The organism is Klebsiella electrica (assembly GCF_006711645.1).
GTDB lineage: Bacteria > Pseudomonadota > Gammaproteobacteria > Enterobacterales > Enterobacteriaceae > Klebsiella > Klebsiella electrica.
The window spans coordinates 2,186,793-2,243,426 of record NZ_CP041247.1 but is presented as its reverse complement, the minus strand read 5'-3'; the positions used below and the strand labels follow the sequence as shown (position 1 = coordinate 2,243,426).

56 protein-coding genes, 1 other RNA gene, 1 pseudogene and 1 other annotated feature (2 of these 59 running past the window's edge) are annotated in these 56,634 nt (G+C 56.8%); of the genes and pseudogenes, 18 read left to right on the top strand and 40 right to left on the bottom strand.

What is annotated here, in order from left to right; all coding sequences use genetic code 11:
• Positions 1-75, bottom strand: partial view of a FecCD family ABC transporter permease gene (locus Electrica_RS10635; protein WP_141964442.1) — the start only. 945 nt of this gene lie to the left of the window's left edge; 75 of the gene's 1,020 nt are visible here — the first part of the coding sequence; the start codon lies at positions 73-75; its stop codon lies beyond the left edge, outside the window.
• Positions 72-893 (bottom strand): ABC transporter ATP-binding protein, encoded by an 822-nt coding sequence (locus Electrica_RS10630; RefSeq protein ID WP_131047932.1) that lies wholly within the window; start codon positions 891-893, stop codon positions 72-74. Before Electrica_RS10630 ends, Electrica_RS10635 begins: the two co-directional genes overlap by 4 nt.
• 567 nt (positions 894-1,460) lie before the next feature.
• Here Electrica_RS10630 and Electrica_RS10625 point away from each other — a divergent pair.
• Positions 1,461-3,482 carry a TonB-dependent siderophore receptor gene (locus Electrica_RS10625; RefSeq protein ID WP_167686270.1) on the top strand — a complete coding sequence of 674 codons (2,022 nt, stop codon included), beginning with the start codon at positions 1,461-1,463 and terminating at the stop codon, positions 3,480-3,482.
• A 45-nt stretch (positions 3,483-3,527) separates the two neighbouring features.
• Here Electrica_RS10625 and Electrica_RS10620 read toward each other — a convergent pair whose 3' ends face one another.
• The 7 genes from Electrica_RS10620 to Electrica_RS10590 form a co-directional block, all read right to left on the bottom strand.
• On the bottom strand, positions 3,528-4,253 hold the full coding sequence (locus Electrica_RS10620) for a polyphenol oxidase family protein (RefSeq protein WP_141964441.1): 726 nt from the start codon (positions 4,251-4,253) through the stop codon (positions 3,528-3,530).
• A 173-nt stretch (positions 4,254-4,426) separates the two neighbouring features.
• Positions 4,427-5,443: a 4-hydroxy-2-oxovalerate aldolase gene (gene mhpE / locus Electrica_RS10615; RefSeq protein ID WP_141964440.1), complete on the bottom strand. Its 1,017-nt coding sequence runs from the start codon at positions 5,441-5,443 to the stop codon at positions 4,427-4,429.
• A complete protein-coding gene (mhpF, locus tag Electrica_RS10610; protein ID WP_141964439.1) occupies positions 5,440-6,390 on the bottom strand; it encodes an acetaldehyde dehydrogenase in 951 nt (316 codons plus the stop codon). Before mhpF ends, mhpE begins: the two co-directional genes overlap by 4 nt.
• Entirely contained in the window at positions 6,383-7,189 is an 807-nt protein-coding gene (mhpD, locus tag Electrica_RS10605) for a 2-keto-4-pentenoate hydratase (RefSeq protein ID WP_141964438.1), read from the bottom strand. The genes mhpF and mhpD overlap by 8 nt, the downstream gene beginning before the upstream one ends.
• 9 nt (positions 7,190-7,198) lie before the next feature.
• The gene (mhpC, locus tag Electrica_RS10600; protein ID WP_131047927.1) at positions 7,199-8,065 is read right to left on the bottom strand and encodes a 2-hydroxy-6-oxonona-2,4-dienedioate hydrolase; all 867 of its coding nucleotides are present in this window, start codon (positions 8,063-8,065) and stop codon (positions 7,199-7,201) included.
• A 17-nt stretch (positions 8,066-8,082) separates the two neighbouring features.
• Positions 8,083-9,027 (bottom strand): 2,3-dihydroxyphenylpropionate/2,3-dihydroxicinnamic acid 1,2-dioxygenase, encoded by a 945-nt coding sequence (gene mhpB, locus Electrica_RS10595; RefSeq protein ID WP_141964437.1) that lies wholly within the window; start codon positions 9,025-9,027, stop codon positions 8,083-8,085.
• Between the two features lies 1 nt (position 9,028).
• Positions 9,029-10,690 (bottom strand): bifunctional 3-(3-hydroxy-phenyl)propionate/3-hydroxycinnamic acid hydroxylase, encoded by a 1,662-nt coding sequence (locus Electrica_RS10590; protein WP_141964436.1) that lies wholly within the window; start codon positions 10,688-10,690, stop codon positions 9,029-9,031.
• Between the two features lie 188 nt (positions 10,691-10,878).
• Here Electrica_RS10590 and Electrica_RS10585 point away from each other — a divergent pair, with 188 nt between their 5' ends.
• The 4 genes from Electrica_RS10585 (at position 10,879) to Electrica_RS10570 (ending at position 14,588) form a co-directional block, all read left to right on the top strand.
• Positions 10,879-11,685 carry a DNA-binding transcriptional regulator gene (locus Electrica_RS10585; RefSeq protein WP_141964435.1) on the top strand — a complete coding sequence of 269 codons (807 nt, stop codon included), beginning with the start codon at positions 10,879-10,881 and terminating at the stop codon, positions 11,683-11,685.
• 98 nt (positions 11,686-11,783) lie between these two features.
• Positions 11,784-12,845 carry an ABC transporter substrate-binding protein gene (locus Electrica_RS10580; protein ID WP_141964434.1) on the top strand — a complete coding sequence of 354 codons (1,062 nt, stop codon included), beginning with the start codon at positions 11,784-11,786 and terminating at the stop codon, positions 12,843-12,845.
• A complete protein-coding gene (locus tag Electrica_RS10575; RefSeq protein ID WP_141964433.1) occupies positions 12,835-13,839 on the top strand; it encodes a FecCD family ABC transporter permease in 1,005 nt (334 codons plus the stop codon). The genes Electrica_RS10580 and Electrica_RS10575 overlap by 11 nt, the downstream gene beginning before the upstream one ends.
• Entirely contained in the window at positions 13,839-14,588 is a 750-nt protein-coding gene (locus Electrica_RS10570; RefSeq protein ID WP_141964432.1) for an ABC transporter ATP-binding protein, read from the top strand. The genes Electrica_RS10575 and Electrica_RS10570 overlap by 1 nt, the downstream gene beginning before the upstream one ends.
• Here the strand turns inward: Electrica_RS10570 and Electrica_RS10565 are convergent.
• From Electrica_RS10565 to Electrica_RS10550, 4 genes are all read right to left on the bottom strand, one after another.
• Complete coding sequence (locus Electrica_RS10565) at positions 14,572-15,312, bottom strand: substrate-binding domain-containing protein (protein ID WP_141964431.1); 741 nt, start codon at positions 15,310-15,312, stop codon at positions 14,572-14,574. The two genes, Electrica_RS10570 and Electrica_RS10565, sit on opposite strands and share 17 nt — an antisense overlap.
• A 59-nt stretch (positions 15,313-15,371) precedes the next feature.
• The gene (locus Electrica_RS10560) at positions 15,372-16,208 is read right to left on the bottom strand and encodes a shikimate dehydrogenase family protein (protein WP_131047920.1); all 837 of its coding nucleotides are present in this window, start codon (positions 16,206-16,208) and stop codon (positions 15,372-15,374) included.
• An 11-nt stretch (positions 16,209-16,219) separates the two neighbouring features.
• On the bottom strand, positions 16,220-17,542 hold the full coding sequence (locus Electrica_RS10555) for an MFS transporter (protein ID WP_141964430.1): 1,323 nt from the start codon (positions 17,540-17,542) through the stop codon (positions 16,220-16,222).
• Between the two features lie 82 nt (positions 17,543-17,624).
• Positions 17,625-19,478 (bottom strand): bifunctional sugar phosphate isomerase/epimerase/4-hydroxyphenylpyruvate dioxygenase family protein, encoded by a 1,854-nt coding sequence (locus tag Electrica_RS10550; RefSeq protein ID WP_142255870.1) that lies wholly within the window; start codon positions 19,476-19,478, stop codon positions 17,625-17,627.
• Between the two features lie 124 nt (positions 19,479-19,602).
• Here Electrica_RS10550 and Electrica_RS10545 point away from each other — a divergent pair, with 124 nt between their 5' ends.
• Positions 19,603-20,241: a TetR/AcrR family transcriptional regulator gene (locus tag Electrica_RS10545; protein ID WP_100683584.1), complete on the top strand. Its 639-nt coding sequence runs from the start codon at positions 19,603-19,605 to the stop codon at positions 20,239-20,241.
• Between the two features lie 26 nt (positions 20,242-20,267).
• On the opposite strand, the gene fumD is transcribed toward Electrica_RS10545, so the two are convergent.
• Positions 20,268-20,483 (bottom strand): fumarate hydratase FumD, encoded by a 216-nt coding sequence (fumD, locus tag Electrica_RS10540; protein WP_100683583.1) that lies wholly within the window; start codon positions 20,481-20,483, stop codon positions 20,268-20,270.
• Between the two features lie 222 nt (positions 20,484-20,705).
• On the opposite strand from fumD, the gene ynhH reads away from it, so the two are divergent.
• The 3 genes from ynhH (at position 20,706) to lpp (ending at position 22,944) form a co-directional block, all read left to right on the top strand.
• Entirely contained in the window at positions 20,706-20,981 is a 276-nt protein-coding gene (gene ynhH / locus Electrica_RS29435; protein WP_455428487.1) for a protein YnhH, read from the top strand.
• A gap of 7 nt (positions 20,982-20,988) precedes the next feature.
• The gene (pykF, locus tag Electrica_RS10535) at positions 20,989-22,401 is read left to right on the top strand and encodes a pyruvate kinase PykF (protein WP_141964429.1); all 1,413 of its coding nucleotides are present in this window, start codon (positions 20,989-20,991) and stop codon (positions 22,399-22,401) included.
• Positions 22,402-22,707: 306 nt separating this feature from the next.
• Positions 22,708-22,944, top strand: coding sequence for a murein lipoprotein Lpp (gene lpp / locus Electrica_RS10530; RefSeq protein WP_001082307.1), 237 nt, complete (start codon positions 22,708-22,710; stop codon positions 22,942-22,944).
• 72 nt (positions 22,945-23,016) lie between these two features.
• Here lpp and ldtE read toward each other — a convergent pair whose 3' ends face one another.
• From ldtE to sufA, 7 genes are all read right to left on the bottom strand, one after another.
• Positions 23,017-24,015 carry a L,D-transpeptidase LdtE gene (gene ldtE / locus Electrica_RS10525; protein ID WP_141964428.1) on the bottom strand — a complete coding sequence of 333 codons (999 nt, stop codon included), beginning with the start codon at positions 24,013-24,015 and terminating at the stop codon, positions 23,017-23,019.
• 98 nt (positions 24,016-24,113) lie between these two features.
• Complete coding sequence (gene sufE / locus Electrica_RS10520; protein WP_100683580.1) at positions 24,114-24,530, bottom strand: cysteine desulfuration protein SufE; 417 nt, start codon at positions 24,528-24,530, stop codon at positions 24,114-24,116.
• A gap of 11 nt (positions 24,531-24,541) precedes the next feature.
• Positions 24,542-25,762, bottom strand: a complete 1,221-nt coding sequence (sufS, locus tag Electrica_RS10515) for a cysteine desulfurase SufS (RefSeq protein WP_141964427.1) — start codon at positions 25,760-25,762, stop codon at positions 24,542-24,544.
• Positions 25,759-27,033, bottom strand: a complete 1,275-nt coding sequence (sufD, locus tag Electrica_RS10510) for a Fe-S cluster assembly protein SufD (protein WP_141964426.1) — start codon at positions 27,031-27,033, stop codon at positions 25,759-25,761. Before sufD ends, sufS begins: the two co-directional genes overlap by 4 nt.
• A complete protein-coding gene (gene sufC, locus Electrica_RS10505) occupies positions 27,008-27,754 on the bottom strand; it encodes a Fe-S cluster assembly ATPase SufC (protein WP_141964425.1) in 747 nt (248 codons plus the stop codon). Before sufC ends, sufD begins: the two co-directional genes overlap by 26 nt.
• A 31-nt stretch (positions 27,755-27,785) precedes the next feature.
• The gene (sufB, locus tag Electrica_RS10500) at positions 27,786-29,273 is read right to left on the bottom strand and encodes a Fe-S cluster assembly protein SufB (RefSeq protein WP_015584111.1); all 1,488 of its coding nucleotides are present in this window, start codon (positions 29,271-29,273) and stop codon (positions 27,786-27,788) included.
• Between the two features lie 2 nt (positions 29,274-29,275).
• A complete protein-coding gene (sufA, locus tag Electrica_RS10495; protein ID WP_100683576.1) occupies positions 29,276-29,653 on the bottom strand; it encodes a Fe-S cluster assembly scaffold SufA in 378 nt (125 codons plus the stop codon).
• Positions 29,654-30,422: 769 nt separating this feature from the next.
• Between sufA and Electrica_RS10490 the strand changes: the two genes are divergently transcribed.
• Positions 30,423-30,740, top strand: a complete 318-nt coding sequence (locus Electrica_RS10490; protein ID WP_100683575.1) for a hypothetical protein — start codon at positions 30,423-30,425, stop codon at positions 30,738-30,740.
• Positions 30,741-30,900: 160 nt separating this feature from the next.
• On the opposite strand, the gene Electrica_RS10485 is transcribed toward Electrica_RS10490, so the two are convergent.
• Complete coding sequence (locus Electrica_RS10485; protein ID WP_100683574.1) at positions 30,901-31,149, bottom strand: GlsB/YeaQ/YmgE family stress response membrane protein; 249 nt, start codon at positions 31,147-31,149, stop codon at positions 30,901-30,903.
• 166 nt (positions 31,150-31,315) lie between these two features.
• Here Electrica_RS10485 and Electrica_RS10480 point away from each other — a divergent pair, with 166 nt between their 5' ends.
• Entirely contained in the window at positions 31,316-31,504 is a 189-nt protein-coding gene (locus tag Electrica_RS10480) for a YegP family protein (protein ID WP_141964424.1), read from the top strand.
• Between the two features lie 74 nt (positions 31,505-31,578).
• Here the strand turns inward: Electrica_RS10480 and menI are convergent, their stop codons facing one another.
• Together menI and ydiJ are read right to left on the bottom strand one after the other, a co-directional pair.
• A complete protein-coding gene (gene menI, locus Electrica_RS10475; protein ID WP_141964423.1) occupies positions 31,579-31,989 on the bottom strand; it encodes a 1,4-dihydroxy-2-naphthoyl-CoA hydrolase in 411 nt (136 codons plus the stop codon).
• Positions 31,986-35,042 carry a D-2-hydroxyglutarate dehydrogenase YdiJ gene (gene ydiJ / locus Electrica_RS10470; RefSeq protein WP_141964422.1) on the bottom strand — a complete coding sequence of 1,019 codons (3,057 nt, stop codon included), beginning with the start codon at positions 35,040-35,042 and terminating at the stop codon, positions 31,986-31,988. Before ydiJ ends, menI begins: the two co-directional genes overlap by 4 nt.
• 370 nt (positions 35,043-35,412) lie before the next feature.
• Between ydiJ and ydiK the strand changes: the two genes are divergently transcribed.
• Positions 35,413-36,537: an AI-2E family transporter YdiK gene (gene ydiK, locus Electrica_RS10465; protein ID WP_131047909.1), complete on the top strand. Its 1,125-nt coding sequence runs from the start codon at positions 35,413-35,415 to the stop codon at positions 36,535-36,537.
• A 174-nt stretch (positions 36,538-36,711) separates the two neighbouring features.
• An RNA gene (gene rprA, locus Electrica_RS10460) (antisense sRNA RprA) lies at positions 36,712-36,819 on the top strand.
• A gap of 130 nt (positions 36,820-36,949) precedes the next feature.
• On the opposite strand, the gene ppsA is transcribed toward rprA, so the two are convergent.
• On the bottom strand, positions 36,950-39,328 hold the full coding sequence (gene ppsA / locus Electrica_RS10455; RefSeq protein ID WP_141964421.1) for a phosphoenolpyruvate synthase: 2,379 nt from the start codon (positions 39,326-39,328) through the stop codon (positions 36,950-36,952).
• Positions 39,329-39,404: 76 nt separating this feature from the next.
• Between ppsA and Electrica_RS28410 the strand changes: the two are divergent.
• The 4 genes and pseudogenes from Electrica_RS28410 to hemP form a co-directional block, all read left to right on the top strand.
• Positions 39,405-39,521: pseudogene (locus Electrica_RS28410) on the top strand (hypothetical protein); the annotation flags it as partial.
• Between the two features lie 148 nt (positions 39,522-39,669).
• Positions 39,670-40,503: a posphoenolpyruvate synthetase regulatory kinase/phosphorylase PpsR gene (ppsR, locus tag Electrica_RS10445; RefSeq protein WP_100683568.1), complete on the top strand. Its 834-nt coding sequence runs from the start codon at positions 39,670-39,672 to the stop codon at positions 40,501-40,503.
• Positions 40,504-40,658: 155 nt separating this feature from the next.
• Complete coding sequence (gene aroH, locus Electrica_RS10440) at positions 40,659-41,705, top strand: 3-deoxy-7-phosphoheptulonate synthase AroH (protein ID WP_131047907.1); 1,047 nt, start codon at positions 40,659-40,661, stop codon at positions 41,703-41,705.
• A gap of 163 nt (positions 41,706-41,868) precedes the next feature.
• Complete coding sequence (hemP, locus tag Electrica_RS10435) at positions 41,869-42,048, top strand: hemin uptake protein HemP (protein ID WP_160704874.1); 180 nt, start codon at positions 41,869-41,871, stop codon at positions 42,046-42,048.
• A gap of 44 nt (positions 42,049-42,092) precedes the next feature.
• On the opposite strand, the gene selO is transcribed toward hemP, so the two are convergent.
• The 4 genes from selO to Electrica_RS10415 form a co-directional block, all read right to left on the bottom strand.
• Positions 42,093-43,535: a protein adenylyltransferase SelO gene (gene selO / locus Electrica_RS10430; protein ID WP_141964420.1), complete on the bottom strand. Its 1,443-nt coding sequence runs from the start codon at positions 43,533-43,535 to the stop codon at positions 42,093-42,095.
• 115 nt (positions 43,536-43,650) lie between these two features.
• Positions 43,651-44,115 carry an NlpC/P60 family protein gene (locus Electrica_RS10425; protein ID WP_100683564.1) on the bottom strand — a complete coding sequence of 155 codons (465 nt, stop codon included), beginning with the start codon at positions 44,113-44,115 and terminating at the stop codon, positions 43,651-43,653.
• Between the two features lie 81 nt (positions 44,116-44,196).
• A complete protein-coding gene (btuD, locus tag Electrica_RS10420) occupies positions 44,197-44,946 on the bottom strand; it encodes a vitamin B12 ABC transporter ATP-binding protein BtuD (protein ID WP_131047904.1) in 750 nt (249 codons plus the stop codon).
• Positions 44,946-45,497, bottom strand: a complete 552-nt coding sequence (locus tag Electrica_RS10415; protein WP_100683562.1) for a glutathione peroxidase — start codon at positions 45,495-45,497, stop codon at positions 44,946-44,948. Before Electrica_RS10415 ends, btuD begins: the two co-directional genes overlap by 1 nt.
• 224 nt (positions 45,498-45,721) lie before the next feature.
• On the opposite strand from Electrica_RS10415, the gene Electrica_RS10410 reads away from it, so the two are divergent.
• The gene (locus Electrica_RS10410; RefSeq protein WP_131047903.1) at positions 45,722-46,522 is read left to right on the top strand and encodes a MetQ/NlpA family ABC transporter substrate-binding protein; all 801 of its coding nucleotides are present in this window, start codon (positions 45,722-45,724) and stop codon (positions 46,520-46,522) included.
• Between the two features lie 48 nt (positions 46,523-46,570).
• On the opposite strand, the gene btuC is transcribed toward Electrica_RS10410, so the two are convergent.
• The 11 genes from btuC to Electrica_RS10350 form a co-directional block, all read right to left on the bottom strand.
• Positions 46,571-47,557: a vitamin B12 ABC transporter permease BtuC gene (gene btuC, locus Electrica_RS10405; protein ID WP_131047902.1), complete on the bottom strand. Its 987-nt coding sequence runs from the start codon at positions 47,555-47,557 to the stop codon at positions 46,571-46,573.
• A 239-nt stretch (positions 47,558-47,796) separates the two neighbouring features.
• Positions 47,797-48,096 (bottom strand): integration host factor subunit alpha, encoded by a 300-nt coding sequence (ihfA, locus tag Electrica_RS10400; protein WP_004102960.1) that lies wholly within the window; start codon positions 48,094-48,096, stop codon positions 47,797-47,799.
• A gap of 4 nt (positions 48,097-48,100) precedes the next feature.
• Complete coding sequence (gene pheT, locus Electrica_RS10395; protein ID WP_141964419.1) at positions 48,101-50,488, bottom strand: phenylalanine--tRNA ligase subunit beta; 2,388 nt, start codon at positions 50,486-50,488, stop codon at positions 48,101-48,103.
• A 15-nt stretch (positions 50,489-50,503) separates the two neighbouring features.
• On the bottom strand, positions 50,504-51,487 hold the full coding sequence (gene pheS / locus Electrica_RS10390) for a phenylalanine--tRNA ligase subunit alpha (protein WP_004863355.1): 984 nt from the start codon (positions 51,485-51,487) through the stop codon (positions 50,504-50,506).
• 174 nt (positions 51,488-51,661) lie between these two features.
• Positions 51,662-51,787 (bottom strand) — a sequence feature (Phe leader region).
• The gene (gene pheM, locus Electrica_RS28405; protein ID WP_001386830.1) at positions 51,738-51,782 is read right to left on the bottom strand and encodes a pheST operon leader peptide PheM; all 45 of its coding nucleotides are present in this window, start codon (positions 51,780-51,782) and stop codon (positions 51,738-51,740) included. It overlaps the preceding feature by 45 nt.
• Before the next feature lie 118 nt (positions 51,788-51,905).
• Positions 51,906-52,262, bottom strand: coding sequence for a 50S ribosomal protein L20 (gene rplT / locus Electrica_RS10375; protein ID WP_004102963.1), 357 nt, complete (start codon positions 52,260-52,262; stop codon positions 51,906-51,908).
• A gap of 51 nt (positions 52,263-52,313) precedes the next feature.
• Positions 52,314-52,511: a 50S ribosomal protein L35 gene (gene rpmI, locus Electrica_RS10370; protein WP_001124225.1), complete on the bottom strand. Its 198-nt coding sequence runs from the start codon at positions 52,509-52,511 to the stop codon at positions 52,314-52,316.
• Positions 52,512-52,607: 96 nt separating this feature from the next.
• A complete protein-coding gene (infC, locus tag Electrica_RS10365; protein WP_049267827.1) occupies positions 52,608-53,150 on the bottom strand; it encodes a translation initiation factor IF-3 in 543 nt (180 codons plus the stop codon).
• Positions 53,151-53,153: 3 nt separating this feature from the next.
• Positions 53,154-55,082, bottom strand: a complete 1,929-nt coding sequence (gene thrS / locus Electrica_RS10360) for a threonine--tRNA ligase (protein WP_100683558.1) — start codon at positions 55,080-55,082, stop codon at positions 53,154-53,156.
• A gap of 454 nt (positions 55,083-55,536) precedes the next feature.
• Positions 55,537-55,770, bottom strand: coding sequence for a YdgH/BhsA/McbA family protein (locus Electrica_RS10355; RefSeq protein ID WP_142255869.1), 234 nt, complete (start codon positions 55,768-55,770; stop codon positions 55,537-55,539).
• A 270-nt stretch (positions 55,771-56,040) separates the two neighbouring features.
• Positions 56,041-56,634, bottom strand: partial view of a DUF481 domain-containing protein gene (locus Electrica_RS10350; RefSeq protein WP_131047900.1) — the 3' portion only. 165 nt of this gene lie beyond the right edge of the window; only the last 594 of its 759 coding nucleotides appear in the window; its start codon lies beyond the right edge, outside the window; it ends in the stop codon at positions 56,041-56,043.

The window sequence follows — 56,634 nt, the reverse complement described above, 5'->3', positions numbered from 1 at the left end:
CAACAGCGCCAGCAGCGCGATCGCCCGTTTTGGTCGCGCCCGACGGCGGCGCAGCGGCAACGCGCAGGCGCTCATTGGGCTTCCCCCTGGCGCACGCGAAAGGGCATAAAGAAGGGTTTACCGGTCTGCGGGTTGAGCGACATCTGTACCTCAACATCAAACACGGTTTTGATAAGCTCCGGGGTACAGCTGGCGTTTTCGTCCACCACCCCGGCAATACGCCCTTTCTTGAGGAACACCAGGATGTCGGCATAGTTCACCGCAAAGTTCAGGTCGTGCAGCACGGTGACCACCGTGCGTCCATGTTCGCGGGTCAGGGTTTGCAGCAGTTCGAGGATATCGACCTGATAGCGCAAATCGAGCCAGGTGGTCGGTTCGTCCAGCAGGATCGTCGGCGTTTCCTGTGCCAGCGCCATCGCAATCCAGCAGCGCTGACGCTGGCCGCCGGAGAGGCTGTCTACCGGCAGATGGGCAAATTCGGCGGTGCCGGTTAACGCCATCGCCTCTTCCACCGCCCGTTCGTCGGCATCAGACCACTGGCGCATCAGCCCCTGCCAGGGATAGCGCCCGCGGGAAACCAGTTCAAAGACGGTTAATCCTTCGGGAGTGAGTGGAGACTGCGGCAGGATCCCCAGCTGACGCGAAACCGCCCGGGTCGGCATGGCGTGGATCATCTGCCCATCCAGACGCACGCTGCCGCCAAGCGGTTTCAGCATGCGGGCAATCGTCGACAGCAGCGTGGATTTACCGGAGCCGTTGGCCCCGGCCAGTACCGTCATTTTACCGTGAGGGATCGTCAGATGAATGTCATCGACAATCAGGGTCTGGCCGTATCCGGCCGACAGGGAATCCAGCACGATTCCCCGCTCTGCAGGTATCACCCGCTGTGGCATAACTCGCTCCTGCGCCGCAACGGCGTGGCATCAGCCAGCACGCTCTGCAGTCAAACAAAAATAAATCTCATTCTCTTTTGATCATGCTGCGGATACATGTAGTAGTCAATACCCTGTTTTAGCGGACATAAAATGTCTTTACTACCAGGGTAACTGCGTAGAGACAGATATATTTTTCATATATAAAACAAAATATTAGATAACACACACCGGCAATAAAAAGCGCCAAAAACGCCGATCTGGCAACGGCTGATTTTTTATCTTACAGAACATTTACTACTACATCCTCTCGTGATTGAATGATTCTCAATTACATGCCTGAACGCAAATCATCGCGCATAACAGGCAGATAATATTTTTAAGGGCAATGATTTAATTGGCTTTTTCTGTCTGCAAAGGACAGATTCGTTCACGAGAAACAGATAAATGACGCGATCAACGATCCCTTTCACCACGCTGAAAGGGCGAGCTCTTTTTTCACTGATATTTTTGGGTTCTTTTACCTCACCGGGATTAATTGCCGCAGAAAACAGCGTCAGCAGAGAGAAAAAGGCTGGCGACGAAACCATGACGGTGGTCGCCGGGCGCGATCGGCAAAATGACACCAACGGCTATCAGCCGGTGGCCAGCTCAACGGCGACCTTAACATCAATGCCGCTACTGGATATTCCGCAGGTGGTGAACACCGTCAGCGACAGAGTGCTGGAAGATCAGCATGCCACCTCCCTTGACGAGGCGCTGTATAACGTTGCCAACGTCGTCCAGACCAACACTCTCGGCGGCACCCAGGATGCCTTTACCCGCCGCGGTTTTGGCGCCAACCGCGACGGCTCGATCATGACCAACGGTCTGCGCACCGTCCTGCCGCGCAGCTTTAATGCCACCACCGACCGCGTGGAGGTGCTGAAAGGCCCGGCCTCCACGCTGTACGGCATTCTCGACCCCGGTGGATTGATTAACGTGGTCAGCAAACGCCCGGAGAGCGCCTTCGGCGGTTCGGTTTCCGCCACCTCCAGCAGTTTTGGCGGCGGCAGCGGCCAGTTTGACGTCACCGGCCCCATCGAAGGTACGCGGTTGTCCTACCGGCTCATCGGCGAGTACCAACACGAAGATGACTGGCGCAACTATGGTAAAGAGAAAAGCCGCTTTATCGCCCCTTCCCTGACCTGGTCTGGCGACAGAGCGACGGTGAACGTATCGTACGCCCATCGCAACTACAGCACCCCGTTCGATCGCGGCACGATCTTCGATCTCAATACCGGCCATGCGGTCAACGTCGATCGGAAAACGCGCTTTGACGAGCCGTTTAACGTGACCGACGGCTACTCCGATCTGGCGCAGCTCAATAGCGAATATCGTCTGAACGATGCCTGGACCGCCCGCTTTGACTACAGCTACAGCCAGGATCACTACAACGATAACCAGGCCCGCGTGATGGCCTACAATTCGGCCACCGGCGCTCTGACCCGCCGCGTTGACGCCACCCGCGGCTCGACGCAGAAGATGCACGCCACCCGCGCCGATTTGCAGGGCAAGGTGGTGGTCGGCGGGTTTTATAACGAAGTGCTCACCGGCATCGCCTATGAGAATTACGATCTGCTGCGCACCGATATGATCCGCTGTAAGAACGTGAAAGGGTTCAATATTTACAACCCGGTCTACGGCACTATCGGCCCCTGCAACGCCGTGTCGGCCTCCGATAGCGATCAGCGTATTCAGCAGGAGAGCTACGCCGCCTACGTTCAGGATGCGCTCTATCTGACCGACAAGTGGATTGCCGTCGCCGGGATGCGCTATCAGTACTACACCCAGTACGCTGGCAAAGGGCGGCCCTTCAACGTCAACACCGACAGCAGCGACCAGAAATGGACGCCGAAGCTGGGTCTGGTGTATAAGCTGACGCCGACCGTCTCGCTGTTCGGTAACGTCGCGCAGTCGTTTATGCCGCAGTCATCGATCGCCAGCTATATCGGCAATCTGCCGCCGGAAGAGTCCACCGCCTATGAAGTGGGCGCTAAGTTTGATCTGTTAAGCGGCATCACCGCCAACATCGCGCTGTTTGATATTGATAAACGCAACGTGCTGTACAACGAAATTATCGGCGATGAGACCGTCGCTAAAACCGCCGGCAAAGTGCGTTCACGCGGCGTCGAGGTGGATCTGGCCGGTTCGATTACCGATAACTTGAGCGTGATTGCCAGCTATGGCTACACCGACGCGAAAGTGCTCGACGATCCTGACTATGCCGGTAAGCCGCTGCCCAACGTCCCGAAACACACCGGTTCGCTGTTCCTGAGCTACGACATCCATAACGTCTACGACAGCAATACGCTGACCGTCGGCGGCGGCGGTCGCGCGGTGAGCAAACGCTCCGGCACCAACGGCGCGGACTATTATCTGCAGGGCTACGCGGTCGCCGATCTCTTCGCCGCCTATAAGATGAAGCTGCAATATCCGGTGACGCTGCAGGTTAACCTGAAGAACCTGTTTGATAAGACCTACTACACCTCATCCATCGCCACCAACAATCTGGGCAACCAGATTGGCGACCCGCGGGAAGTGCAGTTTACGCTGAAAATGGACTTCTGATTGTCTCGCCACGCCCGGACAGCCGTCGCGGCCTGTCCGGGTATATCAGGCCTCGCGCATAATCCACGAATACTGGAACGTCTTCTCTGCCGGGAAGTGGGTACGCCGCCGGTAAGAACCAAGCGATTGCGGCGTACAGTAGGTACAGCTGCCCAGCCATTCGATATTCTCCTGCATAACCCCCGCCTGGCGCAAAAGCAGTTGTGCGAAGGCCCGCAAATCGAACCACAGATTATCCTCCCCTCTTGCTGATGCCTTTTGCGCTTCGACGAACGCCTCGCTGCGCTGATGGAACAACCGGTCGCTATAGCGTTTCGTTAATTCACGCGCAGGCAGGGTGAGCAACGTCTGATAAAAATCCACAGACACTTCATAGCAGCAAGCGTGAATATGCGGCCCGATGGCCACGATCACCTCTTCCGGCGGCACATCGTAGCGGCGAAAATAGTCGAGACTGTTTTCAATAATACCGCTCGCCGCGCCGCGCCAGCCCGCATGCACGCTACAGACAAAGCGCCCGTCGCGGGAGGCCATCAGCATCGGCAGGCAATCGGCGGTCACCACCCCCACCTTTTGTCCGCGCAAGTTGGTAAAAACCGCGTCGGCCTGCGGGCGTTCCGCCTGTGGCGTCTGATAATGATGCACGATGTTGCCATGCACCAGCTTAACGGGCGCCATCTCGCTATAGGGAAATGCGGCGGTTTCGTGTACATCGAGAAAGGCGTGGCGAATACCGGGAATAGCGCTCAGTAAACGGGATTCGAAAGACATAATCATCGCGGACAGTAATAAGGGGGATAATTGACGGTAGGCCAAAACCATCGGATGCGCAAGGTGACACGCCAGCATCGCCTGGCCGGGCACAACGATGCGCCGTCGCCTGGGAAAGAGGCGGATATGAGCAGGTGAAAGGCGGCAGATACAGAATCTGCCGCGCCTCTTTTTTATTTCGCCCGGTTGCGCAAGTCCAGCGCCACATCGACGATCATATCTTCCTGGCCGCCCACCATCCGCCGTTTACCCAACTCGACGAGAATATCGACCGCGCTCAGACCGTAGCGCGCGGCCGCCACTTCACTGTGGCGCAGAAAGCTGGAGTACACCCCGGCATAGCCCAGCGCCAGCGTTTCGCGATCGACGCGCACCGGGCGATCCTGCAGCGGCCGCACCAGCTCATCGGCGGCGTTCATCAGCGCATACAGATCCGTGCCGTGGTTCCAGCCCAGCTTGTCCGCCGCCGCAATAAAGACCTCCAGCGGCGCATTCCCCGCCCCGGCACCCATTCCGGCAAGGCTGGCATCGATGCGATCGCAGCCCTCTTCCACCGCGGCGATAGAGTTGGCGACGCCGAGGCTCAGATTATGGTGCGCGTGCATCCCGGTGGCGGTTTCCGGCTTCAGCACCGCCTTGAGGGCGCGGAAACGATCGCGAATATCGTTCATATTCATCGCCCCGCCGGAATCGACCACGTAAATGCAGGTCGCGCCGTAGGATTCCATCTTCAGCGCCTGTTGCGCCAGCTGTTCCGGGGTGGTCATATGGCTCATCATCAGGAAGCCAACGGTGTCCATGCCCAGCTCGCGGGCAAAGGCGATATGCTGAGCGGAAACATCCGCCTCGGTGCAATGAGTCGCAACGCGCACCACTCGCGCCCCCGCCTGATAGGCGTTTTTCAGATCGTGCAGCGTCCCGATGCCGGGCAACAGCAGCGTGGCTATTTTCGCCTCCGTGACGGATTCTGCCGCCGCCTCGATCCATTCGATATCGCTGTGCGCGCCAAAACCGTAGTTAAAACTTGAGCCCTGCAGACCGTCGCCGTGGGCCACTTCAATCGAATCGACGCCGGCCTTATCCAGCGCCTGCGCGATCTGACGGACGTTATCCAGTGAATATTGATGACGGATGGCGTGCATACCGTCGCGCAGCGTCACGTCCGAGATATAGAGTTTTTTACCGTTCATGCTGTTTCTCCCGCCGCGTCATTCATTGATTGCGCCATTCTTTCCGCCGTCGCCAGCGCCGCCGAGGTCATAATATCGAGGTTGCCCGCGTAGGCAGGCAGGTAGTGCGCCGCCCCCTCAACCTCGAGGTAAACCGCCGTTTTCAGGCCGGAGAAGCGGCCAACGCCCGGCAGGTTCACCGGCTTATCTTCCGGGATCACCTCAAACTGCACCTGCTGTTTCAGGCGATATCCCGGCACGTAGGCCTGCACCGCGGCCGCCATCTGCGCGATGGAAGCGGCAATCTCCTGCTGCGAAGCCGCTTCGCTGAGGACATAAACGGTATCGCGCATCATCAGCGGCGGCTCCGCCGGGTTCAGCACGATAATCGCTTTGCCTTTCGCCGCCCCACCCACTTTCTCAATCGCCTGCGAGGTGGTTTCGGTGAACTCATCGATGTTAGCGCGCGTTCCTGGCCCGGCGGATTTGCTGGCAATCGAGGCGACGATTTCCGCATAGTGCACTTTTGCCACCCGGGACACCGCCGCCACCATCGGGATCGTCGCCTGGCCGCCGCAGGTCACCATATTGACGTTGCCCTCGGCAAGGCTGGCCTCAAGATTGACCACCGGCACACAGTACGGGCCGATGGCCGCCGGGGTCAGGTCGATCACGCGGATCCCCGGCTTTGCTTCCCGCAGCGCGGCGTCGTTTTTCACATGCGCCCCGGCGCTGGTGGCGTCAAACACGAAATCAATATCGGCGAACTCCGCCATCTGCATCAGGCCGCCAACGCCCTGGTGCGTGGTGGCGACCCCCATGCGCCGGGCGCGGGCCAGACCGTCGGATTCAGGGTCGATACCGACCATCACCGCCATCTCCAGGTGCTGACCGTGGCGCAGAATTTTGATCATTAAATCGGTGCCGATATTGCCGGATCCGATAATGGCGACTTTACGTTTACTCATGACTGCCTTCCTCTTCGGCGACAAAAGTTGCCGCCACTGAACCTAAACCGTCGATATGGGCCTCAAAGCGATCGCCTGGGTTAATCGCCACCATTGGGCCTAGCGCCCCGGTCAGCACAATATCCCCCGCGCGCAGCGGCTCGCCGAGGCTGGCCATTTTGCGCGCCAGCCACACCGCCGCATTGAGCGGATGGCCGAGGCACTCGCTCCCCCGCCCGCTGGATACCGCTTCCTGATTACGGGTCATGCTCATGGTGCAATTTTTCAAATCCAGCCCTTCCGGGCGCCGCGCCGGGCCGCCGAGGACATACACACCGCAGGAAGCGTTATCGGCCACGGTATCGACAAAGCCTATCGACCAGTCGCGGATGCGGCTGCCGACCACTTCCAGCGCCGGTAGCACCCACGCAATCGCGGCGTACAGCTCGTCAAAGGTAGTGTCGGCGTGCGGCAAATCCTGTTTCAGCACCAGGGCGATTTCCGCCTCCACTTTGGGCTGGAGTACGCGGGCATACGGCACCCCGGCGTTATCGCCGTAGCACATGTCGGCGAACAGGGTGCCGAAGTCCGGCTGGTTGACGCCCAGCTGCTGCTGTACTTTAGGGTGCGTGAGCCCGACTTTACGTCCGACAACCCGCCGTCCGCAGGCGACATGGTGCTGAACGTTAATGCGCTGAATGGCATAGGCCGCCTCCGCGTTATCTGCGCCGAGGAGATCGCGCAGCGGTTCAATGGCCCGCCCCTGGGCTTCGGCGTCACGCAGCCGTTGCGCCAGTTGTTCGAGAGATTGCGTTGTCATCACGGCTCCTTATTTCCGCGCCAGAAAATCCAGCACCAGCTGGTTGAAACTGTCGGCATGTTCCCACTGCGCCCAGTGGCCGCAGTCACGATAGATATGCAGTTCAGCGCCGTTAATCCCGGCGAGCAGGCGCAGACCGGCATCCATCGGCACAAAGCGGTCATTGCGTCCCCAGACGATCAGGGTCCGGGCGCGAATTTCACCAAGACGCGGGCTAAAATCCGGGAACTGTCGCGGGTTGGCCTCCAGACTTTTGACGAAATTATCCAGATGATCGCGGCGCGACAGCATATTGTTGAGGCGCGCTTCGAACAGGGCTTCGGTCAGGTCGCGGGTGTCGAAGACAAAGATATTCATCATCTTCTTCAGGTTTTCGATAGTTGGTTCGCGGTACAGGCCGTTCAGCAGTTTGATGCCTTCGGTTGGCATCGGCGTGAACAGGCTCATGCCGCCGGTGCCGCCGCCCATCAGCACCAGTTTGCCCACCCGTTCCGGCCAGCTCAGGGTGAAGGCCACCGCGCTGTGTCCGCCCATCGAGTTGCCCAGAAGATGCACTTTGCTGATATCCAGCTGATCAATAACGCTTTTCAGTACCCGGGCATTCAGGTCGGAACGGGAGCCGCGATTGACGATCGCGTCGCTTTTCCCCCAGCCGGGGCAGTCCAGCAGAATCACCCGGTAGCCCGCCTCGACCAGCGGGTCGATATTGCGGCTAAAGTTGGCCCAGCCGGTGGCGCCGGGGCCGGATCCGTGCAACAGGACCACGGTTTCCTCCCCCTGGCCGCAATCATTAAAATGGATGCGTAGCGTTTCTCCGCCTTCTTCCACGTTGAGGAAACGGCTGGTGGCGGCTTCGGTTTGCGGTTGATAGCTCATGTTTATCTCCTGATGAATCAATTCTGCGTGATGGCGCTCAACGAGCCGAATCCGGCAATCCACTCCGGTATTGGCCGGTAGTAGCGCCCTTCGCAACGCCAGTTGCCAAAAGCGGATAGCGCAGCAAAGGCCGCCACCCAGGTTTTCGTTTCGTGCGTCGATTTGCCGGCCATTGCCGACAGCTCCTCGTTACTGACCGCATCCAGCTCCGTCAGCCGTCCCTGCGCCAGCAGGCTCATAAAACGGTTATCCCAGACGGGATTGAGCGGATAAAGCGAGTTCTGGTCCTTGATAAACTGTTTCGCCGCGCGAATGACCCGCTGCTGGCGCAGTTCCCGCTCGTCCGGCGGCAGTTGCTTGCCGCTGCCGAGCAGCCGGTCGCGCATATGGGCATCGGCCTTCGCCAGCTCCGGTACCGGCGGCTGATGCGACAGCCCGCCGGAGCCAAGGATTAATACCCGTTTATTGAGGGTGGTCAGGAAGCGGCCAATGGCTTCGCCGAGCATGCGGGCGCGCTGAAAGCCCGGCAGCGGCGGGGCGACGCCGTTGATAAACACCGGCAGAACCGGCAGCCTGTCCAGCCCACCGAGCAGGAACTCCAGCGGTTGTGCAAAGCCGTGATCCACCTGCATGCAGTACGAGACCGCCAGATCGATCCCGTCCTTCATCACCGCATGGGCGCAGGCCTCCGCCAGCGCCGTCGGCACCGGCAGAACGCCGCTGGCGCTGCTGAAATCACCGATCGCGGTCGCGCCGATGCCTAAGCAGAACGGCGGCATCACGTCATAGAAAAAGCCGTTGTAATGGTCAGGGGCAAACAGCACCACCAGCTGCGGATCGAAGGCGGCAATCCGCGCCCGGGCTTCGGCGATAACCCCGTTGACTTCGTCCAGCACCGACGGTTGCGGGTCGACGTAGCCCACCAGCGGCGTATGGGAGAGACAGTGAAGAAAGGCATTCATATCAGGCCACCTTTTCAAGAAGGGAGGAGTCGGCCGCAGCCAGATGCAGGGTAGTCGCCAGGCGGTCGAGCTTAGCGCCAAGGGTTTGCGGAATGGCCACCGTCGCCACAAAACGGTCCGGACGCACCACCGCCACGGCGGTCTGATGCTGCGCAAACCAGCTTTTCAGGCGGTTTTGCGTATCGCCGACGCGGATAACGTCGGCAAAATTGTCCTGCTGGCGATGAATCTGGACCTCCGGCACCACCTGGATAAAGCGCACGCCGACGGCGCGCCACTGGGCTATCTGCCCGGCATTTAGCCCCCATTGCGGGTTGCAGCCCCAGGCGATAATGGCGAAATTCGCGCCGATGACCTCATCCAGCAGCGTGACCGTACCGCTTTCGAGGGTGACTTTGGGCTGAATAAACATTTTCCCCACCGGCGAGTTTTTACCTTCCCCCTCCAGCAGCAGAGCGCCGGCGCGATATTGCGGCATCGGCTTGAAGCGCATCTCGAGGAAGTAGCGTTTGACCGGCGGGAGATAGTTCAGCAGCCAGGAGACTCCGTCGCGCACCGCGCCATGCCAGCGCTTCGCCGGCGCCAGCACGTTGCCGGCGGTCACCGAGAGATCGATCATCGCTTTGGCATGATCGCGCCGCTCCTGTTGATAGCTGTCGAGCAAGTCGCTGCCCGCCTTGTCGTGCACCACCAGCGCCAGTTTCCAGGCGAGGTTAAATGCATCGCGCATCCCGCTGTTGTACCCCTGCCCCTGCCAGACCGGCATAATGTGGGCGGCATCGCCCGCCAGCAGAATGCGATCCAGTCGGAAACGTTCGGCGATCCGGGCGTTATGGGTATAGACGCGCTGGCGGATCGGTTCGACGTTGTCCGGGTCCGGCAGCACCTTGCTCAACAAGCGACGCATGTTGTCCGGTTCACTCAACTGGGCTTCGGTTTCGCCGGGCATCACCATAAATTCAAAGCGGCGTATAGCGTGCGGCAGCGCGGCGGAAACATACGGGCGGACCGGGTCGCAGCACAGATAGACATGCGGCGTCGCCAGCGGATCATTGGCGATATCAATCACTATCCACTGATTTGGCGCAGTTTTTCCTTCAAAAGGGATCGCTAAACTGCGGCGAATAAAGCTGCCGCCGCCGTCGCAGGCGACCAGCCAGTCGGCCTGCACCGTTTCGTGTTCGCCCGCCGGCCCCTTCAGATGCAAGGTCACCGCGTCGCAAGACTGGCTAAAGGCTTCCACTTCCCGGGAGAACAGGCAGCGCACATGGGGAAAACGCTGCAATCCTTCATACATGACCGCATCCACCTGCGGTTGAATAAACGCGTTGCGCCGCGGCCAGCCAAACTCATCGGTCATCGGCTGGATATCGGCGAAGCAGCGCCCTTTCGGCGTCAGAAAGCGCATCGCGTGCCACGGCGTGGTATGCGGGAGAACGTGGTCCACCAGCCCGATACCCTGCATCGCACGCAGTGATTCATCGTCAATGCCGATGGCGCGCGGGTAATCAATCAGCGCGTCGAGCTTTTCAACAACCACGACGCTGACGCCCATCTGACCAAGGTAGTTGGCCATCATCAGGCCGACCGGGCCCGCGCCGACGATAGCGACCTGGGCGGTGTGCTGCACAGCGGGTTGAATATCCGGATTCGATGTTGTCATTGCAGAACCTCACGACTCAGACAAGGTGTCGGGCATCGCAAACTGATGCCGGCCGCCTTGTTAACTAGATGTGAATATATTTTTACATTGAGGTCAGTATAGGGTCGGCAGGATGCGCTACAATCAAAACATCACCGGATGTGCACCAGGTGCACATCGTTGTTTATCCGGATATTTGTCGAGGAAGCATGCGCGAAAACAGCCAGACGGATTACAAAACGGTCCGCGGATTGAGCCGGGGGTTATTGTTACTTAATTTGTTAAATAAATTCGATGGCGGGGCCACGGTAAGCACGCTGGCTGAGTTTAGCGGCCTGCATCGCACCACCGTCAGACGACTGCTGGAGACGTTGCAGGAGGAGGGTTACGTTCGCCGTAGTCGATCCGATGACAGCTTCCGTTTAACCCTCAAAATCCGTCAACTGAGTGAAGGATTTCGTGACGAACATTGGATTTCTGCCCTCGCCACCCCGTTGCTGGGAGAGCTGTTGCGCGAAGTGCTGTGGCCGACGGATATCTCCACCCTGGATGTTGACGCCATGGTGGTACGTGAAACCACGCACCGCTTCAGCCGCCTGTCGTTTCATCGCGCGATGGTCGGCCGTCAGCTCCCGCTGCTGCTGACCGCCTCGGGACTCACCTGGCTGGCCTTCGCCCCGGATCATGAGCGCCAGGCGATGATCGAACTCCTCGCGACGCGTCCGGAAGAGGAGTATCAGCTGGCGCGGGAGCCGGAAAAGCTGGCGGCAATTCTTGAGCGCACGCGGCGCCAGGGCTACGGCGAAAACTTTCGCAGCTGGCGGCAGGAGGAGAAAATCGCCTCCATCGCCGTGCCGATCTGCAGCCAGCAGCGGGTCATTGGCTGCCTGAACCTGGTTTATATCGCGAAAGCGATGAGCCTTGAGCAAGCAGCGCAGAAATATCTGGCGCCGTTGCAAAAAGTGGCCGCGCAGATCGAGTCGCGAATGACCGAAGAAGAGGTTTTTTACGAGTAAAGTTGTCCTGAATGGGTAGACAAGCCGGTAAGCATTGCTTCTGCTAACGCTATATATTTTAATATACAGCGATTCCTCTTACCTAACCGAGTCTTCTCATGTCAAAACGACCCCGTTGCTTACCGGGGCTGACGCTGGTCAGCGCCTGCCTGTTTGCCGGTTATGCCTTTGCCGACCGTACCGTCACCGACCAGCTCGGCCGCGAGGTGACGCTTCCTGACCACGTTACCCGCGCCGTCGTGCTCCAGCATCAGACCCTCAATCTGCTGGTGCAGCTTGATGCCGCCGATGAGATTGTCGGCGTAATGAGCAGCTGGAAAAAGCAGCTCGGCCCGGCTTTCGCCCGCTTTATGCCGGGGATTGAACAGCTGCCGACGCCGGGAGATTTAACCCAGGTCAATATCGAAAGCCTGCTGGCGCTGCATCCGCAGGTGGTGTTTGTCGCCAACTATGCGCCGCAGGCGATGATTCAGCAGATTCAGAACGCCGGGATCCCGGTGGTAGCTATCTCGTTACGCCAGGACGCCGCGGGTGAAAAAAACAAGATGAACCCGTCGATGGCCGATGAAGAGCAGGCCTATAACGAAGGGTTAAAGCAGGGTATTCGCCTGATTGGCGAGGTGGTCGATCGTAAAAACCAGGCGGAAACGCTGATTAGCGCCGTGTTTGCGGCGCGTAAAGAGGCCAACGCGCCGGTTGCCGATATCCCCGATAACCAGCGGATACGCGTCTATATGGCCAACCCGGACCTCAACACCTACGGCTCCGGCAAATACACCGGCCTGATGATGAAACATGCCGGCGCGCTGAACGTCGCGGCGGCCTCGGTCAAGGGCGCGCGCCAGGTATCGCTGGAGCAGGTTTTACAGTGGGATCCGCAGGTGATCTTTGTCCAGGACCGCTATCCGCAGGTGGTCAAACAGATCGAGTCCGACCCGCAGTGGCAAGGAATCGATGCGGTAAAAAACCACCGCGTCTGGCTGATGCCGGAGTATGCCAAAGCCTGGGGTTACCCGATGCCGGAAGCGTTGGCCCTCGGCGAGCTGTGGATGGCCAAAAAGCTGTACCCTTCCCGCTATAACGGCGTGGATGTTGATGGTAAAGCGCAGGAGTATTACCAGCGGTTTTATCGCGTGAAGTGGACGCCGGATGCTCAGTAATCGTCACCCGGCGCTGTTGCAAGGCGCGCTGGCGCTGGCCACCTTGTGGATTGCCGTCGCCTCGCTGTGCGTCGGCCAGTATCACCTGAGCCTGAGCGAGGTGTTCAGCCAGCTGGCACACCTGTCACCTGCTGACGGCGTGGCCGGACAAATCGTCTGGTCGGTGCGCCTGCCGCGCGTTACCATGGCGCTGCTGGCCGGCGGCGCGCTCGGTCTGTGCGGTGCCGCGTTGCAGGGCGTGTTCCAGAACCCGCTGGTGGATCCCCATATCATTGGCGTCACCTCCGGCTCCGCCTTTGGCGGCACGCTGGCCATCCTGCTGGGGCTGGACAGCGTGCTGATGATGACCTCCACCTTCGGTTTCGGCCTGCTGGCCTTAATGCTGGTGTACCTGATTGCGGCGCTGCAGGGGCGGGAAAACACGCTGGTGCTGATTCTTTCCGGGATCATTCTCAGCGGTTTTTTCGCCGCTCTCGTCAGCCTGATGCAATATCTGGCCGACAGCGAAGAGACGCTGCCGAATATCGTCTTCTGGCTGCTGGGCAGCTTCGCCACCGCCAACTGGCACAAAGTGGCGCTCATGGCGCTGCCGGTGCTGCTCAGCGCCGCGGTCCTGATCGCGCTGCGCTGGCGGATTAACCTGCTGACGCTGGAGGAGAAAGACGCGCGCGGGCTCGGCGTCTCGGTGACCGCGCTACGTCGCGGCGTGCTGCTATGCTGCGCGGTGCTGGTGGCCTCGCAGGTGGCGGTCAGCGGCAGCATCGCCTGGGTGGGGCTGGTTATCCCGCATCTGGCGCGACTGCTGGTCGGCGCCGACCACCGTCGTCTGCTGCCCACCGCCTTCTGGCTCGGCGGCGGGTTTATGATCGCGGTAGACGATCTGGCCCGCTCGCTGACCCAGGCGGAGATCCCCATCGGGATCATTACCGCGTTGCTCGGCGCCCCGCTGTTTAGCTGGCTGCTGATCCATACGCGTCGTCGGGGAGCGGTCTGATGAAGATGTCACTTCGCCTGTCGGCACTGCGCTACGGCCACCGTCAACCGCTCTTCCGGCCGCTCAGCCTGCAGTGCCTGCCCGGTGAAATCTGGGCGGTGCTCGGCGCCAACGGGCGCGGGAAAAGCACCCTGCTCGACACCCTCACCGGCGTGCTGCCGCCGCTGGGCGGGAGTTTCCACAGTGAAGGCGGGATAGCGATTGTGCCGCAGTCGTTCCGCCCGGCGTTCAACTGGCAGGTGCGGGAGGTGGTGTTAATGGGCCGCGCCCGGCAAGTCAATCTGTTTGCCCAGCCGGCCGTTGAGGATGAGCGTCGGGTCGAGGAGGCTTTACGCCAGTTGAGCATTGCCGATCTCGCCGACCGCGCGTTTCGTTCGCTCTCCGGCGGCCAGCAGCAGCTGGTATTGATTGCCCGCGCGCTGGTGGGCGCCAGCCAGAATATCCTGCTCGATGAACCCTGCTCGGCGCTGGACCTGTCCAACCAGCAGGTGGTACTGCAGCTCATCAGCGACCTGGCCCATCGCCAGGCGCGCACCGTACTCTTCACCACCCACGATCCCACCCATGCCCTGCAGGTCGCCAGCCATACCCTGCTGTTGCTGCCGGACGGCGAGTGGCTGGCGGGACGCTCCGGGGAAGTGCTTAGCGAGGCGCATCTGCAACGCGCCTACGGCCTGGCGGTGCGTAAAATTGCGCACCCCGGTTCAGACATGCCGCTGCTGGCGCCGCAGTTTACGATTCGGCGCTAGCCGGCAAAAAACCCGCAGCCTGCAGAGCGTGCTGACCTTCGGCACCGAGAATAAAGCGGCACAGCCGCTGCGCCCCGGCGCTCTCGTCGAGGGTGGTCAGCAGGTAATCGGCCTGGATATTCCACGGCGCCGGAATCGCGACCGTCCGCAGATCGTCGGCCAGCGCCATCTGACGGGCATAATGGGCATAGCCGATAAACAGGTCGGTTAATCCTTCGCGAATAAGCCAGGCTCCCGCCGTCTCGCCCGGCGGGACGCTGAGCGACTGTCGTCCTCCGACCAGCGGCTGAGCACGGGCCATCATCGCACTGCCAACGCCGGGGAAGCGGGCTTCAATGCGCTCAAACAGCTGCCAGGTATAGTCGCCGGACGGGTCGCAGCCCGGCGTCGATGTGGCCAGACGCAGCTGCGGGTTAGTGAGGAGCGTCAGCCAGTCGGCCATATCACCGGCAGCGGCGCGACGGGCGGTCAGCATCAGCTGGTTACGGGCAAACAGATGGCATTCCCCCGCCCTCCCGGCCTGGCGCAGCGCCTGGGGATGCTGGCGGTTGGCAGAGGCGAATACCGAACACACCGCCCCGCCTTCAATTTGTTCGCGCAGCAAACCGGCGGGGCCGAAATGGGCCTCAACCAGAATACCGGTTTGCTGATGGAAACGCGCCAGCAGCGGGATAAACGCCCCTTTCAGGCTCCCCGCCGCCAGCAGAACGACTGCGCTGGTCATCGTGATTGCTCGCTAAACGCCCGGAAACAGAGCGCTATAGTAACCGGGCCGTTGGCGATTCAGTAGCGAATTTCCGCCAGCTCGCGCAGCTGCTCCGGAGTCGCTACCGGCAGGTTGAAGAAACGCAGATAGGCCGGGATCATTTCAAACAGCATGTCGGTGCCGCGCTGAACCGGACAACCGCGCGCCTCGGCGGCCTGCAGCAGCGGCGTAAAGGCCTGGGTCATTACCACTTCCCCCACCCAGGTGCCGGGCGTCAACCTCTGAGGGTCCAGCGGCAGCGGGTCCCCCGCCTTCATCCCCAGCGGCGTGGCGTTCACCACCAGATCGTGCCCCTGCGGATCGCGCTGCATCAGGCTGATATCCAGCAGCGGATAGTGTTGCAGCAGACGGGCCGCCAGCGCATGCGCCGCATCGGCATGGCTATCGTAGAGCGTCAGGGCGCGTACCCCCGCCGCTGCCAGCGAAGCGGCGATCGCCGACCCCACGCCGCCGCAGCCGACCACCAGCGCCCGCGCCCCCTCGGGCCGAAAACCTTTACGTCGGATACCGAGCACAAAACCGTCGCCGTCAAACATATCGCCGCTCAGCGTGCCGTCGGCCTCGCGGCGGATAGCGTTGCAGGCGCCGGCAATGGCTGCCGTGGGGCTTAAGCGATGCACCAGCCCGCAGGTGGCAATCTTATGCGGCATCGTGACCAGCGCGCCGATAATATTGGTCAGTGTAAACAGCGCCGGAACCACCGTCGCCAGCGCCTCCGGTTTCACCCCCGTAGGCACCACTTTGACATCCACCTGCTGTCGGTCGAACCACGGGTTGTAGATCATCGGCGCCTTAAAGCCGCCGGTCGGATAGCCCAGATGCGCGATCAGCCGCGTATTACCACTAATTATCATCCCCTGCTCCTTTACTGCGATAGCTCGATGCGTTTGGCATCGCCCAGAATAAACAGATACGCCACGACGCCGAGGAGCGCCGCGCCGCCGATATAGATCAGCGCATAGAAGAAGTCGCCGAAGGCCGCGACGATAAAGCCAATCACCAGCGGCGTGAGGATCCCGGCGAAGTTAGCGCAGAAGTTAAACAGGCCGCCGGTCAGGCCGCCCAGCCCTTTCGGCGCGATATCGGAAATTAACGTCCAGCCCAGGCCGACCATTCCCTGACCAAAGAAGGCGAATGACATCACCAGAATCACCGCCAGATCGCTGCTCAGCCAGTTGGCGGAAATAATGCCGCTGGCCATCAGCAGACCGACGACGATCGGCAGCTTACGCGCGAGGTTGGCCGAGCCGGTGGCCTTCAGCAGCTTGTCGGAGAGCCAGCCGCCGAACATCACCCCGCCGGCAGCGGCAAGGAACGGCAGAATGGCGAAGAATCCCACCTTCAGCCACGGCATATGTCGCTCGGTGGCCAGATAGGTCGGGAACCAGGTCAGGAAAAACACCAGTACCGTATTGCCGGCGAACTGGCCGATGCTGGCGCCCACAATCTGCCGTTTCCCCAGCAACTGCCGCACCAGCGGCCAGCTGAAAGCCGTCTGCTGGTCGCTCGCCGCTGCCAGGCCACCGCCGTTGACAATATGCTCCCGCTCCTGCTGGCTGAGGTGCTTATCTTCGTGCGGTTCGCGGTAGCAGCGCCACCACACCAGCGCAAACAGCACGCCGACAACGCCGACGCTGATAAACAGCGCCCGCCAGCCGAAACTGCCCATAATCCAGAACAGCAGCGGTGAGAAGCAGGCCAGCCCGAGGTACTCCCCGACGGTATAGACTGCCGTTGCCTTGGCCCTCTCCTGCTGCGGGAACCACGCGCTGACCACCCGGCTGTTTACCGGGAAACAGGGCGCCTCGCTGACCCCCAGCCCAAAGCGGCACAGCAGCAGAGTTTTCAGCCCTATCGCCATACCGTGGAACATGGTAAACAGCGACCACAGCGTCAGCGACAGGAAGTAGGTCACTTTGTTGCCGAAACGGTCGAGGAACAGGCCGCCGGGAATTTGCGCCAGCGCGTAGGTCCAGGCGAAGGCGGAAAACACGATCCCCATGACCGCCGCATGAATCCCCAGTTCGGAGGTTAAGCTGGGGGCCGCTATCCCCAGCACCGTCCGGTCGAGGTAGTTAATCATCGTGCCGATAGCCAGCAGCGCGAGGATCCCAATCCGCCGCCGGGAGCGCGGCACGGCGGTCGCGGCTTGCGCCGCTGCCGTGTGGTTATGGCTGTACGCGTTCATAATCGTTTTCCTGTCGTAGGGTGCAGATGAATGTTGTTATTGTATTGACGATGTTGTGCTCAACGAACCATTTGATACATCACTAGCTGTACTGCATTGCCGACAGGCGAACGGCGGCATTTGCCGCGCCGTACAGGGCATAGCCATCGCGTCTTTCGGTCAATTCGAAGAAAAAGCGCCCTGCCGAGAACGGCCGGGTATAGAGGTGGAGAAACTCCCCGCCGCGCGGATCGCGGTCATAGAGAATATGCAGACGTTGCAGCGTCGCGACGTCCACCGTCTCGCCATAGCGCGCCAGCAGGTCATCATAGTAATTAGCCGGAATCGGCAGCGCCTGAAGGGAGACCTGCGGCAGAGCGTCGAGGGTCGCCGGCAGGTGATGGCAGGCAAACGCCGCGTGCTGCAAGCCCGCCCCTTGATAGCAGGCCACCGAGCGGGCAATCTGCGTGGCGCGGCTCTGGGAGATATTCAGCGCCAGGCGAATATTGCCCTGCGGGCTGTGAACCGCCAGACTGCGCACCAGACCATACGGGTCCGGCAGCGTCTGTTCATGTTCGAGGGTGAAACCGAAGACGGTGCGGAAAAAGGTAATCCAGTTATCACGGCTCTCCGCCTCCATCCCCAGCGCCAGATGATCGATGCCGCTGTAGTCATCGCGTAACGTCGGCGCGTCGTGCAGATGAAAATCGCGGGTGTAGATATCATCACCGGCTTCAATTAAATAGATCAGGCTGCCGTCGGGGGCGCAAATCGCCGGAATGGGGCTTTCATTCGGCCCGGCATCGCCCTGCCAGGTGGCGTAGCCATAGGCGCGGGCGCGCTCAATAATCGCCGCGCTGCGGCTGACGCGCAGCGCCATCGCGCACAGAGAGACGCCGTGGCGCTGGTGAAAATGGTCGGCCCAGCTGTGCGGCTGGGCGTTGACAATCGCTCGTGCGCCGCCGTTGCGCCACAGCGTCACCTGTTTTGAGCGGTGGCGGCCTTCCTGACCGAAGCCCAGTTGCGACAGGCGCTGGCCGAGAGCCTGCGCTTGCGAGGGGCTGGCGGCAAATTCGATAAATTCCAGTCCGAGATAATCCGGCAGCGTCGCGGCCTGAAACAGCGACGCATCGCTGTCGTCCAGCTGTTGGCGGGTCTGCTCTTCCAGCCATTGTAACGAGCGGTAGCCATCTTTCGCCGTTGCGCCATTCGGCGAAGCGCGGAAGCCGTCATTGAAAATTTCCAGCGACCACGGGCCGCGATAGCCGCAGCGGGTCAGATCGCAGGCAAAATCCACCAGCGGCAGCTGCCCCTGTCCCGGGAAACAGCGGAAATGGCGGCTCCATTCAAGGACGTCCATCTTCATCAACGGCGCATCCGCCAGCTGCAGGAAGGTGATTTTGTCCACCGGGACTTCATGCAACCGCTGCAAATTGTCGCCGCGAGCCAGAATATGAAAGCTATCCAGGACAATCCCCAACGCCGGGCTGTTGACGCTTTTCACCCGTTCCCAGGCCTGATACCAGCGGTTGACGTGCGTTCCCCAGGCCAGCGCTTCGTAGCCGATGACTATCTTTTCCTGCTCCGCCAGCGCCGCCAGCGCGGCGAGATCCGCCACCTGCAGCGCAACATCGGCGGAACAGTCCGGCTGCACATTGCTGCACAGGAGCAATGTGTCGCAGCCGAGCTCATGCATCAGCGCGAATTTGCGCTTCGCCCGCGCCATATTCGCCGCAAACTGGCTGCGGCTGGCGCCTTCAAAATCGCGAAAGGGTTGAAAAAGCGTGATTTTTAGCCCTAAATCAGCCGCCAGATTGCGAATATCCGCCGGCGTGCCGGTATAATAAAGCAGATCGTTTTCAAAGATTTCGACGCCTTGATAACCCGCTGCCGCAATAGCATGGAGTTTTTCGGGTAAGGTGCCGGAAATCGAAACGGTGGCAATGGATCGCAGCATAGGTCCTCGGGTCATCAGCAGACGTGAGCCCTGAATATGAATCATTTGGTTCATTCGCGCCACACGAGGTTGCTAATTTGTGATCATTATGTGTATTTTTTGTCTCTCAGAAAAAGGAGTGGTTATGTCTGTCGTGGCTCATGATGAAGCGCAGTCCCTGAAGGAACGGATTTTTACCGCCGCCATCGTCGTCTTTGCCGAACACGGTCTGTCCGGGGCGCGCATGGAACAGATTGCCACCGAGGCGCAGACAACCAAACGCATGGTGGTGTACTACTTCAAAACGAAGGAGCTGCTGTATCAGGCGGTGCTGCAACACGTCTATGCGCGTATCCGCGAGACCGAACAGCAGCTTGGGCTGGAGCAGCTTCCGCCGGTTGAAGCGCTGGTGCAGTTGGTGCGCTGGAGCGTGCGTTATCACGCCACTCATGCGGATTTTATGCGGGTTATTTGTATGGAGAATATGCAGCGCGGTAAGTGGTTGCAGTCATCGGGGCAACTGAAACCGCTGAATCGAACCGCCCTGTCGATTCTGGAGGATATTCTGCAGCGCGGGCAACAGCAGGGAATTTTTCAGGAGGGTCTACAGGCGCGCGATGTCCATCGGCTGATCAGCAGCTTTAGCTTTTATCAGGTGTCGAACTTTTACACCTTCACTCGTCTCTTCCTCGACGACCCGCTGCCGGCTATCGACGATGAGGAGATGATCGCTCACCACTGCGATATAGCGGTGAAAGCGGTCGTGCGGTTTGTGATTTCCTGAGCCTGCGTAAGCCGCGCGCAGGAAGGCTAGTCGTGCCCGGATAAGGCGTGGATCACCTTCTCCATGGCTTCTTTGGTCAGTTCAGAGCGGGCGATTTTCGGGTTGGCCAGCGAGGTACGCACCACCCCGGCAATCACGATATGTTTTGGCTCCTGGCCGAGATCGCGCATTTCGAGCACCACTTTCCCCACCACCCGGCACATTTCCTCGTACAATTCGGCGTCTCTGGCTTTATTTCCCATACTTTTCGACTCACAAATTATCATTATCAATCAAATCATTATTAATATGTTTTCGTGATAAATCAAACCAGCGCGCTCTTTTTATACCAGCGCGCTGTTTCCAGGCGCTAACCGCGATGAAATTCGCATAATAGTGGCGTTTATTGTTGTCGGCTGATGAAAAAATGTGTTGCGAAGAAGATTTGAAATAGTTTGAGTTCTGTTACATTTTCATGGGGAATAATGAAACGTCGTTTTCATTTTCCTTTTTTGTTCCGACGTCGTATAATGCCCCCCGATTCTTTCTTGAATGGTTTCAGCGCATTGGACTGCACGACTAAACGCATAAAATACTGCCTCTTTTCATGGGCTGAACCGCCAGCACACTTTCTTCTGCACGCTCTTTTGTTGTCACCTATTCTTAGAGCGTGGCAGAACAACTTTCGCAATACAGGTTTGACTCCACGGCCGTGCGCCTACGGAGCGATATTTCCATATCCTTCACAACTTAAAGACTAAAACTTTCATGAAAAAGACCAAAATTGTTTGCACCATCGGTCCGAAAACCGAATCCGAAGAGATGCTGTCCAAAATGCTGGACGCGGGCATGAACGTCATGCGTCTGAACTTCTCTCACGGTGACTATGCTGAACACGGTCAACGCATCAAGAACCTGCGTAACGTGCTGAGCAAAACCGGTAAGACAGCGGCTATCCTGCTGGATACCAAAGGCCCGGAAATTCGTACCATTAAGCTGGAAGGCGGCAGTGACGTCTCCCTGAAAGCCGGTCAGACATTCACCTTCACCACCGATAAATCCGTCGTCGGCAACAACGAAATCGTCGCCGTGACCTATGAAGGTTTCACTACCGACCTGTCCGTCGGCAACACCGTTCTGGTCGACGATGGTCTGATCGGCATGGAAGTGACGGCCATCGAAGGTCAGAACGTCATCTGTAAAGTGCTGAACAACGGCGACCTCGGCGAGAACAAAGGCGTTAACCTGCCGGGCGTTTCTATTGCCCTGCCGGCACTGGCTGAAAAAGACAAGCAGGACCTGATCTTCGGTTGCGAACAAGGTGTTGATTTTGTTGCTGCTTCCTTTATCCGTAAGCGTTCTGACGTGGTCGAAATCCGCGAGCACCTGAAAGCGCACGGCGGCGAAAACATCCAGATCATCTCCAAAATTGAAAACCAGGAAGGCCTGAACAACTTCGACGAAATCCTCGAAGCCTCTGACGGCATCATGGTTGCGCGTGGCGACATGGGCGTGGAAATCCCGGTTGAAGAAGTTATCTTCGCCCAGAAAATGATCATCGAAAAATGTATCCGCGCGCGTAAAGTGGTTATCACCGCAACGCAGATGCTGGATTCGATGATCAAAAACCCGCGTCCGACCCGCGCAGAAGCCGGCGACGTAGCCAACGCCATCCTCGACGGCACCGATGCGGTCATGCTGTCCGGCGAATCCGCCAAAGGGAAATACCCGCTGGAAGCCGTCACCATCATGGCGACCATCTGCGAGCGTACCGATCGCGTGATGACCAGCCGCCTGGAGTTCAACAACGACAACCGTAAGCTGCGCATTACCGAAGCGGTGTGTCGTGGTGCGGTAGAAACCGCAGAAAAACTGGAAGCTCCGCTGATTGTTGTCGCCACCCAGGGCGGTAAATCTGCGCGCGCCGTGCGTAAATACTTCCCGGATGCCACCATCCTGGCGCTGACCACTAACGAAACCACCGCCCGTCAGCTGGTGCTGACCAAAGGCGTAGTGCCGCAGCTGGTTGACCAGCTCTCCTCTACCGATGATTTCTACATCCTCGGCAAAGAACTGGCGCTGCAGAGCGGCCTGGCGCGTAAAGGCGACGTGGTTGTTATGGTCTCTGGCGCACTGGTCCCGAGCGGAACCACCAATACCGCATCCGTGCACGTGCTGTAATAATTTACAGGTTAATTCGTTTTTAAAGGCGCCTCTTGCAGGCGCTTTTTTTTATTCATCCCTGGCGACTCTTAATAAAAATGCAAATCGGAATTTACTATTTAATGAGAGATTATCTAAGATGAATCCGATGGAAGCGTGCTGTTTTCACAAAGATTTTTAAACTAATCCGTAAAATTCGATGTTTCTTTGAGCGAACGATCAAAAATAAGCGTATTACCGTAAAAAAATATTCTCATCCCAAAAAAGTTTGTGTAATACTTGTAACGCTACATGGAGATTAACTCAATCTAGAGGGTATTAATAATGAATCGTACTAAACTGGTACTGGGCGCGGTAATCCTGGGTTCTACTCTGCTGGCTGGTTGCTCCAGCAATGCTAAAATCGATCAGCTGTCTTCTGACGTTCAGACTCTGAACGCTAAAGTTGACCAGCTGAGCAACGATGTGAACGCAATGCGTTCTGACGTCCAGGCTGCTAAAGACGACGCAGCACGCGCTAACCAGCGTCTGGACAACCAGGCTACTAAATACCGTAAGTAATAGTACCTGTTAATAAAAATGGCGCACAATGTGCGCCATTTTTTTTGTCCTCTCTTTCCTTCCCGTCTCGCGCTACTGCACCCTTTTCGCTTCGTCCACCGGCACGTTCGATACCGACATCGCCGATAGCGCTGCGCCGCTCGCCGTCTCATTGCCCGCAGAGACCACCACCGGATAGCCCGCGCGTCGGGACAGCGCTTTCTTCAGTTGGGCATCGTCTATGGTTTTATCTCCGGCAAACTGATGGAAGTCCGCTGGCAGCGTGTACGCAAGCGTACGGGTATCGCCCGCTTCATCCTGCGTCAGAGGCCGATGAACTTCGACATAGCGTTTACCGTCGGGCTCAATCGCAAATTTCACCGGCTGGTTGATAACGCGCACCGGCGTCCCGGTTTTTACCTGACTAAACAGCGCCTGGATGTCCGCGGCGTTCATGCGCATACAGCCCGAACTGACCCGCAGGCCAACGCTATCCGGCGCGCTGGTACCGTGGATAAGATACTCACCGTTGCCGTACGCCAGGCGCAGCGCATAGCGTCCTAACGGATTATTCGGCCCTGCCGGCACCACGGGCGGCAGCTTGATGCCTTTTTCCAGCGAACGCGCGCGGATGCCCGCCGTTGGCGTCCAGGTCGGATTAGGGATCTTTTGCCCGATGCGCGTGGTCATCTCCGGCGTCTCCAGCCCCTGCTGACCAATCCCCAGCGGATAAACCTGAACCTGGTTCTGCCCCGGCGGGAAGTAGTACAGCCGTAGCTCCGCCAGGTTCACGACGATGCCTTCCCGGGGAACATCCGGCAGCAGCATCTGCGAGGGAATCAAGACCTGAGTCCCGGGCTTCGGGTACACCGGCGCAAGCGTGTCGTTCGCTTCGAGAATCAGCATCGCCGCCGTGTCGAAATGGCGGGCAATCGCCTGCAGATTGCGATCCCCTTCCTGTACCGTCCACCATTGATTCTGGCCAATGAGTCGACTGTTAGCCGGGGGAAGTGGGTAATCTACCGCCCAGGCGCCGTGTGAAACGCTGAGGGCTGTCAGAAGGGCTACGGTGATAAGAGATGCGCGTTTCATACTGAGATTCCTTCTTTCGCTGATAAAACGCCAGGGTCTGCAGTCAGGCAGGCATCACCTCCGGCCTGACGTAACAGAATGAAATCTACCTGTTTATTCTAGCTAAGATTTTCAGCTTTCGCGCGAATTGCACGAATCATGGCTTCCAGGCCCTGAGATCGTGAAGGGGTAAGATGCTGGGCCAGCGCCATTTTTTCAAACCACGGCCGCACGTCAAAGGCGATGATATCCTTGGCCGTCATCTGGTCGTAGAGGATAAAGACCACGGCAATCAGTCCTTTGACGATCGCCGCATCGCTATCGCCGCGCAGCGATAGCCCCCCGCCTTCCCCTTGTTCCACCACGATCCACACCTGGCTCTGGCAGCCCTGAATGATATTTTGCGCGGTATGCTCTTCGGCGCTCAGCGGCGCCAGCCGCTGGCCGAGTTCGATAATATAGAGGTACTTCTCTTCCCAGTTCGCGCAACGACTAAAGTTGCGCAGCAGTTTGTCTTTATCCGGTAATGCCGCCATGATTGCGTCCTTTAGCCCAGTAGCGTGTGGATACGCTGCAGTCCTGCGACCAGGCGATCCACCTCTTCCGTGGTATTGTACATCGCCAACGAGGCCCGACACATGGCCGGTACGTTGTAAAACGCCATCAGCGGCATCGCGCAATGATGGCCGGTGCGGATGGCAATGCCATAATTATCCAGGAAGCTGCCCACATCATAGGCATGATGCGCGCCAAGATTAAAGGCAATCACCCCCAGACGCGCGTCAGGGCCATACAGGGTCAAGTCCGGCACCGCTTTCAGCGCCTGCAAGGCATAGCGCATGAGAGTCTGCTCATATTCACCAATCTGCGCCAGCCCCAGCGCGCTGACATACTCCAGCGCGGCGCCAAGGCCGATAATCCCGCCGGTATTGGGGGTGCCCGCCTCGAAGCGCCACGGCGCTTTCGCCCACGTTGTCCCTTCGCTCAGGCTGACGGTGGCAATCATTGACCCGCCCCCTTCCCACGGCGGCATCGCCTGCAGCAGCGCCTCTTTGACATACAGAATGCCAATCCCGGTCGGGCCATACAGCTTGTGGCCGGAGAAAACATAAAAGTCGCAGTCCAGCGCCTGCACATCCACCGCGTGATGCATCACCGCCTGCGCCCCGTCCACCAGCACTTTTGCCCCATGCTGGCGGGCCAGCGGGATCAAGGCCGCCAGCGGGTTCTCCGTCCCCAGCACATTGGAGACCTGGGTGATGGCCAGCAGGCGGGTCCGCGCATCGAACAGCGCCGGAATGGCATCCAGTTGCAGAGTGCCGTCCGGTGTCAGCGGGATAACCCGCAGCTCGGCGCCCACCCGGGCGCAGAGCATCTGCCAGGGAACGATATTCGCGTGGTGCTCCATGGCGCTGATGATGATGTTATCGCCGGCACCGACGTTGGCGTTCCCCCAGCTGTTGGCCACCAGATTAATCCCTTCGGTGGTCCCCCGAACGAACACCAGCTCTTCCGCCGAGCGGGCGTTGAGGAACCTCGCCGCCTGCTGGCGCACCTGTTCCATCCGCGCCGTCGCCTCTGCGCTCAGCGTATGGATACCGCGATGGACGGCGGCATAGCCGTGGCGATAAAACTCCGCCTCGGCGCGAATCACCGCCTCTGGTTTTTGCGCGCTGGCGGCGCTGTCGAGATAGACCAGCGGCTGACCGTTGACCTCCCGGCTCAGCAACGGAAAATCCGCGCGGACCCGTTCAACAGAAAATGTCATGCTTTTTCTCCCGGTAAACGTTGGCCGATTCGCGCCAGAATCTGCGCCCTCAGCGCCTCATCGCCAATCGCTTCCGTCAGCTCGGCGGCGAAAGCATAGAGGATCATATGCTGCGCCGCCTGGTGAGTAATACCGCGTGAACGGAGATAGAACAGCTGTTCGTTGTCGATACGCCCGATGGTGGCGCCGTGGCTGCACTTGACGTCGTCGGCATAAATTTCCAGCTGCGGCCGGGTATCTACTTCTGCCAGGCGCCCCAGCAGCAAATTATTGTTGGTCATCTGACCGTCGGTTTTCAGCGCGTGCTTAGCGACATTAATCAGACCGTTAAACACCGCCCGCCCTTTATCGCTGACAATGGTCTTATGCAGCTGGCGGCTATTACAGTAGCCAACGCGATGATCGAGCCAGGTTCGGCTGTCGCAGACCTCATTGTTGACCGGCATCGCCAGGGAGTTGATCCGCAGGGTACTGTTCTCCCCCAGCAGCTGAGTACTGGTGCGATGGTGCAATACCGCGCCGCCGAGCAGAAAGCTGCTGCTGAAGGCCGACGCGTCGCGGCCCAGCAAGAGATCGTTGTGGGCAAAGTGGTTGCTCTGCGCATTCTCAAACGCCAGCTTGATATGCTGCAGATGGGCATTATCCGCCACCGACATCGTCAGACGCGCGCCGGTAAAGTGGCGCTGTTCATCCAGGCTCAGATAGTGTTCGATAATCGTCGCCTCGGCGCCGCTCTCCAGCTCAAGATGATGGCGATAGTGCGCGGTGTTGAGGTCATCGCCCGCGCCCCCACGGGTCACATGCATCAGCAGCAGCGGCTTTGCGGGCCGCTGATGCCGTTTTACGCGGATTCGCGTCACCGTCTGAGCAAGGCTCTCCGTGAGATGCAGGAACACTTCCGGCTGCACCGCGTCAGGCAGCCCCTGGCGATCGGCCGCCACGCTAACGTCGTAGCCGCTGTCGGCCAGGTTGTCGCTTAAGGTCTCGCTAAACTGCCCGTCGATGAACACCAGCCGCCAGGCGTCCATCGACAGCGCCCGCTGATCCCGCTCTGTCGCCGTTAAAGTACCCGGCTGCAGCGCGACAAATGTGCCTTTGTTCAGTGTATCCAGCGGCGTATATTTCCAGTCCTCATGTTTGCGCGTCGGCAGACCGAGGCGCAGGACCTGCTGGAGATGTCGGCGGGCTTCAGGCGTTCGCCGCTCGCCCAGCGCCTCAAACAGATGATGCCACTGCTGCAGCGCGTTACTGCTGTTCGGTAAGCCAGCCATAGCCCTGCTCCTCCAGTTGTTTGACCAGGGTAAAATCGCCGGATTTGACGATTCGCCCCTGATAGAGCACGTGGACGTAATCAGGCTTGATATAGTCGAGAATACGCTGATAGTGGGTGACGATAATAAATGCGCGCTTGCCGTCGCGCAGCGCGTTGACGCCGTCAGAGACTATCTTCAGGGCGTCGATATCCAGCCCCGAATCCGATTCATCAAGAATGCACAGGTCCGGCTCCAGCACGGCCATTTGCAGGATATCGTTGCGCTTCTTTTCACCGCCGGAGAAGCCCACGTTCACCGAACGGGTCAGTAAATCTTCCGGCATCTTCAGCAGCTTAATTTTCTCTTCCATCAGATCCTGGAAATCGAAACGGTCCAGCTCTTCCTGACCGCGATAGCCGCGCACCGAGTTGAGCGCAGTTTGCAGGAAAAACTGGTTGCTGACTCCGGGAATCTCTACCGGGTACTGGAAGGCCATAAAAATGCCTTCGCCGGCGCGGTCTTCCGGCGCGAGGCTGAGCAAATCTTTGCCTTTAAACTCCACGCTGCCGCCGACGACCTCATAGTCTTCACGCCCGGCCAGCGTCGCCGACAGGGTACTTTTGCCGGAGCCGTTCGGCCCCATAATGGCGTGCACTTCGCCAGGGCGAATGTCCAGATTTAATCCGCGCAGGATCTCTTTGTCTTCAACGGCGACCTGCAAATTTTTGATACTTAACATCGCATTTCCCTTAATTCGTAAAGCCTGGCGCTTAGCCGACGCTGTGTTCCAGACTGATAGCCAGCAGTTTTTGCGCTTCAACGGCAAACTCCAGCGGCAGCTCCGAGAAGACATCTTTACAGAAGCCGTTGACAATCATCGAGATGGCATTGTCTTCGCTGATGCCGCGCTGCAGGCAGTAGAACAACTGATCTTCGCCGATCCGCGAGGTGGTGGCTTCGTGCTCCAGCTGCGCGCTGTCGTTGCGACACTCCACGTACGGGAAAGTATGCGCCCCGCAGTCCGGTCCAATCAGCATCGAGTCGCATTGGGTGAAGTTACGCGCGTTGGTGGCGGTCGGCATAATTTTGACCAGCCCACGGTAGCTGTTCTGGCTTTTGCCGGCGGAGATCCCTTTCGAGATAATCGTCGAACGGGTGTTTTTGCCGATGTGGATCATCTTGGTGCCGGTGTCGGCCTGCTGGTGTCCGCTGGTCAGCGCCACGGAGAAAAATTCGCCGATGGAGTTATCGCCGCGCAGAATGCAGCTCGGATACTTCCAGGTAATGGCGGACCCCGTTTCTGACTGCGTCCAGGACATCTTGCTGTTTTCGCCTTCGCACAGCGCGCGTTTGGTGACAAAGTTCAAAATCCCGCCGGTGTTGTTATCCCCGGGGAACCAGTTCTGCACCGTGGAATATTTCACCTCGGCGTCTTTATGAATAATCACCTCGACCACCGCCGCATGCAGCTGGTAGCTGTCGCGCACCGGGGCGGAACACCCTTCGATGTAGCTGACGTAGCTGCCTTCATCGGCCACCAGAATGGTGCGTTCGAACTGGCCGGTTTTTTCGGCATTAATGCGGAAATAGGTCGACAGCTCCATCGGGCAACGTACGCCTTTAGGCACGTAGATAAAGGTGCCGTCAGAGGCCACCGCCGCGTTCAGCGCGGCAAAAAAGTTGTCATTGCCCGGCACCACGGTGCCGAGATATTGTTTCACCAGCTCCGGGTGATCGTGGATAGCCTCACCAAACGAACAGAAGATAATCCCCTGTTCCGCCAGTTTTTCCCGGTAGGTTGTCGCCACCGAAACGGAGTCGAAAATCGCGTCAACCGCGACTTCACGCCCTTCGCGTACCGGCACGCCCAGCAGGTTAAAAGCCTCTTCGACTTCCTGAGTCAGATAGGCGCCGGGGCCGGTTTGCTGCACCGCGCCAGGCTCCGAAGCGCAGGTGTCGTCGCAGTTGCCGCAGGACGGCGCCGAGTAATAGCTGTAATCCTGGTAGTTGAGCTTTTCATAGTGCGCTTTCAACCAGTGCGGCTCTTCCATCTCCAGCCAGGCGTGATACGCCTTCAGGCGAAACTCGAGCATCCACTCGGGCTCATTGCGGCGGGCGGAAATGGCGCGCACCACCTCTTCGTTGATGCCTTTCGCCAGCTCATCGGTCTTTAAGCGGGTAAAAAAGCCTTCTTTATAATTGAGCGGCCCGTCGGACCAGGTTTTGACATCGTCAGTTGCTTCAGTATTACGAGACATAGTTACTCCGCCTGAACCCCAAAGCTTTCGCCGCAGCCGCATTCGTGCTGCGCTTTCGGGTTATGAAACTTAAAGATTTCATTTAATCCTTCCCGAACATAATCCAGCTCCGTCCCGTCGATAAACGGCATGGCCTGCAGCGGCGCCCACAGTTTCGCCCCGTCGCGCTCAAACAGCAGGTCGTCTTCCGCCGGCTCGGCAATCAGCTCGAGCACGTAACCAAAACCGGCGCAGCCGCTGGTTTTTACCCCCAGACGTAGCCCCTGCTTGTCGGGCTGTTGACTCACCAGGCTGCGAATATGGGCCGCTGCCGCCGGGGTCATCATCAGACCACGCCAGCTAAATTCATCGGGATTGAAGGTTCCTGTATCTAATTCCATCGCTCTACCTCATTGGTTAGCGCCATAAGGGCATACGACCATGTTAATGATAACAATTATCACTTCAACCCAGCCGGAGAAGGGGTATTCCCCTTGCGAACCCTTTTATCTCGCTTTTTATAAGCATAGACCCTCGCCTGCAGGTTATCAGGTGACTATTTTGCAATTTAATATATTGATAAATAATAACTTATTTAGCGTTTTACCCGGACATGACGGGCAATGAGAAAGGTGTATCGGAAATACCTATTTTTGAAATCGAAAACGGTCCATTCAACATGATCAGCATTTACTGTCAAATCAATAGATTGTTCTTTGTACCGTGCGACGACGTGACGCTCTTTACGCTACCTCTTTAGAATTATCTATAAGTATCCTTCTGGATGGCTATTCGTTATCCGGTAAAGCGGAACGGTTATCATTTTAAATTCGGACAAAAACCAGGAATAAAGCTTTTTTCTCTACTGGTAAATTGATGTACAATTCCTGCTTAAATTTCCTACAGTTCTCGACCCTGTGTCGGAGGCACTGCTTACATGGAGTTTGTCCGTACAGGATGATAGATATCAGTATTATGTCGATGTGCATGGTGGTACTGCTGGTTATGAGCGTATTGCTAAACTAGGTCAGCCACAGCCCCTGCTTCCCACATCGGAGCTTCACATTCGTGATGAAATGAGGAGTTTTAGAGGATTCGTCCGCAGTGGCATTGTTCAGCAACGGCGTTGCCTCTAAGATTTCAGCCATATTCCAGCGAGAGGTAACGAAGATGAAAGGAACAATCATTGCTCTGTTAGCCACCGTATCCATTGCCACAGCCAGCGCATTTGCAGCAGATAAAAATGACGTCCCTGCTCCCCCCGATAATCCGCCCGGACAGCCGATGATGGAAATGCCGCAAGGGCGTGGCCCAATGCCGATGCCTCTACCGCCATTGCCACCGCGAAAACCGCTATTATTCTCTGCAACGGTTGCCACCGATAACCCGGCCGAGACGATTAATAAACTGACCGCGCTGATCCCGACAGGGAGCGCTAAACATTATGAAGTGCGCGTGGAAGTCGTTCCTGTACCCGATATGCCCTGAATTATCCCGGCGACTCCCGGTATCATTGACCGGTTAATATCTGCGACATAAAAAAAGCTGCCAGTGAGCGTGGCAGCTTTTATTTTGCGTCTGATTTGGCGCTCAATGTCTATATCCTCACCGCCGATGGCGATGAGGATAGCGGTATGATGACGGGATATTAACTCTTAATCTTTCTGTAGATAAACAGGACGACTAATGCACCAATGACCGCCACTACAAAGCTGCCGAAATTAAAGCCATCGACCTTGCCGTAGCCAAAAAACGTACTGATCCAACCACCTACTACCGCACCAATGATGCCCAGAACAATAGTGACAATAAAGCCGCCGCCGTCTTTGCCTGGCATAATCCACTTAGCCAAAATACCGGCAATAAGACCAAAAATGACCCAGGAAATGATACCCATAGTTAACTCCGTCCTCTTCGTTACTCAAAAGTATTTCGTACTTAAAATAGTAGCATAAGTAACGTGAATAATTCATGAATTATATTTTTAGCGCCGCTGACTTGCTATATAAGCCGCTATGGTCTACATATCATGGTGTCGGTGCTAATGCACAAAGGGGTTAACAATGGGCTATTACGTGATTAAAAAATCTGAGAAAAGCGTTTCCCAGCCATGGTATTTCCTGCTAAAAGCAGATAATCATGAAACCATCGCCACCAGTGAAATGTATTCCTCGAAGGAGGCGGCGAAAAAAGGAATTGCTTCAGTGCAGAAGAATGGTCTCAGCGAAACGATTAAAGATGAAACACAATAAAATCCGCTGAATATAAGGGGAATAACATTCCCCTTATATTTGTACGAGAATCGCCTCAGCCCGCTGCGGCTCTCTCAGACTACCGCCGTGGTCAGGCGCGAGGAGCAGCATAAGCGCCGCTGTTCATCGAAGATTTCAATCTGCCACACCTGGTGGCGCGATCCGATATGCAGCGCTTTACAGACCCCTCTGACCCGGCCACTGCGCACCGAGCGAATGTGGTTGGCATTGACCTCCAGCCCTACCACCTTCTGCTCGCCTTCACTGCACAAATAGCCGGCAACCGAGCCCAGCGTTTCCGCTAGCACCACCGATGCTCCGCCATGTAGCAGACCAAACGGCTGATGCGTGCGGCTGTCCACCGGCATGGTGGCTTCGATGGTATCATCGGTGACGCTGTCAAAATGAATATCCAGCAGCCCGACCATATTGCCTTCACCCATGCGGTTAAGCTGTTCCAGCGTTGTCTGACGTTTCCAAATCATCCAATAATCTCCAGCAGCGCCTGCAGCGGATGGCGGACACCGCTGCCTTCAATGCGCTTCACCTGACTGCGACAGGAGTAGCCGGTCACCAGGCAACGGTTACGCGGTAGACGCTGAATCGCCTGTTGCCAGGAAAGCGCGTAGATATCCAGCGAGTTGGCATGGTTTTTCACCTCATGACCGTAGGTTCCGGCCATCCCACAACAGCCCACGCTGACGTTCTCCAGTTTCGCGCCAAAGCGTGCAAAAATTTCTGCCCACTGCTTCGGCGCAGCGGGGAGCGCCGTGACCTCGGTACAGTGGCCAAACAGATACCACGCTTCGCCGCCCTGCTCCTGCTCGCGAGCTTCCGGCAGCGCCTGCGGCAGCCACTCGTGCACCAGCATCACGCGGAAATCACCGCGTTTGTCGCCCAGGACCTGGTTGTACTCATCGCGATAGCACAGCACCAGCGCCGGATCGACCCCAACCATCGGCATGCCCAGTTGCGCCACGCGGTTAAGGAAATCTGCGGTTTTCTGCGCCGTGCGCGCAAAGCGCGAGAGGAATCCTTTGATATGCTGCGCCTTGCCGTTTGGCGAGAACGGCAGCAGTACCGGCTGGTAGCCGACTTTTTCCACCAGCCGGACAAAATCGGCCACCACCTGCGCGTCGTAATAGCTGGTGAACGGATCCTGCACCACCAGCACCATTTTGGCTTTCTGCGCGGCGCTGAGGGTTTCCAGCTGCTCCAGCGTCATGTTTGCCGAGCGATGTCCCACCATTCTCTGCTTCAGCGACGGCGTCGAGAGCAGCGGCAGATCCACCATCCCGATGTGCTTCTCCGACAGCTTGCGCATCCACGGCTGGTTAATAAAGAAGTTGAACGTCTTCGGCGCCTGGGCCATCAGCGGCGCATAGGATTCCACCGTCGCCACCAGATGATCGCGAACCGGCCGCAAATAGCGACTGTGGTACAGCTGCAGGAAGCGTGAACGAAATTCCGGGACATCGATTTTAATCGGACATTGGGTAGAGCACGCTTTACAGGCCAGGCAGCCGGACATCGCCTCTTTGACCTCATGGGAGAAGTCATATTCCCCCTTGCGCGCATGCCAGCTGTTACGGGTCCGCGCCACCAGCGTCCGCAGGCTGGCGCGTTTTTCCGGCAGATCTTTTTCCAGCTGATTGGGGTCGATGCCACGATCCGCCAGCAGGCGCAGCCATTCGCGCACCAGCGTTGCGCGCCCTTTCGGCGAGTGGATACGGTGATTGCTGACCTTCATCGACGGACACATCGGGCTTTTAACATCAAAGTTAAAGCACAGACCGTTGCCGTTACACTCCATCGCGCCACGCCATGCGCTGCGCACCGCGATAGGGATCTGGCGATCCCAGGTGCCGCGCTTCACGGCATCCACCTTCATCATCGGCGCATCTACGCCTTCCGGCGGACAGATTTTCCCCGGGTTAAGACGGTTGTGCGGATCGAACGCCGCTTTGACTTTTCGCAGCTCGCCGTAAAGCTCTTCGCCAAAGAATGCCGGACTGTACTCGGCGCGGAAGCCCTTGCCGTGTTCACCCCACAGCAGGCCGCCGTATTTCGCGGTCAGCGCCACGACCTCATCAGAGATCTGCTTCATCAGCACTTCTTGCCGCGGATCGCACATATCCAGCGCCGGACGCACGTGCAGAACGCCAGCGTCCACATGGCCAAACATGCCGTAGCTCAGACCGTGGCTGTCGAGCAGCGCGCGGAACTCGACGATGTAATCGGCAAGATGTTCCGGCGGTACGCAGGTATCTTCCGCAAAGGGAATCGGCTTGGCGGCGCCTTTGGCATTCCCCAGCAGCCCCACCGCTTTTTTACGCATCGCGTAGATGCGCTCAACGCCGTCCAGTTCGTGACAGACCTGCCAGCCGATGACGCCCGCTTCATTGGCGGCAATCAGCTCATCAAGACGCTGACACAGCGTAGTTACCTGGTTATCGATAAGCGCGGCGTCATCACCGGCGAATTCGACAATATTCAGTCCCAGCATCTCTTTATGCGGGACATCGGTAATCAACTCGCTGACCGAATGCCAGACGATATCTTCACGCGCCAGGTTAAGGACTTTTGAATCGACGGTTTCCACCGACAGCGCTTTCGCCTCGACCATAAACGGCGCATTGCGCAGCGCGGAGTCAAACGAATCGTATTTGATGTTCACCAGACGGCGGACTTTCGGCAGACGGGTAATATCGAGACGCGCTTCGGTGATAAAGGCCAGCGTCCCTTCCGAACCGGTGAGAATTCGGGTCAGATCGAACTCGCTCATGTCATCATTAAAGACGTGGCGCAGGTCATATCCGGTCAGGAAGCGGTTAAGTTTCGGAAATTTATCGATGATCAGCTGACGTTGCGCTTTGCAGCGCTGAAAGACCGTCCGGTAAATCCGTCCAATCGCCGACTGTTCGCGGCTTAGCGTCTCCGCCAGGGCAACGGGCATCGCCTGGGTATCGAGAATATCGCCGCCCATCAGCACCGAACGAACGCCCAGTACATGGTCTGAGGTTTTGCCATAAACCAATGACCCCTGACCGGAGGCATCGGTGTTGATCATCCCCCCCAGGGTGGCGCGGTTGCTGGTGGAAAGCTCCGGGGCAAAAAAGTAACCGTACGGTTTAAGATACTGGTTCAGCTGATCTTTAATCACGCCGGCTTCGACACGAACCCATCCCTCTTGCGGGTTGATTTCGAGTATGCGGTTCATATGGCGGGACATATCGACGATGATCCCCGCATTCAGCGCCTGGCCGTTGGTCCCGGTGCCGCCGCCGCGCGGGGTAAAGACCAGCGATTTGAAGCGTTCTTCGGCGGCGAGTCGCGCCAGCAGGACGACATCCGCCGTCGAGCGGGGAAATAAAATCGCATCCGGCAACAGCTGATAAACGCTGTTATCTGTCGCCATTGTTAGCCTGTCGGCATAGCTGGTGGCGGTATCGCCGGTAAATCCTTGTTGCTCCAGTACCTGCAAAAAATTCAATACCAGTTGAACGACACCTGGTGCTTGAGAAATTTGTGGGATCATAACGCTTGACCCTGCCTGACTATGTTGTGTTGTAGAGATGTCATCCTTCAGACTGCCTCGTGTTGGCGCATTCGCTGCCGAATCCTTGCGTGAAGCTGACCCTGGCGGGTAATACAAACCACGTTCACCACGCCGGGCAAAAATAGCCTGCAAGCCGGGAGTCGGCCGCCACCTCGCTGCGTCCGGATGATTTGGTGTATGGATAACTAAACGATTGCGTGGCGCAGTCAACTTTTTATCACATTTTTTTCATATGCGCCCACGAGATTTATGTGCAAAATCAGGCCCGTGAAATTATTGATATTATTATCAGTATATGGATTTACGCGGCGCCAACATTCTGACGCGACTGGAAAGGTAAAATTTCATTATGATTAACGCTCGCCAACCTCGGGATATACCGCAAATTCTGCTGTCGGTGCTGTTCTTATCCCTGATAATTATCTCCTGTCTGTGGGTGGTGCAACCCTTTATTCTGTCCTTCGCCTGGGCAGGCACCGTCGTCATCGCCACCTGGCCCGTTCTGCTGCGTCTGCAGCGTTTGCTGTTTGGTAAACGCGCCCTCGCCGTGCTGGTTATGACCGTCTTACTGTTTTTACTGTTCGTCATCCCCATTGCGCTGCTGGTAAATAGCCTGGTCGATAACAGCATTCCGCTGATAAAACTCATCTCCGCCGGGAATGTGACGCTGCCGGATTTGGCGTGGCTTAATAGCGTTCCGCTGATTGGCGACAAGCTGTACGCGGCCTGGCACGGTCTGCTGGATATGGGCGGCGCGGCCATCATGGCCAAAATTCGTCCCTATATCGGCACCACCACCACCTGGTTCGTCGGTCAGGCGGCGCATATCGGCAAACTGCTGGTCTACTGTGGTCTGATGCTGTTGTTCAGCGCCCTGCTGTACTGGCAGGGTGAGAAAGTCGCCTATGGGTTCCGTTATTTCGCAACGCGTCTGGCGGCAAAACGCGGCGATGCGGCGGTGCTGCTGGCCGGTCAGGCCATTCGCGCCGTGGCGCTGGGCGTGGTGGTGACCGCGCTGGTTCAGGCGGTGCTCGGAGGGATTGGTCTGGCGATTAGCGGCGTCCCTTACGCTGCGCTGCTGACCGTGGTCATGATCTTCACCTGTCTGGTACAGCTGGGGCCATTGATTGTCCTGATCCCTTCGATTATCTGGCTCTACTGGAGCGGAGATACCACCTGGGGCACGGTGCTACTGGTGTGGAGCTGCGTGGTGGGCACCATGGATAACGTTATTCGCCCGATGCTGATTCGTATGGGCGCCGACCTGCCGATGATTCTGATTCTCTCCGGCGTTATCGGCGGGCTGATCGCCTTCGGGATGATTGGCTTGTTTATCGGTCCGGTGCTGCTTGCCGTCTCCTGGCGCCTGTTTGATGCCTGGTTGCAGGAGGTTCCACCGCCGCCGAAAGATCCCGATCAGGTACTGGCGGAACTTGAAGCGTTAAATGTCAGTAATATCAACAACCAAAAGTAAAAAATCGAGGCGGGGAAACCCGCCTTAATCATAAGAAAAACTGATAAAAATAATTCACTCCTCCCCCCGCTATCCCCCTCTCTCATGAGATGCAATCGGCATATTCTTCACACCCGTTTAACTATTGGGATGAATCCGATCGACGCAAAAACAGGCTGTGTCTACTATTAGGGCACGGTTATAGATCAACACCTTGATTTATAAGCATGGAAATCCCCTGAGTGAAACAACGAATTGCTGTGTGTAGTCTTTGCCCATCTCCCACGATGGGCTTTTTTTTACTTCGAATCCGTGAGCCGCAGACCGCTATTTTTACGGTTTGCAGGTACGGCCGTCACTGGCGGACGGCAGACGCTGAAAATAAAAAATCCCCGCCATTGCTGACGGGGATCGGCTGATTGAAAACGAGGGCTTACTTATTCATTTCAGCCAGACCAAGCCAGGTTTGCACCACGGTATCCGGGTTCAGGGACAGGCTGTCAATCCCCTCCTCCATCAGCCATGCGGCAAAATCTTCGTGGTCAGAAGGGCCCTGGCCGCAAATGCCGACGTATTTACCCTGCTTCTTCGCTGCGCGAATCGCCATCGACAGCAGCGCTTTCACCGCGTCGTTACGTTCGTCAAACAGCTCAGAGACCACGCCGGAGTCGCGATCGAGGCCAAGCGCCAGTTGGGTCATGTCGTTCGAGCCGATGGAGAAACCGTCAAAGTGCTCGAGGAACTGTTCGGCCAGCAGCGCATTCGACGGGATTTCGCACATCATAATGATTTTCAGACCGTTTTCGCCGCGCTTGAGTCCCTGGCGCGCCAGCTCTTCAACCACCGCTTTCGCCTGGGCGACGGTGCGGACAAACGGCACCATGATTTCGACGTTGTTCAGCCCCATATCGTTGCGCACGCGTTTCACCGCATCACACTCCAGCGCGAAACAATCGCGGAAGCTATCGGAGACGTAACGACCGGCGCCGCGGAAGCCCAGCATCGGGTTTTCCTCTTCCGGCTCATAACGCTCGCCGCCCACCAGGTTGGCGTATTCGTTAGATTTGAAGTCGGACAGACGCACGATGACCCGCTTCGGATAGAACGCCGCGCCAAGGGTCGCAATCCCTTCGGTCAGACGACCGACGTAAAACTCTCTCGGCGAGTCGTAGCCTTTCATCAACTCGCGGATTTCGTTCTGCAGCGCGGGCTCCTGATCGTCAAACTCAAGCAGCGCGCGCGGGTGGACGCCAATCATGCGGTTGATGATGAACTCCAGACGCGCCAGCCCCACGCCTTCGTTCGGCAGACAAGCGAAGTCGAATGCGCGATCCGGGTTACCGACGTTCATCATGATTTTCAGCGGCAGGTCCGGCATTTCCCCCACGCTTGAACTCTTAATGCTGAAGTCGAGCAGCTCGGCGTAGACGTAGCCGGTATCGCCTTCGGCACAGGAGACGGTCACGTTCTGGTTTTCCTGGATGCGGTCGGTCGCGTCACCGCAGCCAACGACCGCCGGAATCCCCAGCTCGCGGGCAATAATCGCCGCGTGACAGGTACGGCCGCCGCGGTTGGTGACAATTGCCGAGGCTTTCTTCATGATCGGTTCCCAGTCCGGGTCGGTCATGTCGGTCACCAGCACATCGCCGGGCTCGATACGGTTCATTTCACTGATATCGTGAATCACTTTTACCGGGCCGGCGCCGATACGATGGCCGATAGCGCGGCCTTCCGCCACAATCTGCCCTTGCGTATGCAGGGTGTAGCGCTCCATCACCTGACCGCGCGAGCGGACGGTCTCCGGACGCGCCTGAACGATGAACAGCTCACCGGTGTGGCCATCTTTCGCCCATTCGATATCCATCGGACGGCCGTAGTGTTTCTCAATCTGCACCGCCTGCTGCGCCAGCTCCTGCACTTCCTCGTTAGTTAACGAGAAAATATCGCGCTGCGCCTGCGGAACGTCTTCGATACGCACCTGCTTGCCGTGCTCCTGGGTCGGGGCATAAACCATGCGAATTTTTTTCGATCCCATGGTGCGACGCACGATGGCCGGACGACCCGCCGCCAGCGTCGGTTTATGCACATAGAACTCATCCGGGTTGACCGCGCCCTGCACCACCATTTCGCCGAGGCCCCAGGCGGAGGTAATAAATACCACCTGGTCAAAGCCGGACTCGGTATCAATGGAGAACATCACGCCGGATGAGGCGAGGTCGGAGCGCACCATCCTTTGTACCCCGGCGGATAGCGCCACGCCGCGATGGTCATAACCCTGATGCACGCGATAGGAGATCGCGCGATCGTTAAACAGCGAAGCAAACACGTGCTTCACCGCGACGAGCACGGCATCAAAGCCCTGCACGTTGAGGAATGTCTCTTGCTGCCCGGCGAAGGAGGCATCCGGCATGTCTTCCGCCGTCGCGGACGAACGCACGGCAAAAGAGGCCTCGGCATTGTCCGCGGACAGCTGTCGATAGGCATCACGAATCGCGTCTTCCAGTTCGCTCTGGAACGGCGTATCAATGATCCACTGACGGATCTGGGCGCCCGCTTTCGCTAATGCGGAAACGTCGTCAATGTCGGTTTCATCCAGCAGTTCATAAATGTGCTGGTTAACACCGCTTTGGTCCAGGAACTGATTGAAGGCATCAGCGGTGGTGGCAAACCCGTTCGGTACGGAAACACCCATACCGGACAGATTCGTAATCATTTCACCAAGGGAGGCATTTTTGCCCCCAACTCTGTCTACATCATTCATGCCGAGTTGGTTATACCAAAGCACCAGCGGTGACGAGCCATTGTTGGACATCGAGACAATCCTTTTGTGATTTAATACCAGTGATAAAAAACTCACGATCAACTACGGGATTTATCCTGACATATTTATGCGACTTAAAAAAACGGTGAATCGTTCAAGCAAATTATTTTTCGTTTTTCAGGATACTTTACCCGATATACCTAACCCAATGATTCTGCTTAAATCTGCTGCAATAAGATACAAAATTCCGGCAAAACAGAAAACTGAACCGGCCTTTTCATTAAAAATAAAAATACCGTTTCATTTTTTAAAGTGAGACAAAGCCTAAAGGGATATGCTTAAATTTAATTTCTGCTTTCAGATAATTAAACTCATTATACCGGATGGTCAAAATGGAAAGTGCTGTAGATCGCCACGTATTTTATATTTCTGACGGTACCGCCATTACGGCTGAAGTACTGGGGCATGCGGTGATGTCGCAATTCCCGGTCGCTATCAGCAGTCTTACGCTGCCGTTTGTCGAAAATATCAGCCGCGCGCGGGCAGTAAAGGAACAAATTGACGCCATCTATCAGCAGACCGGCGTGCGACCGCTGGTTTTCTACTCCATCGTTATCCCTGAAATTCGCGATATTATTTTGCAAAGTGAAGGATTTTGTCAGGATATCGTACAGGCGCTGGTGGCGCCGCTTCAGCAGGAGCTACGACTCGACCCGACGCCAATCGCTCACCGGACCCATGGCCTGACGCCGGGTAACCTCAACAAATACGATGCCCGTATTGCGGCGATTGATTACACCCTCGCCCATGACGACGGCATCTCGCTACGTAATCTTGATCAGGCGCAGGTCATTTTGCTGGGCGTCTCGCGCTGCGGCAAAACCCCGACCAGTCTTTACCTGGCGATGCAGTACGGTATCCGCGCGGCAAACTACCCGTTTATCGCCGACGATATGGACAACCTGATCCTCCCCGCCTCCCTCAAACCCTTACAACATAAGTTGTTCGGTTTAACCATTAATCCGGAGCGGCTGGCGGCGATCCGCGAAGAACGTCGTGAGAACAGCCGCTATGCGTCGATGCGCCAGTGCCGCATGGAGGTGACCGAGGTGGAGGCCCTGTATCGCAAGAATAAAATTCCGTGCCTGAACAGCACCAATTATTCAGTGGAAGAAATGGCGACTAAAATCATGGACATCATGGGACTGAGTCGCAAAATGTACTAATGAACTAGTGCATTGGAGAAAATTTGTTTATGCTATCGCCCGTGGCCCATACAGGATCATGACCTGTCCTTGCAATAAACAGGGATTGGTTTATCGTGATGCGCATCACTTCCCGGCATTTTCGCCGCGGAAGAAACAGATTTTTTGAGACTCCAATGAACAGAACAGATGAATTGCGTACCGCGCGCATTGAAAGCCTGGTGACGCCCGCGGAACTGGCGCAGCGGCATCCCGTCTCTGCCGACGTTGCGGCGCACGTCGCCGCCTCCCGCCGCCGGATTGAAAAGATCCTCAACGGGGAAGATAGCCGTTTACTGGTGATTATCGGACCGTGTTCCATCCATGATACCGACGCGGCGATGGACTACGCGCGCCGCCTGCAGGGGATGCGCGAGCGCTACCAGCCGCAGCTGGAAATCGTCATGCGCACCTACTTTGAAAAGCCGCGCACCGTTGTCGGCTGGAAAGGGTTAATTTCCGATCCTGACCTTAACGGCAGCTATCGGGTGAATCACGGTCTTGCGCTGGCGCGTCGGCTGCTGCTACAGGTCAACGAGCTGGGGGTTCCCACCGCCACCGAATTTCTCGATATGGTGACCGGGCAGTTTATTGCCGACCTGATAAGCTGGGGCGCCATCGGCGCGCGCACCACCGAAAGCCAGATCCACCGGGAAATGGCCTCCGCGCTCTCCTGTCCGGTCGGCTTCAAGAACGGTACCGATGGCAACACCCGTATCGCTGTCGACGCCATCCGCGCATCCCGCGCCAGCCATATGTTCCTGTCGCCGGATAAGCAGGGACAGATGACCATCTATCAGACCAGCGGCAACCCGTACGGGCATATCATCATGCGCGGCGGCAAACAGCCGAACTACCATGCTGAAGATATCGCCGCCGCCTGCGATGCGCTGCGTGAATTTGACCTGCCGGAACAGCTGGTGGTTGATTTCAGCCACGGCAACTGCCAGAAGCAGCACCGCCGTCAGCTGGAGGTGTGCGCCGATATCTGCCAGCAGATTCGCGCCGGTTCCACATCGATTGCCGGCATCATGGCCGAAAGCTTCCTGCGGGAAGGCACGCAGAAAGTGGTGGCCGGGCAACCGCTGACGCGCGGCCAGTCCATCACCGATCCTTGCCTGAGCTGGGAAGATAGCGAACGTTTGCTGGCCGAACTGGCCGCAGCAACCGCTACCCGCCTGTAGTCCCCGCCCCCGCCACGCCGTGGTGGGGGAGATTCTCTCCGCACAATCTGACGCACACTCCCAAAAAACAGGGTTTTGACAAATAACGCTTGCCGTGAAAATTAACATTACTGATAATGATTATCATTGTTTCTTTTATTTTTATTTTGGTGCTATGACGCGTATGGATAACACTGCCACAGCAGAAAAAACAAAAGACAATGCCCCTTACCCCATGCCCACGGACCGTAAGATCAACAGTCACACCCTACTCGGCGCTGAAGGCCGGGTGGTGATTGAACACGGGGGCCAGCGCTACTTGCTGCGCCAGACCCATGCGGGGAAACTGATTCTGACTAAATAGGACGGTCTCCGCCCGTGGGCACGGAGAAAGTCCGCAAGATAAGGTCAGCTGGAACAGCTGACTTCCAGACGCCTTCCCCAGTCGGGCGGACGGTTGACATAATCATCGTCCCGGTCTGTAAACGGCTGACTTAACGCTTCATGCAGGCGCGCCAGTTCGCTCATCTCCCCTTGTTCTGCCTGCTCGATAGCCCGTTGTGCCAGCCAGTTGCGTAACACCAGCACCGGGTTAACGCTCTGCATCTGCTGCTGGCGCTGCGCATCATCGATCGCCTCATCGCGCAGGCGCGCGCGATAGTTTGCGAACCAGCTATCGAAGGCCGCGCGATCGATAAACTCATCGCGCAGCGGCGACGCCGCGCTGTGTTGTTCACTCACGCTCAGCATGCGAAACGTCCGGGTGTAATCGCTGCCTTCCCGTATCATCAGCGCAAACAGCCCATCCAGCAGGTCGTTATCGCCTTTCTGCTGGGTGAACAGACCCAGCTTATCGCGCATCCGGCGGCCGTATACCGTCAGCAGGGCATGCTGGTAGTCATCCAGCGCGGCATTAAGCGCATCCACCGCAATAAACGGCGACAGCGACTGCGCGAGACGTTGTAAATTCCACAGGCCAACCGCCGGCTGGTTTTCAAAGCTGTAGCGGCCCTGATAATCGGAATGGTTGCAGATAAAATCGGGTTTGAAGTCGTCCAAGAAGCCGTAGGGGCCGTAGTCCATCGTCAGTCCAAGAATCGACATATTATCGGTGTTCATCACCCCATGAGCGAAGCCTACCGTCTGCCAGCTGGCGATCAGCGTCGCCGTTCGCGTGACAACGTCACGGAACCATAAAACGTATTTATCGGCTTCATCCACCAGCGCTGGCCAGTGGTGACGAATCACGTAGTCGGCCAGCTGTTGTACCTTTTGCGGCTCACGGCGATAATAAAAATGTTCAAAATGGCCGAAACGCACGTGGCTTTCGGCCAGGCGCAGCAACATCGCGCCGCTTTCCAGCGTTTCGCGTTGCACGGGGGTTTCGCTGGCGACCATGGCGAGCGCGCGCGTCGTCGGGATCCCCAGCGCATGCATGGCTTCCGAGGCCAGACTTTCGCGGATCGTCGAACGCAGCACCGCTCGCCCGTCGCCCATTCGCGAATAGGGCGTCAGTCCGGCGCCCTTGAGGTGCCAGTCCAGGCGGCGGCCGTCCGGCAACTGCTGTTCAGCCAGCAAAATCCCCCGGCCATCACCAAGCTGGCCGGCCCAGGCGCCAAACTGATGGCCGCTGTAAACCTGCGCCAGCGGCGACATGCCGGGCAGCAGCGTTTCACCGCCCCACACGCCGGCGCCCTGCGCCGGATGAAACAGCGCCTCTGGAATACCCAGGGTTTGCGCCAGCGGCGCATTGTGCCAGACAAGTCGGGCATTTTTCAGCGGGGTGGGCGCTAAAGCGGTATAGAAATCCGGCAGTTCATCACGCCAGTGGGTAGTAAAAGACAGGGTCATGGTTCCTCCTCTCTCCAGTGTAGTGCCTTCAACACGGTATTAACACGGGAGAACCGCAGGGTTATCGACATAAAAAAGGGAAGCCAGTGCTTCCCCTTCGCTACGACGTCCGTCGCTATATCCTGCGGGCCTGCCAGAATTTCTTGTTCCAGTAGACGTTATTCAGGGAAGAGCGCGTCACCCCCTGGCTGGTCGAGGCATGGATAAACTGATTGTCGGTATCGTAGATGCCCACATGCAGACCGCTGTCGCCGGAACCGGTTTTGAAAAAGACCAGATCCCCCGGTAACAACTCGCTTTTATCAATTTTAGTGCCAATCTCTGCCTGATCGCGAGTTTCACGTGGCAATTGCAGGGCAAACTTATCGCGGAAGGTCATGACGACAAACCCGGAACAATCGACCCCGCGCGGAGACATACCGCCATAGCGATACGGCGCGCCCCGCCAGTTGCGCAGCTGTTCGTTCAGGTTGGCGATAACGGTAATGGAATCTGCAAGCCGCGGATTCGGCGGCGGCGCCCGGTGGTGGCTGCAGCCAGCCAGCAATAGCGCCGCCAGTAAAATGAACCACAAACGCATCTCAGACGATTCCTCTGTTCCTTATCATTTCGTCAGGATAATTTAGCTGGTTTATCAATGCACTGGCAAGGTTGCTTCGTGCTACTGTGACGCCACGAGCATAAAATGACCGGCGACCGCGATGCGTTGAAAAGGAATCGCGTAGGCCGCGGTTAAGTTTTCTTCGGTTAGCACCGCCGATGTCTCACCGCAGGCAATGGCCTGTCCCCGGCAGATAAGCCAGGATTGATGCGCGTGTCGCAGGGTATGGTTAAGATCGTGACTGCTCATCACCACCGCCACGCCCGACTCGCACAGTTCGCCGAGCACCCGATCGAGCGCCGCCTGCTGCGCCACGTCCAGGCTATTCATCGGTTCATCCAGCACCAGCAGTTGCCCCGCCGGATTCGCCAGCGGATGAACCTGCAGAATGACCGCCGCCAGGCGCACGCGCTGCCACTCGCCGCCAGAGATATGATTCACCTGGCGCCCGAGCTTATCGCTCAGGCCCAGCTTACCGGCAATGCTGCCGAGCAGTTCGCTTTGCCCGCCCTGCTGCAGATGCAACGACAGGTAGTGCCATACCGGCATGGCGAAAGGCGGCATCTGGTGCTGGCTCAGGTAGGCCCGGTGGCGCGCCAGCTCCTGAGCCGACCACTGTTCCAGTTTACGTTGGTTGAAAACAACCTCTCCGGGACCTGCGGTCAGGCCTGCCATTCGCATCAGCAGCGTGCTTTTGCCTGCGCCGTTTGGCCCGACCAGATGGACCATTTCACCGGGACGGACCTGCGCGCTAAACGGCGCCAGACGCCCCGCCTCTTTGACATTACGCAGCTGCATCAAAAACGGCATTATTTCGCTAACGCCCCTTTAATGGCGGCCACCAGCTGCGGATCGTCCGGGGTCATATCCGGCGAGAAGCGCTGAATAACCTGGCCATCTTTGCCCAGCAGGAATTTTTCGAAGTTCCACAAAATGTCGCCGACGTTGGCTGGCGCCCGGCCTTTGCTTGCCATACGCTCGTAGAAACCGCTGCCTTCCGGCGCCACGGCCTGTGGCGCGACCGCAACCAGTTTCTGGTACAGCGGATGACGATGTTCCCCGTTGACGTCTACCTTGCTGAACAGCGGGAAAGTCACGCCATAGGTGGTACTGCAAAACGTCTTGATCTCCTCTTCGCTCCCTGGTTCCTGACCCAGAAACTGGTTGCACGGGAAGCCAAGTACGGTAAACCCGTCGTTTTCGAGATCTTTTTGCAATGTTTCGAGCTGCTCATACTGCGGCGTGAGACCACATTTTGACGCCACATTCACAATCAGCAAAACGCGACCGGCATAATCAGCCAGCGTCGTTTTTTGACCATCAATCGTGGTGACTTCAGTATTCAGAATATCGTGTTGCATAGCCTTCCCTCCGTCCATAAAGCAGGTTGCTGATTAAGGTGATCCCTATCTACTGTAGCGGATTCACGAGCGTTCATTGTACGTCGAATCGGCCGCCAGGAATACCGCGCCATAAAGGCCGGTAACATGAATTCCTCTCAATATGGTCAGCAGACAATTCAGTGTACAGTGTTAAACGGATGTAATAGCCTTTTGTTATGGACCCATTTGAGAGAGTTTTATAGATGAAAAAGTTGTTAAGTTCGGTATTAATCGCCACATCGGTAGTGTTGTTATCGGCCTGTTCTCCTGACGATAATAACAAAGTTAAGGTGGCGATTAACACCGGGCCGGATGAAGCTATCTGGAAAGTGGTTGAGCAGGTCGCGAAGGATAAATATAACCTCGACGTCGAGGTCATCTCTTTTAATGATTACGTCCTGCCTAATGAAGCGTTAAATAATAAAGACGTCGATGCGAATGCCTTCCAGACGCTGCCCTACCTTGAGGCTCAGTCGAAAGAACGCGGCTACAAGTTCGCCATCGTTGGTAAAACGTTTGTCTTCCCGATTGCCGCCTATTCGCGCAAAATTAAACATCTTAACGAGCTGCCGGACGGCGCAACGATAACTATCTCTAACGAAACCACGACCTTAGGCCGCAGCCTGCTCCTGCTGCAGGCGCAGGGCTTAATCAAGTTGAAAGAGGGAGTGGGCTATTTGCCGACCTCGCTGGATATTATCGACAACCCGAAACATTTGAAAATTGTTGAAGTCGATACGCCACAGCTGACCCGGACCCTCGACGATCCCAACGTCGCGCTGTCGATTATTAACACCAACTTCTCCGCGCAGGCGGGTCTCTCCGCCGCTCGCGATGGTTTATTTATGGAAGGACCTGACTCTCCGTATGTGAATGCCATCGTTTCACGTGAAGAGAATAAAGACAGTAAAAAGATTCAGGAGCTGAAAGAGGCCTTCCAGACTAAGGAAGTCGCGGATAAAGCGATGGAAGTGTACAAAGGCGATGCGATCAAAGGCTGGTAAGCCCCGCCCTCCCCTGGCGCAGCGATAATGGCTGCGCCAGCCTACCGCTTATTGCGAATGGGTAGATTTCAGCAGTAGCCAGATGAAAACCGGCGCGCCCAGCGTCGCGGTGACCACGCCGATCGGTAATTCCGCCGCCGACAGCGCCAGGCGGGCAATGATATCGGCGCCGAGCAGCGCACTGGCGCCAGCAAGCAGACAGGCCGGAAGCAGTACCCGATGATCGCTCAAGCCGCATAAGCGCAGAATATGCGGTATCACCAGCCCAATAAATCCGATTGCCCCCGCCAACGCCACGCTCACGCCAACCAACCATCCTGTCGCCACCACCAGCAGCCTGCGCCATAGCCAGAGAGGCAGTCCCAACTGACGGGCTGATACCTCACCCAGCGCGAGGAGATTCAGCGGCTGTGATTGCAGACACGCCCAGATAAGTACCGGCAACAGCGCCAGCATCAGCCACAGCTGCTGCCAGTCTACGCCGCCAAACCCGCCCATCATCCAGTACATAAGCTGGCGCAGATCGAACGAGGTGGAGAAATAGACCGCCCAGGTCATCAGCGCGCTACAGATAATGCCGAGCGCGACGCCCGCCAGCAGCAGACGGCTGGTTGACAGATGCCGGCGGGCAAAACGCAGCAGAATAAAGGTAATCACCAGCGCGCCGAGAATCGCGCACGGTCCCAGCGCCCAGCCCGGCAGATAGCCTTTGCCCAGCAATACCGCGGCAATTAACCCCACGCCAGCGCCGTTGGAGACGCCGAGCAGCCCCGGCTCCGCCAGCGGGTTTTCGAATAAGGCCTGCATGATAGCCCCGGAGAGCGCCAGCGCAGCCCCTACCAGCAGAACGGCCAAGGTACGCGGCAGACGAATCTGCCAGATAAACAGCTGCCCTTTGGCGCTGACCCACTCCTGCGGGCCAATCCACTGCTCTCCGGCGCAGAGACTGACGGTTATCATGGCGAGAAGCAACAGCAGGAGTGCAATGAGCCAGCGCCGGTTGCGGCGCTGTTGAGTTTGGGCAAAGGTCAGCATAATTTCCGTCATGCCAGAAAGAGATAGCGGTGATTTTACGGTGGCGACAGAGGTGAGAAAAGCAAAACCTCCCGCAGAGTAACAGATAACCGGCTGACCCGATGACCGACACGCGCGGTCGTCCAGGCGGGGATGGTGCACCCTGACATCCTCGTCGAAGTGAAGGTTATGGCCATAAGCAGTTAATTTTCAATGTAAAAGAAAAAGGCCGCATCAGCGGCCTTTTTAGTTAGTTCAGATTATTTGTCTCTGGGCGAAGCGTTTTCGACACGGCTTTTAAGTTTCTGGCCGGGTCTGAAGGTCACCACACGCCGGGCTGTAATGGGAATATCTTCCCCCGTTTTCGGGTTACGACCCGGGCGTTGGTTTTTATCCCGCAAATCGAAGTTGCCGAACCCGGAGAGTTTTACCTGTTCTCCGTTTTCCAGAGCACGACGCACCTCTTCGAAAAACAACTCTACCAGTTCTTTGGCATCCCGCTTGCTAAGCCCAAGCTTATCAAACAGATATTCTGACATTTCAGCTTTTGTAAGCGCCATAGGTTCAATCCCTCAATGATGCCTGGAATCGCTCTTTTAATGCCTCTACACATCTGGCAACGGTAGCGGCAATCTCCTCTTCTTCGAGTGTACGGCTGGTATCCTGCAGGATGAGGCTAATCGCAAGGCTCTTACTGCCTTCCGCCACCCCTTTACCACGGTACACGTCAAATAAGTTTACGCCAACTATCTGATTTACGCCAACTTTCTTACACTCTGTCAAAACATCGGCTGCGGGTACGTTTTCCGCAACGACAACGGCGATATCACGACGGTTCGCCGGGAAACGAGAAATCTCGCGCGCCTGAGGCACCACGCGGTCTGCAAGCTTGTTCCACTCCAGTTCGAACGCTAAAGTCCGACCGTTCAGATCCAGTTTACGTTCCAGTTCAGGATGAACAACCCCAATGAAACCAATACGTTCACCTTTCAGATAAATCGCCGCTGACTGCCCCGGATGCAGGGCTTTGTTCGCTTGCGCGCGGAATTCGATATCCGCTAATTTACCGGTCAGGTCGAGAATGGACTCCAGATCGCCTTTCAGATCATAGAAATCAACGGTCTCTTTTGCCAGATTCCAGTGCTCTTCGTCGCGGTTGCCGCAGATAACGCCAGCCAGCATCACGTCCTGACGAATGCCCAGTGGAGCCTGAGTATCCGGAACAAAGCGCAAACCGCTTTCAAAAATACGCACGCGGCTTTGCTGACGGTTTTGGTTGTACACGACCGTACCCAGCAGGCCGGTCAGCAGCGACAGACGCATCGCCGACATTTCGCTGGAGATTGGGCTTGGCAGAATCAGGGCTTCTTCACCCGGATGAACCAGCTGCTGCACTTTCGGGTCAACGAAGCTGTAGGTGATCACTTCCTGATAGCCTTTGTCGTTAAGCAGCGTTTTTACACGTTTCAGCGACAGATTCGCTTCGCGGTGGGTGCCCATAATCAGCCCCGCCTGCACCGGCCGGTCCGGAATATTGTTATAGCCGTAAACGCGAGCCACCTCTTCGACCAGGTCCTCTTCGATGGCAATATCGAAGCGCCAGCTCGGCGCGACGGCCTGCCATTCGCCTTCGCCAGCGGTCACCTCACAGCCCAGACGAGTCAGAATATCGCTGACCTGCGCATCATCAATATGATGGCCAATCAGACGATCCAGTTTGCTACGACGCAGGGTAATGGTCGCCGCCTTCGGCAGCGCAGCTTCGTTGCTCACATCGATAACCGGACCCGCTTCGCCGCCGCAGATATCGATCAGCAGGCGGGTTGCACGTTCCATCGCTTTATACTGCAGCGCGGGATCCACGCCGCGCTCATAGCGATGAGAGGCATCGGTGTGCAGACCGTGGCGACGCGCGCGGCCGGTGATGGACAGCGGGCTGAAGAATGCGCATTCCAGCAGCACGTTCTGCGTTTCGTCATTGACGCCAGAGTGTTCACCGCCAAAGATACCGCCCATCGCGAGCGCTTTGTGATGATCGGCAATGACCAGGGTATCGGTATCCAGTTTGGCTTCGCTACCGTCCAGCAGAACCAGTTTCTCACCCTCTTTCGCCATACGGACCACGATGCCGCCGTTGATGCGGTCGCAATCGAACGCATGCATCGGCTGACCCAGTTCGAGCAGCACATAGTTGGTGACGTCAACCACCGCATCGATAGAGCGAATACCGCAGCGACGCAGTTTCTCTTTCATCCACAGCGGGGTTGGCGCTTTCACATTGATACCCTTCACCACGCGGCCCAGGTAACGAGGACAGGCCTCTGGCGCTTCAACGCTGATAGGCAGCGTATCGGTAATGGTGGCGGCAACAGGGGTCATCTCCGGCGCGTTCAGCGGTTCTTTATTCAGAACGGCTACGTCGCGGGCGACGCCGATGATACCTAAGCAGTCCGCACGGTTCGGCGTGACGCTGATTTCGATAGTGTTATCGTCCAGCTGCAGGTATTCACGGATATCCGTGCCGATCGGCGCATCTGCCGGCAGCTCGATAATGCCGCTATGATCGTCGGAAACGCCCAGCTCAGAAAACGAGCACAGCATCCCTTCGGAAGGTTCACCGCGCAGTTTCGCGGCTTTAATTTTGAAGTCGCCCGGCAGCACGGCGCCGATGGTGGCAACCGCAACTTTCAGCCCCTGGCGGCAATTTGGCGCCCCGCAGACGATGTCCAGCAGACGTTCGCCGCCGACGTTGACTTTGGTGACGCGCAGTTTGTCGGCATTCGGGTGCTGGCCGCACTCAACCACTTCGCCCACCACAACGCCGTTGAAGCTACCGGCAACCGGCTCAACGCCGTCCACTTCGAGGCCGGCCATGGTAATCTGCTCGGACAGCGCTTCGCTGTCGATCGCCGGGTTAACCCACTCGCGTAACCACAGTTCACTGAATTTCATTGTTCTGTCCTGCCCTTATTTAAACTGTTTGAGGAAACGCAAATCGTTTTCGAAGAACGCACGTAAATCGGTCACGCCGTAGCGCAGCATCGTCAGACGCTCCATCCCCATGCCGAAGGCGAAACCGGAGTAGATTTCCGGATCAATGCCCACATTGCGCAGCACGTTCGGATGCACCATGCCGCAGCCGAGGACCTCCAGCCACTTGCCGTTTTTACCCATGACGTCAACTTCCGCGGACGGTTCGGTAAACGGGAAGTAGGACGGGCGGAAACGAATCTGCAGGTCTTCTTCGAAGAAGTTATTCAGGAAGTCGTGCAGCGTCCCTTTCAGATTGGTGAAGTTGATATTGGTATCAACAATCAGACCTTCCATCTGGTGGAACATCGGCGTGTGGGTCTGGTCGTAGTCGTTACGGTAAACGCGGCCCGGCGCAATAATGCGGATCGGCGGCTGCTGGTTTTCCATCGTACGAATCTGCACGCCGGAGGTTTGGGTACGCAGCAGACGCGTCGCATCAAACCAGAAGGTATCGTGATCGGCACGTGCCGGGTGGTGGCCCGGAATGTTCAGCGCATCAAAGTTGTGGTAGTCATCTTCGATTTCCGGACCGGTCGCTACGGTGAAACCAAGCTCACCGAAGAAGTGCTCAATGCGGTCGATGGTCCGCGTCACCGGATGCAGCCCGCCGTTCTCGATACGACGACCCGGCAGAGAGACATCGATAGTCTCTGCGGCCAGACGCGCATTCAGCGCTGCGCCTTCCAGATCCGCTTTACGCGCGTTAAGCGCCTGCTGAACCTGCTCTTTCGCTTCGTTGATGACCGCACCAGCCGCCGGACGCTCTTCTGGCGGCAGCTCACGCAGGGTCGTCATCTGAAGGGTCAGATGCCCTTTCTTCCCCAGGTATTCCACGCGGACGTTGTCCAGCGCGGCAACATCTGATGCCTCATTAATGGCTGCCTTCGCACTGGCAACCAGCTCTGCGAGATGTGACATGGTTTTCCTCATTATGTCGGTGCAGACACCGGTTATGGTCATTATTTTATTCTGACTATTTCGAGTTACAGGCGGCGCCGGGCCGCATGGCACTTAGCGCAGAGAAATCGCCGTCGCCGGATGCGCACTCAGCCCGCACACCTGCAGCTTGAAATAGAATGAACACGTTCATATACGAAAAAAGCCTCCACAGTGGGAGGCTTTCTGGCGCTGTTTTCCGTTTCTTCTTTCACGCGCTAGCCTCCTGAGTTCAGGTGCTAAAGTAAAAAAAGAAGCGGAAAATAGCAGCATTCATGCTTGCATTACCTTGTCTGGTACGAGACGTAAGACCTGTATTGAAAAGCTTACGGCAATAAAAGTCAATGTATTGATGGTGTTGAAATGAAAAGAGGGAGACAAGCTCCCTCTTTCAACTGGCTTATGCCAGAGCTGCTTTCGCTTTTTCGACCAGCGCGGTGAACGCTAATTTGTCGAATACGGCGATGTCAGCCAGGATCTTACGGTCGATTTCAACAGAGGCTTTTTTCAGGCCGTTGATGAATTTGCTGTAAGAAATACCGTTCTGACGTGCTGCTGCGTTGATACGCGCAATCCACAGTTGACGGAACTGACGCTTTTTCTGACGACGGTCACGATAAGCGTACTGACCAGCTTTGATAACAGCCTGGAAGGCAACGCGGTATACGCGAGAACGCGCACCGTAGTAGCCTTTAGCTTGTTTCAAAATTTTCTTGTGACGTGCACGGGCAACTACACCACGTTTTACGCGAGCCATATGTGCTCTCCTGTATCTATTCTAATTAAAAAGTTTAAAAGGGTTAACGACTTATGCGTACGGCAGGCACGCGATTACCAGGCCCAGATCGCCTTTGGAAACCATGGCTTTCGGACGCAGGTGACGTTTACGCTTGGTAGCTTTTTTAGTCAGAATGTGACGCAGGTTAGCGTGCTTGTGCTTAAAACCACCTTTACCGGTTTTTTTGAAGCGCTTAGCAGCACCGCGTACGGTCTTAATTTTTGGCATTTTAATAACTTCCACTTCGCATTGTTAATAAACGAAACATAGGCGAACAACGCCAGTGTAGCCTGAAGGCGCCACAGGCGTTGCTACTTGAAGGCCTTACTGTTTCTTCTTAGGAGCGAGCACCATGATCATCTGGCGGCCTTCGATCTTCGATGGGAAGGATTCGACCACTGCCAGTTCACTCAGATCGTCACGGACGCGATTAAGCACTTCCATACCGATCTGCTGGTGAGCCATCTCACGACCGCGGAAACGCAGCGTGATCTTAGCTTTATCACCCTCTTCCAGAAAGCGAACCAGGCTGCGGAGTTTTACCTGGTAGTCGCCATCATCGGTGCCAGGACGGAATTTGATTTCCTTAACCTGGATAACTTTTTGCTTTTTCTTCTGTTCCTTAGAAGACTTGCTCTTTTCATAGAGGAATTTGCCGTAATCCATAATACGACAAACCGGCGGCTCGGCGTTAGGGCTGATTTCGACTAAGTCTACTCCGGCTTCTTCAGCTTTTTCCAGAGCTTCTCTCAGACTCACAATACCAAGCTGCTCGCCTTCCAGACCTGTTAAGCGAACTTCTTGCGCGCGAATTTCGCCATTAATACGATTCGGACGCGCCGTTTGAACTCGTTTTCCGCCTTTAATACCTTATTCCTCCAGTTGTTGAAGACTGCGGCTGCGAATCTCTTGTTGCAGCTTTTCGATCACTTCATTTACGTCCATGCTGCCGAGGTCTTTACCACGACGGGTACGCACGGCCACTTTGCCAGCTTCGACTTCTTTGTCGCCACAGACCAACATATACGGGACACGACGTAAAGTGTGCTCGCGGATTTTAAAGCCAATCTTCTCATTTCTCAAGTCCGCTTTTACCCGAATGCCCGCATTTTGTAGTTTACGAGTCAATTCGTTAACGTATTCAGACTGAGAATCGGTAATATTCATCACCACGACCTGCACCGGCGCAAGCCAGGTTGGGAAGAAGCCGGCAAACTCTTCGGTCAGGATGCCAATGAAGCGCTCCATAGACCCCAGAATTGCGCGGTGAATCATTACCGGTACCTGACGCTCGTTGTTTTCGCCCACATAAGAGGCGCTTAAACGCTGCGGCAAAGAGAAGTCCAGCTGTACCGTACCGCACTGCCATGCACGATCGAGGCAGTCATACAGAGTAAATTCAATTTTCGGACCGTAGAACGCGCCTTCACCCAGTTGATATTCAAACGGGATATTATTCTCTTCCAGCGCGACCGCCAGATCCGCCTCAGCACGATCCCAGGTCTCGTCGCTTCCGATACGTTTTTCCGGACGCGTTGAGAGTTTGACGACTATTTTCTCGAAGCCAAAGGTGCTGTACATATCGTAGACCATACGAATACAGGCGTTCACTTCCTCACGGACCTGCTCTTCTGTACAGAAGATGTGCGCATCATCCTGAGTAAAGCCACGTACGCGCATCAGACCATGCAGCGCGCCCGAAGGCTCGTTACGATGGCAGCTACCGAATTCCGCCATACGCAGCGGCAGATCGCGGTACGATTTCAGACCCTGGTTGAAGATCTGCACGTGACCCGGACAGTTCATCGGCTTGATGCAGTATTCACGGTTCTCAGAAGAGGTGGTGAACATCGCATCTTTGTAGTTGTCCCAGTGCCCGGTTTTTTCCCACAGCACGCGGTCCATCATGAACGGGCCTTTCACTTCCTGGTACTGGTACTCTTTCAGCTTGGAGCGCACGAACACTTCCAGCTCGCGGAAGATTGTCCAGCCGTCGTTATGCCAGAAGACCATGCCCGGCGCCTCTTCCTGCATATGATACAGGTCGAGCTGCTTGCCAATTTTGCGGTGGTCGCGTTTGGACGCTTCTTCCAGACGCAGCAGATGCGCGTTAAGCGCTTTTTTATCTGCCCACGCGGTACCGTAAATACGCTGCAGCATCTTGTTGTTGCTGTCGCCGCGCCAGTACGCGCCCGCGATTTTCATCAGTTTAAAGTGATGACAAAAACGCATGTTCGGCACGTGCGGTCCACGGCACATGTCAACGTACTCTTCATGATGATACAAGCCTGGCTTGTCATCATGGGCGATATTTTCATCAAGAATAGAAACCTTATAGGTCTCGCCGCGCTTCACGAAGGTTTCACGCGCTTCGTGCCAGCTGACTTTCTTCTTGATGACGTCATAATTCTTCTCGGCGAGCTCGTGCATACGTTTTTCGAGCGCGTCGATATCTTCCTGGGTCAGCGTATGATCGAGGTCAACGTCATAATAGAAGCCGTTATCGATAACCGGACCGATAGCCATCTTAGTGTTTGGCCACAGTTGCTTAATCGCATGACCAAGCAGATGCGCGCAGGAGTGACGAATGATCTCCAGACCGTCTTCATCTTTTGCAGTGATGATAGAGAGGGTGGCATCGTTTTCGATGGGGTCACAGGCGTCAACCAGCTCACCATTCACCCGTCCAGCGATCGTGGCTTTCGCCAGGCCCGGACCGATATCCAGAGCAACATCCAGCGGGCTGACGGCGTGGTCAAAATGGCGTTGGCTGCCATCAGGAAGCGTAATTACAGGCATTTTATGTCCTTATTTGCAGTGGTGCCCCACACGAAAGAGCACATACAAAAAAATATAATAATAATTATCAACAAGTTATAGCTCAGTTCCCGCTTCACTCTGCGAAATATGAGGACGCTCGTTTACCGAACCATTCCCACCTGCAGCCGCCTGTTGATAACACCGGCCCTTAGTTTACACATCATTAGTGCGTGTTAAAAGTCAGAACCGGATAAATGGTGGCGGTTATGAGTAAAACAAGGGGAGGACGGAAATCATCTGCTGAATATTCAGCCACGGGAACAACGCGGCGGACAAAAGACGGACAATAAAAGGAATGCCGCTCGCGCCACAATACGCACAGGGTAAAAAGAGCAAACAAGAGAAATCACTTTTGCCCGCAATTCAGGAAATAAACCGGTACAACGCTACCCGGTTTTATATTCCCTGAAAGGTCACCATATTATCGAGAAAATCAGGACCACTCGCCGGCCACAAGGGTATGGACATTAAATGCATCATCCATAGAGTGACCGGTTGATTGTGAACCGGGAGCAATATTCGACCCGGCTTCCACGTCGGTGGCCTTGGCAATACCGATCTGCGTGTGGTCGGTGTTGCCTGGCTGCGGGAGCGGATCGGCGGCTAACGCGCCAAAAGACAGGGTGCACAGCATCACAGTCGCAGTTGCGATTTTGCTATTTTTCATGATGGTGATTCTCTTATTTACTGAAGATTGTCGGGCAAAGAGCGCATCTTTGTCATTAGTCAACAGTATAGATCCCGATCACACTTTTGTTCGACTCAATATTTAGCTATTTGTGTCAAATTATCTGCAGAGTTGTCAGGGAAAAATGAATTATGAGGAAATTATGGAGTTATTTTCTTTTTATAAAAAACGAAACAAAAGACCAAAAATAATAATGCCACTGGTTGTTAATTTTAAAACAATCAGGCCGGTTTCCCGGCCTGAAATAAATTACATCTTATACCCTAAAGATAGCGTCGTGCGTCTGTCGGTATGATTCGGCGCCGATGATGGCGGTTCGGAGTTCCAGGTCAGGTTGTAGGCGACCCGCAGCGCAAAATGCGCATTGATAGCGACGTTCAGGGCACTTTCCGAGTTCAGTGTGGTGTCCTGGGCACCGAACACCGACACCCCTTGAGTGAACTTAGCGTTATCGGTCATCTGCCAGGCCCAGGTACCGGAAGCGTAGCCCAGCGGCTGGGTTTGATTATCGCCATCGGTATACTCGTCATAGCGCACGCCAGGACCAAATTCAAAGCGCAGGCTGTGGACCGGGCCGTTCAGAATCTGGCGACCATAACCTGCGGTTAAAACGTCGCGTTGTTGATAGCCATTATAGCGGTCAGTCAACCAGCTGGCCTGGCCAAACAAGTAGTTGCTGTCGGTCAGGTTGTAGCGACTACGACCGCCAATCGCGTATTTTTCGGAGGAGCGCTGATCGTTAGACGACGTGTTGCTGGCATTACCCCACAGCGACCATGCCGTCGTATCGCCGTACCAGGTCAACGTGGAATCCGCGGTCGCTGAAGAACTTTTCGTATTTCC

Coding starts and splice junctions, on each gene's coding strand:
- sufC (WP_141964425.1), bottom strand. CDS start 27,754: ATGTTAAGTATCAAAAATTTGCAGGTCGCCGTTGAAGACAAAGAGATC.
- ihfA (WP_004102960.1), bottom strand. CDS start 48,096: ATGGCGCTTACAAAAGCTGAAATGTCAGAATATCTGTTTGATAAGCTT.
- pheT (WP_141964419.1), bottom strand. CDS start 50,488: ATGAAATTCAGTGAACTGTGGTTACGCGAGTGGGTTAACCCGGCGATC.
- mhpD (WP_141964438.1), bottom strand. CDS start 7,189: ATGACAACGCAATCTCTCGAACAACTGGCGCAACGGCTGCGTGACGCC.
- btuD (WP_131047904.1), bottom strand. CDS start 44,946: ATGCCGTTTTTGATGCAGCTGCGTAATGTCAAAGAGGCGGGGCGTCTG.
- Electrica_RS10355 (WP_142255869.1), bottom strand. CDS start 55,770: ATGAAAAATAGCAAAATCGCAACTGCGACTGTGATGCTGTGCACCCTG.
- Electrica_RS10545 (WP_100683584.1), top strand. CDS start 19,603: ATGTCTGTCGTGGCTCATGATGAAGCGCAGTCCCTGAAGGAACGGATT.
- sufS (WP_141964427.1), bottom strand. CDS start 25,762: ATGACATTTTCTGTTGAACGGGTCCGCGCGGATTTTCCGTTGCTGAGC.
- Electrica_RS10425 (WP_100683564.1), bottom strand. CDS start 44,115: ATGCGTTTGTGGTTCATTTTACTGGCGGCGCTATTGCTGGCTGGCTGC.
- sufE (WP_100683580.1), bottom strand. CDS start 24,530: ATGGCGGCATTACCGGATAAAGACAAACTGCTGCGCAACTTTAGTCGT.
- Electrica_RS10575 (WP_141964433.1), top strand. CDS start 12,835: ATGCTCAGTAATCGTCACCCGGCGCTGTTGCAAGGCGCGCTGGCGCTG.
- btuC (WP_131047902.1), bottom strand. CDS start 47,557: ATGCTGACCTTTGCCCAAACTCAACAGCGCCGCAACCGGCGCTGGCTC.
- mhpC (WP_131047927.1), bottom strand. CDS start 8,065: ATGAGCTATCAACCGCAAACCGAAGCCGCCACCAGCCGTTTCCTCAAC.
- Electrica_RS10570 (WP_141964432.1), top strand. CDS start 13,839: ATGAAGATGTCACTTCGCCTGTCGGCACTGCGCTACGGCCACCGTCAA.
- ldtE (WP_141964428.1), bottom strand. CDS start 24,015: ATGAAACGCGCATCTCTTATCACCGTAGCCCTTCTGACAGCCCTCAGC.
- aroH (WP_131047907.1), top strand. CDS start 40,659: ATGAACAGAACAGATGAATTGCGTACCGCGCGCATTGAAAGCCTGGTG.
- menI (WP_141964423.1), bottom strand. CDS start 31,989: ATGATTTGGAAACGTCAGACAACGCTGGAACAGCTTAACCGCATGGGT.
- Electrica_RS10555 (WP_141964430.1), bottom strand. CDS start 17,542: ATGAACGCGTACAGCCATAACCACACGGCAGCGGCGCAAGCCGCGACC.
- Electrica_RS10560 (WP_131047920.1), bottom strand. CDS start 16,208: ATGATAATTAGTGGTAATACGCGGCTGATCGCGCATCTGGGCTATCCG.
- ydiK (WP_131047909.1), top strand. CDS start 35,413: ATGATTAACGCTCGCCAACCTCGGGATATACCGCAAATTCTGCTGTCG.
- lpp (WP_001082307.1), top strand. CDS start 22,708: ATGAATCGTACTAAACTGGTACTGGGCGCGGTAATCCTGGGTTCTACT.
- mhpB (WP_141964437.1), bottom strand. CDS start 9,027: ATGAATGCCTTTCTTCACTGTCTCTCCCATACGCCGCTGGTGGGCTAC.
- mhpE (WP_141964440.1), bottom strand. CDS start 5,443: ATGAACGGTAAAAAACTCTATATCTCGGACGTGACGCTGCGCGACGGT.
- Electrica_RS10585 (WP_141964435.1), top strand. CDS start 10,879: ATGCGCGAAAACAGCCAGACGGATTACAAAACGGTCCGCGGATTGAGC.
- Electrica_RS10565 (WP_141964431.1), bottom strand. CDS start 15,312: ATGACCAGCGCAGTCGTTCTGCTGGCGGCGGGGAGCCTGAAAGGGGCG.
- Electrica_RS10490 (WP_100683575.1), top strand. CDS start 30,423: ATGAAAGGAACAATCATTGCTCTGTTAGCCACCGTATCCATTGCCACA.
- ppsR (WP_100683568.1), top strand. CDS start 39,670: ATGGAAAGTGCTGTAGATCGCCACGTATTTTATATTTCTGACGGTACC.
- sufA (WP_100683576.1), bottom strand. CDS start 29,653: ATGGAATTAGATACAGGAACCTTCAATCCCGATGAATTTAGCTGGCGT.
- Electrica_RS10415 (WP_100683562.1), bottom strand. CDS start 45,497: ATGCAACACGATATTCTGAATACTGAAGTCACCACGATTGATGGTCAA.
- Electrica_RS10485 (WP_100683574.1), bottom strand. CDS start 31,149: ATGGGTATCATTTCCTGGGTCATTTTTGGTCTTATTGCCGGTATTTTG.
- hemP (WP_160704874.1), top strand. CDS start 41,869: ATGGATAACACTGCCACAGCAGAAAAAACAAAAGACAATGCCCCTTAC.
- pykF (WP_141964429.1), top strand. CDS start 20,989: ATGAAAAAGACCAAAATTGTTTGCACCATCGGTCCGAAAACCGAATCC.
- Electrica_RS10410 (WP_131047903.1), top strand. CDS start 45,722: ATGAAAAAGTTGTTAAGTTCGGTATTAATCGCCACATCGGTAGTGTTG.
- thrS (WP_100683558.1), bottom strand. CDS start 55,082: ATGCCTGTAATTACGCTTCCTGATGGCAGCCAACGCCATTTTGACCAC.
- ynhH (WP_455428487.1), top strand. CDS start 20,706: ATGAAACGTCGTTTTCATTTTCCTTTTTTGTTCCGACGTCGTATAATG.
- sufB (WP_015584111.1), bottom strand. CDS start 29,273: ATGTCTCGTAATACTGAAGCAACTGACGATGTCAAAACCTGGTCCGAC.
- ydiJ (WP_141964422.1), bottom strand. CDS start 35,042: ATGATCCCACAAATTTCTCAAGCACCAGGTGTCGTTCAACTGGTATTG.
- Electrica_RS10620 (WP_141964441.1), bottom strand. CDS start 4,253: ATGTCTTTCGAATCCCGTTTACTGAGCGCTATTCCCGGTATTCGCCAC.
- ppsA (WP_141964421.1), bottom strand. CDS start 39,328: ATGTCCAACAATGGCTCGTCACCGCTGGTGCTTTGGTATAACCAACTC.
- Electrica_RS10625 (WP_167686270.1), top strand. CDS start 1,461: ATGACGGTGGTCGCCGGGCGCGATCGGCAAAATGACACCAACGGCTAT.
- Electrica_RS10480 (WP_141964424.1), top strand. CDS start 31,316: ATGGGCTATTACGTGATTAAAAAATCTGAGAAAAGCGTTTCCCAGCCA.
- Electrica_RS10580 (WP_141964434.1), top strand. CDS start 11,784: ATGTCAAAACGACCCCGTTGCTTACCGGGGCTGACGCTGGTCAGCGCC.
- sufD (WP_141964426.1), bottom strand. CDS start 27,033: ATGGCTGGCTTACCGAACAGCAGTAACGCGCTGCAGCAGTGGCATCAT.
- pheS (WP_004863355.1), bottom strand. CDS start 51,487: ATGTCACATCTCGCAGAGCTGGTTGCCAGTGCGAAGGCAGCCATTAAT.
- Electrica_RS10590 (WP_141964436.1), bottom strand. CDS start 10,690: ATGACAACATCGAATCCGGATATTCAACCCGCTGTGCAGCACACCGCC.
- rplT (WP_004102963.1), bottom strand. CDS start 52,262: ATGGCTCGCGTAAAACGTGGTGTAGTTGCCCGTGCACGTCACAAGAAA.
- Electrica_RS10550 (WP_142255870.1), bottom strand. CDS start 19,478: ATGCTGCGATCCATTGCCACCGTTTCGATTTCCGGCACCTTACCCGAA.
- selO (WP_141964420.1), bottom strand. CDS start 43,535: ATGACCCTGTCTTTTACTACCCACTGGCGTGATGAACTGCCGGATTTC.
- fumD (WP_100683583.1), bottom strand. CDS start 20,483: ATGGGAAATAAAGCCAGAGACGCCGAATTGTACGAGGAAATGTGCCGG.
- rpmI (WP_001124225.1), bottom strand. CDS start 52,511: ATGCCAAAAATTAAGACCGTACGCGGTGCTGCTAAGCGCTTCAAAAAA.
- Electrica_RS10630 (WP_131047932.1), bottom strand. CDS start 893: ATGCCACAGCGGGTGATACCTGCAGAGCGGGGAATCGTGCTGGATTCC.
- mhpF (WP_141964439.1), bottom strand. CDS start 6,390: ATGAGTAAACGTAAAGTCGCCATTATCGGATCCGGCAATATCGGCACC.